Annotated in this window: 33 protein-coding genes and 5 tRNA genes; 20 read left to right on the top strand and 18 right to left on the bottom strand. The window is 70.2% G+C overall.

Going from position 1 to position 41,615, the window contains the following annotated elements; translation table 11 throughout:
* Positions 1 to 180: 180 nt before the first annotated feature.
* Together JLI01S_RS11695 and JLI01S_RS11700 are read right to left on the bottom strand one after the other, a co-directional pair.
* Positions 181 to 2,037, bottom strand: coding sequence for a helix-turn-helix domain-containing protein (locus JLI01S_RS11695; RefSeq protein WP_245634603.1), 1,857 nt, complete (start codon positions 2,035 to 2,037; stop codon positions 181 to 183).
* A 24-nt stretch (positions 2,038 to 2,061) separates the two neighbouring features.
* Positions 2,062 to 2,841: a 3-hydroxybutyrate dehydrogenase gene (locus JLI01S_RS11700; protein WP_068264741.1), complete on the bottom strand. Its 780-nt coding sequence runs from the start codon at positions 2,839 to 2,841 to the stop codon at positions 2,062 to 2,064.
* Positions 2,842 to 3,018: 177 nt separating this feature from the next.
* On the opposite strand from JLI01S_RS11700, the gene JLI01S_RS11705 reads away from it, so the two are divergent.
* Positions 3,019 to 4,494, top strand: a complete 1,476-nt coding sequence (locus tag JLI01S_RS11705) for a GntP family permease (protein WP_068264743.1) — start codon at positions 3,019 to 3,021, stop codon at positions 4,492 to 4,494.
* Between the two features lie 97 nt (positions 4,495 to 4,591).
* On the opposite strand, the gene JLI01S_RS11710 is transcribed toward JLI01S_RS11705, so the two are convergent.
* The 3 genes from JLI01S_RS11710 to JLI01S_RS11720 all read right to left on the bottom strand — a co-directional run bounded on the left by JLI01S_RS11710 (position 4,592) and on the right by JLI01S_RS11720 (position 8,026).
* Complete coding sequence (locus tag JLI01S_RS11710) at positions 4,592 to 6,133, bottom strand: helix-turn-helix domain-containing protein (protein ID WP_068264746.1); 1,542 nt, start codon at positions 6,131 to 6,133, stop codon at positions 4,592 to 4,594.
* Between the two features lie 76 nt (positions 6,134 to 6,209).
* Entirely contained in the window at positions 6,210 to 7,448 is a 1,239-nt protein-coding gene (locus JLI01S_RS11715) for an HRDC domain-containing protein (RefSeq protein WP_068264748.1), read from the bottom strand.
* Entirely contained in the window at positions 7,445 to 8,026 is a 582-nt protein-coding gene (locus tag JLI01S_RS11720) for a DUF3000 domain-containing protein (protein WP_068264750.1), read from the bottom strand. The genes JLI01S_RS11715 and JLI01S_RS11720 overlap by 4 nt, the downstream gene beginning before the upstream one ends.
* A gap of 103 nt (positions 8,027 to 8,129) precedes the next feature.
* Between JLI01S_RS11720 and hemE the strand changes: the two genes are divergently transcribed.
* On the top strand, positions 8,130 to 9,173 hold the full coding sequence (hemE, locus tag JLI01S_RS11725; RefSeq protein ID WP_174521321.1) for a uroporphyrinogen decarboxylase: 1,044 nt from the start codon (positions 8,130 to 8,132) through the stop codon (positions 9,171 to 9,173).
* A 6-nt stretch (positions 9,174 to 9,179) separates the two neighbouring features.
* Here the strand turns inward: hemE and JLI01S_RS11730 are convergent, their stop codons facing one another.
* Positions 9,180 to 10,133: a DUF4349 domain-containing protein gene (locus JLI01S_RS11730; protein ID WP_169797322.1), complete on the bottom strand. Its 954-nt coding sequence runs from the start codon at positions 10,131 to 10,133 to the stop codon at positions 9,180 to 9,182.
* Between the two features lie 105 nt (positions 10,134 to 10,238).
* Here JLI01S_RS11730 and hemG point away from each other — a divergent pair, with 105 nt between their 5' ends.
* The 3 genes from hemG (at position 10,239) to JLI01S_RS11745 (ending at position 13,476) form a co-directional block, all read left to right on the top strand.
* Positions 10,239 to 11,654: a protoporphyrinogen oxidase gene (hemG, locus tag JLI01S_RS11735; RefSeq protein WP_068264756.1), complete on the top strand. Its 1,416-nt coding sequence runs from the start codon at positions 10,239 to 10,241 to the stop codon at positions 11,652 to 11,654.
* Positions 11,651 to 12,370 (top strand): hydrogen peroxide-dependent heme synthase, encoded by a 720-nt coding sequence (hemQ, locus tag JLI01S_RS11740; RefSeq protein WP_068264758.1) that lies wholly within the window; start codon positions 11,651 to 11,653, stop codon positions 12,368 to 12,370. Before hemG ends, hemQ begins: the two co-directional genes overlap by 4 nt.
* A 194-nt stretch (positions 12,371 to 12,564) precedes the next feature.
* Complete coding sequence (locus tag JLI01S_RS11745) at positions 12,565 to 13,476, top strand: hypothetical protein (RefSeq protein ID WP_157074927.1); 912 nt, start codon at positions 12,565 to 12,567, stop codon at positions 13,474 to 13,476.
* A gap of 103 nt (positions 13,477 to 13,579) precedes the next feature.
* Here the strand turns inward: JLI01S_RS11745 and msrB are convergent, their stop codons facing one another.
* From msrB to JLI01S_RS11770, 5 genes are all read right to left on the bottom strand, one after another.
* On the bottom strand, positions 13,580 to 14,008 hold the full coding sequence (gene msrB, locus JLI01S_RS11750) for a peptide-methionine (R)-S-oxide reductase MsrB (RefSeq protein WP_084349393.1): 429 nt from the start codon (positions 14,006 to 14,008) through the stop codon (positions 13,580 to 13,582).
* Between the two features lie 129 nt (positions 14,009 to 14,137).
* Positions 14,138 to 16,570 carry a DUF8508 domain-containing protein gene (locus tag JLI01S_RS11755; RefSeq protein WP_068264764.1) on the bottom strand — a complete coding sequence of 811 codons (2,433 nt, stop codon included), beginning with the start codon at positions 16,568 to 16,570 and terminating at the stop codon, positions 14,138 to 14,140.
* A 94-nt stretch (positions 16,571 to 16,664) separates the two neighbouring features.
* Positions 16,665 to 17,582 (bottom strand): hypothetical protein, encoded by a 918-nt coding sequence (locus tag JLI01S_RS11760; RefSeq protein ID WP_068264766.1) that lies wholly within the window; start codon positions 17,580 to 17,582, stop codon positions 16,665 to 16,667.
* Between the two features lie 13 nt (positions 17,583 to 17,595).
* The gene (locus JLI01S_RS11765) at positions 17,596 to 18,483 is read right to left on the bottom strand and encodes a serine hydrolase (RefSeq protein WP_084349391.1); all 888 of its coding nucleotides are present in this window, start codon (positions 18,481 to 18,483) and stop codon (positions 17,596 to 17,598) included.
* The gene (locus JLI01S_RS11770) at positions 18,470 to 19,327 is read right to left on the bottom strand and encodes a LysR family transcriptional regulator (RefSeq protein ID WP_068264768.1); all 858 of its coding nucleotides are present in this window, start codon (positions 19,325 to 19,327) and stop codon (positions 18,470 to 18,472) included. The genes JLI01S_RS11765 and JLI01S_RS11770 overlap by 14 nt, the downstream gene beginning before the upstream one ends.
* Before the next feature lie 119 nt (positions 19,328 to 19,446).
* On the opposite strand from JLI01S_RS11770, the gene JLI01S_RS11775 reads away from it, so the two are divergent.
* Together JLI01S_RS11775 and JLI01S_RS11780 are read left to right on the top strand one after the other, a co-directional pair.
* Positions 19,447 to 21,375, top strand: a complete 1,929-nt coding sequence (locus tag JLI01S_RS11775) for a penicillin-binding transpeptidase domain-containing protein (protein WP_157074928.1) — start codon at positions 19,447 to 19,449, stop codon at positions 21,373 to 21,375.
* 54 nt (positions 21,376 to 21,429) lie between these two features.
* Positions 21,430 to 22,512: a DNA polymerase domain-containing protein gene (locus tag JLI01S_RS11780; RefSeq protein ID WP_068264772.1), complete on the top strand. Its 1,083-nt coding sequence runs from the start codon at positions 21,430 to 21,432 to the stop codon at positions 22,510 to 22,512.
* Here the strand turns inward: JLI01S_RS11780 and JLI01S_RS11785 are convergent.
* A complete protein-coding gene (locus JLI01S_RS11785; protein WP_084349392.1) occupies positions 22,509 to 23,567 on the bottom strand; it encodes an ATP-dependent DNA ligase in 1,059 nt (352 codons plus the stop codon). The genes JLI01S_RS11780 and JLI01S_RS11785 overlap by 4 nt on opposite strands.
* Before the next feature lie 46 nt (positions 23,568 to 23,613).
* Here JLI01S_RS11785 and JLI01S_RS11790 point away from each other — a divergent pair, with 46 nt between their 5' ends.
* On the top strand, positions 23,614 to 24,780 hold the full coding sequence (locus JLI01S_RS11790; protein WP_245634604.1) for an alpha/beta hydrolase family protein: 1,167 nt from the start codon (positions 23,614 to 23,616) through the stop codon (positions 24,778 to 24,780).
* On the opposite strand, the gene JLI01S_RS11795 is transcribed toward JLI01S_RS11790, so the two are convergent.
* Positions 24,777 to 25,454: a dihydrofolate reductase family protein gene (locus JLI01S_RS11795; RefSeq protein WP_068264774.1), complete on the bottom strand. Its 678-nt coding sequence runs from the start codon at positions 25,452 to 25,454 to the stop codon at positions 24,777 to 24,779. The genes JLI01S_RS11790 and JLI01S_RS11795 overlap by 4 nt on opposite strands.
* Before the next feature lie 17 nt (positions 25,455 to 25,471).
* Here JLI01S_RS11795 and JLI01S_RS11800 point away from each other — a divergent pair, with 17 nt between their 5' ends.
* On the top strand, positions 25,472 to 26,380 hold the full coding sequence (locus JLI01S_RS11800) for a polyphosphate kinase 2 family protein (RefSeq protein ID WP_439645572.1): 909 nt from the start codon (positions 25,472 to 25,474) through the stop codon (positions 26,378 to 26,380).
* Here JLI01S_RS11800 and JLI01S_RS11805 read toward each other — a convergent pair.
* Positions 26,367 to 28,043: an acyl-CoA dehydrogenase family protein gene (locus JLI01S_RS11805; protein ID WP_068264777.1), complete on the bottom strand. Its 1,677-nt coding sequence runs from the start codon at positions 28,041 to 28,043 to the stop codon at positions 26,367 to 26,369. The genes JLI01S_RS11800 and JLI01S_RS11805 overlap by 14 nt on opposite strands.
* Before the next feature lie 124 nt (positions 28,044 to 28,167).
* Here JLI01S_RS11805 and JLI01S_RS11810 point away from each other — a divergent pair.
* The 6 genes from JLI01S_RS11810 to JLI01S_RS11835 all read left to right on the top strand — a co-directional run bounded on the left by JLI01S_RS11810 (position 28,168) and on the right by JLI01S_RS11835 (position 29,946).
* A tRNA-Gly gene (locus JLI01S_RS11810) sits at positions 28,168 to 28,240 on the top strand.
* A 35-nt stretch (positions 28,241 to 28,275) separates the two neighbouring features.
* Positions 28,276 to 28,350: transfer RNA gene (locus JLI01S_RS11815), tRNA-Val, on the top strand.
* A 181-nt stretch (positions 28,351 to 28,531) separates the two neighbouring features.
* A tRNA-Gly gene (locus tag JLI01S_RS11820) sits at positions 28,532 to 28,604 on the top strand.
* 23 nt (positions 28,605 to 28,627) lie between these two features.
* Positions 28,628 to 28,698, top strand: a tRNA-Cys gene (locus JLI01S_RS11825).
* Between the two features lie 28 nt (positions 28,699 to 28,726).
* Positions 28,727 to 28,801: transfer RNA gene (locus tag JLI01S_RS11830), tRNA-Val, on the top strand.
* A 173-nt stretch (positions 28,802 to 28,974) separates the two neighbouring features.
* A complete protein-coding gene (locus JLI01S_RS11835; protein WP_281177465.1) occupies positions 28,975 to 29,946 on the top strand; it encodes an alpha/beta hydrolase in 972 nt (323 codons plus the stop codon).
* A 12-nt stretch (positions 29,947 to 29,958) separates the two neighbouring features.
* Here JLI01S_RS11835 and JLI01S_RS11840 read toward each other — a convergent pair whose 3' ends face one another.
* The gene (locus JLI01S_RS11840) at positions 29,959 to 31,335 is read right to left on the bottom strand and encodes an NAD-dependent succinate-semialdehyde dehydrogenase (protein WP_068264779.1); all 1,377 of its coding nucleotides are present in this window, start codon (positions 31,333 to 31,335) and stop codon (positions 29,959 to 29,961) included.
* A gap of 125 nt (positions 31,336 to 31,460) precedes the next feature.
* On the opposite strand from JLI01S_RS11840, the gene JLI01S_RS11845 reads away from it, so the two are divergent.
* From JLI01S_RS11845 to JLI01S_RS11860, 4 genes are read left to right on the top strand one after another with little or no spacing between them, the layout of a single operon-like run.
* Positions 31,461 to 32,759 (top strand): ATP-grasp domain-containing protein, encoded by a 1,299-nt coding sequence (locus tag JLI01S_RS11845; RefSeq protein ID WP_068264781.1) that lies wholly within the window; start codon positions 31,461 to 31,463, stop codon positions 32,757 to 32,759.
* A gap of 4 nt (positions 32,760 to 32,763) precedes the next feature.
* On the top strand, positions 32,764 to 34,806 hold the full coding sequence (locus JLI01S_RS11850) for a CocE/NonD family hydrolase (protein ID WP_068264783.1): 2,043 nt from the start codon (positions 32,764 to 32,766) through the stop codon (positions 34,804 to 34,806).
* Positions 34,807 to 34,821: 15 nt separating this feature from the next.
* On the top strand, positions 34,822 to 36,309 hold the full coding sequence (locus tag JLI01S_RS11855; protein WP_068264785.1) for an FAD-dependent oxidoreductase: 1,488 nt from the start codon (positions 34,822 to 34,824) through the stop codon (positions 36,307 to 36,309).
* A gap of 34 nt (positions 36,310 to 36,343) precedes the next feature.
* On the top strand, positions 36,344 to 38,569 hold the full coding sequence (locus JLI01S_RS11860; RefSeq protein WP_068264787.1) for a catalase: 2,226 nt from the start codon (positions 36,344 to 36,346) through the stop codon (positions 38,567 to 38,569).
* A 92-nt stretch (positions 38,570 to 38,661) separates the two neighbouring features.
* On the opposite strand, the gene JLI01S_RS11865 is transcribed toward JLI01S_RS11860, so the two are convergent.
* Positions 38,662 to 39,768 (bottom strand): FUSC family protein, encoded by a 1,107-nt coding sequence (locus tag JLI01S_RS11865; protein WP_068264789.1) that lies wholly within the window; start codon positions 39,766 to 39,768, stop codon positions 38,662 to 38,664.
* 55 nt (positions 39,769 to 39,823) lie between these two features.
* On the opposite strand from JLI01S_RS11865, the gene JLI01S_RS11870 reads away from it, so the two are divergent.
* Positions 39,824 to 40,471 carry a flavodoxin family protein gene (locus JLI01S_RS11870; protein ID WP_245634605.1) on the top strand — a complete coding sequence of 216 codons (648 nt, stop codon included), beginning with the start codon at positions 39,824 to 39,826 and terminating at the stop codon, positions 40,469 to 40,471.
* 9 nt (positions 40,472 to 40,480) lie between these two features.
* Here the strand turns inward: JLI01S_RS11870 and JLI01S_RS11875 are convergent, their stop codons facing one another.
* Both JLI01S_RS11875 and JLI01S_RS11880 read right to left on the bottom strand, forming a co-directional pair.
* Positions 40,481 to 41,149, bottom strand: a complete 669-nt coding sequence (locus JLI01S_RS11875; protein WP_068264792.1) for a GAF and ANTAR domain-containing protein — start codon at positions 41,147 to 41,149, stop codon at positions 40,481 to 40,483.
* 74 nt (positions 41,150 to 41,223) lie between these two features.
* A complete protein-coding gene (locus tag JLI01S_RS11880) occupies positions 41,224 to 41,565 on the bottom strand; it encodes a PRC-barrel domain-containing protein (RefSeq protein WP_068264794.1) in 342 nt (113 codons plus the stop codon).
* Positions 41,566 to 41,615 lie beyond the last annotated feature (50 nt).

Here is a 41,615-nt window from a genome sequence, read left to right on the forward strand (position 1 = left end):
CGCGGACCGTGTGGCCACCCCCGATAACGTCGTCAACGCTAGCGATTTCCGGCCAATTCGCATCTCGACAATCCACAGGCAGTCAGCTGCCGGTCGTGACCCGCCACGAGGAGCAGGAAGAGAGGGAGCTGGAGCCCCCCTTCGCCTGAGGTGGAGCGGGCGGTGGTGCATCCCGTCGGGTCAGGGCGACTCGAGGAGGCGTCGCATCCGCAGGGCGAGCTGGATCTCCAGGGCACGATCGGGGTGCTGCCAGTCGTCGCCGAGCAGGGCCGTGATGCGACCGAGCCGCTGCGAGACCGTGTTGACGTGCACGTGGAGCGAGCCGGCCGCATGCCGCGGGCTGGAGCCAGCGGCGAAGTAGGCGACGAGCGTGCCCGCGAGGTCGCTGCCGCGGTCGTCGTCGTAGTCGAGGACCGGTCCGAGCACGGAGAGGACATAGTCGTGCACATCAGGATCCTCGCCGACGATCAGTCCCGCGAAGCCGAGCTCGGTGGCAGCGGCACCGGTGCCGGAGCGACCGAGGGCGATGAGCGCACGCACGGTGCGGGCACCCTCCTCGTGCGCTCTCGGGAGGTCGTCGATGTCGGCGAGCGGGCCACATCCGCCGACAGTGATGCGAGGGCTGCGGGTGACCCGCTCGGCCAACGACCTGGCGAGGGCATCAGGATCCTCGCCGGGGACGATGGCGACGATGGAGTCCTCGTGGGTCCCCACGAGGGTGCCCTCGCCCAGGATCGTGCTGACCGTGAGGGCCAGCGCCCGCTGCTGCGTGGGGTCACCGCCACGCACGACGAGCAGGCACAGCGGGTCCCGGGGCTCGATCGCCGCCGAGCGCAGGTATCCGGTGCGGTCATCGTGGCTGCCCCGCGCGGTCAGGAGGTCGGCGAGCACACGGTTGCGTGCGCTCTGCCGCGCGTCATCGGCCTGGCGTTCGAAGAGCAGCACGAGGGCCGTGACGACGGCAGCCCGCTCGACCGTGCGCTGGTCCGCGTCCTCCAGGGCGCCGGGAGCGCCGACGACGAGGGTGCCGAGCTGTTCGTGGGCGGCGATGACACCGATCGCGTGGATGCCGGCGTCCTCGACGAGGCGCCCGACCTCGTGACGGGCGCGGTCCACGATCGGATGAGCGAGGAGAGGGTCTGGGTCAGCGGCGTCGGGAGCGGCTCCGGCGATGCTGCGGCGCTCACCGGCGCTGTCGAAGAGGACCGCCCAACCACCGAGGAGGTCGACCAGGGCCTGGGTGACGTCACTGACGCCGCCACCTTCGAGGACGACCGAGGCGAAGCGGTCATGGGCCGCAGACGCCCGCTCCACCCCGATGGACTGCTGGCGCACGAGGTTGTGCGCCTCGGAGAGCGCCGCGAGGGCGTGTTCGGCATCAGCGAGCGCCCTCGTCTGCACGATGGCGACCGCAGCGAGGGCTGCGAGGTTGCCCAGCAGCCCGATCTCGCTGTGGGAAAAGGGCCGGGGTGTGCGATTGGCGGCGAAGAGCACGCCGACGAAGTTGGACTCGACGATCAGGGGAGTGCCGCAGATGGCGATGATCCCCTCGTCACCGACACCGTGGTCGATCTCGGAGGTGTGGCTGAAGCGTTGGTCCGCGGAGTAGTCGGCCGTCCAGTACGGCTTGTGCGTCGACGCCACGAGACCGCCGAGGCCATCGCCGAGCGAGAGGCGCAAGGACTGGAAGTCGGCGGACACCGAGCCGTCCGTGACCCGCATGAAGGTGTCCCCGGCCTCGGGGTCGTACAGGGTCAGGTACGCCAGGTCCGTGCCCAGGAGGGTCCGGGCCCGACGGACGATGGCCTCGAGGACGACAGCAGGACTGGACTCGGAGGCGAGCTCACGGGCGGTGTCGAGCAGCGCGGACTGGGCCGACTCCCTGCGCCGGTGGGTCTCACGGAGTGCGCCGATCCGCAGCGCGAGGTCCTTGGCCTGCTCCGGGGCGGGAGCGTCCGCGAGCTGGGCGATCGGGACATCGGACACGAGGAGCTCCAGCAGGTGGGTGACCTGCGTCAGGGGCTCGTCGCTGGGCATGCTCTGCATCCTAGGCATGAGTGATCAGTGGGCGGTCCAGCCGCCGTCCAGGGGTAGAGATGCTCCCGTGATGCTCGTCGCTGCAGTGGAGCAGAGGAAGAGCGCCATCGCCGCGACCTCGTCCACCTCGACGAGACGCTTCACGGCCACCGGGGCGAGCATGATCTGCTCGAGCACCTCCGACTCCGGGATGCCGTGGGTGCGGGCCTGGTCGGCGATCTGCTTCTCCACCAAGGGGGTGCGCACATAGGCCGGGTTGAGGCAGTTGCTCGTCACGCCGTGCTCGGCGCCCTCGAGAGCGACGACCTTGCTCAGACCCTCGAGGCCATGCTTGGCCGACACGTACGCGGACTTGAAGGCGCTGGCTCGTAGCCCGTGCACGCTGGAGATGTTGACGATGCGACCCCAGCCCTGCTCGTACATGTGCGGCAGGTTGGCCCGGATGAGCCTGAAGGGCGACTGGAGCATCAACCGCTGGATGAGGTCGAATCTTTCGACAGGGAACTCGTGGACCGGGCTGACGTGCTGGACCCCGGCATTGTTGACCAGGACATCCACCCCGCCGGGCAGGTCGGCGATGGCGTCGAGGTCGGCAAGATCGGCCGCGCAGGGCTCAACGGCGAGGCCGGACAGCTCGTCGACGAGGTGGGTCAGGCCCCCTTCGTCGAGGTCGACAGCCGTGACGCGGGCGCCGGCGGAGGCGAAGGTCGCCACGCAGGCAGCGCCGATGCCGCTCGCGGCGCCGGTCACCATCACGTGGCGGCCGGTGAGGTCGGGGGCGAGAGCGATGTCGGAGTGCGTCATGACGAGCAAGGTATGAGGCGCGTCGAGCTCGGAGCATGGGCGTAGCGCACATGATTGTGTGTGGATGATGTGTGCTCACGCCCACGGTTCGATGGTTCGGCAGTGCAACCATCGGTGACGCCACACCGGCGTCGGAAGGGTCGACGTCGCCCCTGAAATCGAAAGTAGGAGACACCGATGTCCCTTGGACTCATCGGCATCATCCTGTCGCTCGGCCTGCTCATGTACCTGGCCTACCGCGGCATCAACGTGCTGATCCTCGCCCCACTGCTCGCCCTCCTGGCGACCCTCATGGCCGGTGGGCCGTTGTTGGCCACCTACACCCAGGTCTTCATGCCGGCCCTGGGGAAGTACGCCATGACGTACTTCCCGCTCTTCCTCCTCGGAGCGATCTTCGGCAAGGTGATGGACGTCAGCGGTTCGGCCAAGGCGATCGCTGACTTCATCGTCGACAAGATCGGTGCCCAGCGCGCGATCCTCGCGATCGTGCTCGCCTGCGGCATCCTCACCTACGGCGGTGTCTCGCTCTTCGTCGTGGCCTTCGCCGTCTTCCCGATCGCGGCCGCCCTCTTCAAGGAGTCGGGCATCCCCAAGCGGCTCATCCCGGCGACGATCGCCCTGGGCTCCTTCACCTTCACCATGACGGCGCTGCCCGGCACGCCCGCGATCCAGAACGCGATCCCGTCGCCGTACTTCGGCACCAACGCCTTCGCCGCACCCGGCCTGGGCCTGATCGCCGGTCTGATCATGTTCGGCGGCGGCGTCGCCTACCTCAACCACCGCTCGAGCAAGCTCGTCGCGGCCGGGGAGGTCTACGAACCGCCGGTGATGAAGGGCAGTGGCTTCTTCGGGCGCGGCAAGAAGGACAAGGACCTCGCGGCAAAGGGTGAGGCGCCGGTCGCGGCGACGATCGAGTCCTCCGCGGCCGACGATCACATCATGGAGCGACCGACGGTCCCGTGGGCCCTGGCCTTCCTCCCGATCGTCGTCGTCATCGCGCTCAACTACGCGCTCGTCAACTGGATCTTCCCCAGCATGGACTTCGACTACCTCAAGCAGGACGCCTACGGCTCGGTCGGCATCGACGACGTCGCCGGCATCTGGGGCATCATCGTCGCGCTGGTGGCCTCGATCGCCATCGTCCTGGCGGCCAACTGGACTCGTATCGGCGACGTCAAGGGCGCCGTCAACGAGGGCACCATGGGCTCGCTCCTGCCGATCTTCAACACCGCCTCCGAGGTCGGGTACGGAGCGGTCATCGCCTCGCTGGCAGCCTTCACGACGATCAAGGACGCGGTCCTGGGCGTCTCGGGCAACCCGCTCGTCTCACTGGCCCTGTCGGTCAACGTCCTCGCGGGCATCACCGGCTCGGCGTCCGGCGGCATGAGCATCGCGCTCGAGGCGCTCGGCACCCAGTTCAAGGAGATGGCGATGTCCCAGGGCATCTCCCTCGAGCTGGTCCACCGCGTCACGGCGATCTCCTCCGGTGGCTTCGACGCCCTGCCGCACAACGGCGCCGTCATCACCCTGCTCGCCATCTGCGGCCTGAGCCACCGGCAGTCCTACAAGGACATCGCGGTCGTCGCGATCCTCGTCCCGGTCCTGTCGCTGGTCGCCATCATCGTGCTCGGGTCGATCTTCGGCAGCTTCTGACCGAGCGCGCCACACGGGCACGTCGTCGCCCATGACGAAGGGAGGCCCCCACCGGTGATCCGGTGGGGGCCTCCCGCGCTCGTGCGTGGCGTTAGGGTCAGCCGATGTCACGGAAGGGCTGCACGCTGGCACCCAGCGCGTTGAGACGCTCGGCGAGGTCCTCGTAGCCGCGGTGGATGACGTAGACATTGCGCAGGTAGGACGTGCCCGGCGCGGCGAGCATCGCCAGCAGGACGACCACGCCGGGGCGCAGCGCCGGCGGGCAGGTGACCTCGTTGGCGCGCCAACGGTTTGGGCCCTCGACGAGGACCCGGTGCGGGTCCAAGAGCGTCACCTTGCCGCCGATCTTGTTGAGCTCGGTGAGGTAGATGGCGCGGTTGTCGTAGACCCAGTCGTGGATCGTCGTGGTGCCCTCGGCACACGCGGCGATGAGCGCGAAGAAGGGCAGGTTGTCGATGTTGAGACCCGGGAAGGGCATCGGGTGGATCTTGTCGATCGGTGCCTTGAGCGGGCCGGGGTGCGTCGTGATGTCGACGAGCCGGGTGCGGCCGTTGTCGGCGAGGTACTCCTCGGACAGCGAGTACTGCATGCCCATGCCCGACAGGGTGGCGAGCTCGATCTCGAGGAACTCGATGGGCGAACGGCGGATCGTGATCTCGGACTTGGTGACCACCGCGGCGGCGATGAGGCTCATCGCCTCGATCGGGTCCTCGCTGGGGGAGTACTCGACGTCGACGTCGATGTCCTTCTTGCCCGTGATGACGAGGGTGGTGGTCCCGATGCCCTCGACGCCCACGCCGAGCTTCTCGAGGAAGAAGCACAAGTCCTGGACCATGTAGTTGGGCGAGGCATTGCGGATGGTCGTGCGGCCAGGGTGACGGGCAGCGGCCATCAGTGCATTCTCGGTGACGGTGTCGCCGCGCTCGGTCAGGATGATGGCCTTGTCCGAGTCGACCACGCCGCTGGCGGTGGCCTCGTAGGAGCCCTGGGTGGCCTCGACGTCGAGCCCGAAGTGGGTCAGTGAGGTCATGTGCGGCTCGACCGTCCGCGTGCCGAGGTCGCAACCGCCGGCGTACGGCAGGCTGAACTGGTCGAACTCGTGCAGCAGCGGGCCGAGGAACATGATGACCGTGCGGGTGCGGCGGGCCGCCTCCTCGTCCATCGTGTCCAGGCTCAGGCGCGCCGGCGGCGTGATCTCCAGGTCGGAGCTGCCCGGCAGCCAGCGGGTCTGCACGCCGATGGAGTTGAGCACCTCGAGGATGCGGTTGACCTCCTCGATGCGAGCGAGGCTGCGCAGCGTCGTCGTGCCCTTGTTGAGCAGCGAGGCACAGAGCAAGGCGACGGCGGCGTTCTTGCTCGTCTTGACGTCGATGGCGCCGGACAGCTGTCGGCCGCCCTCGATCTTGAGGTGGACGGCGCCACTGCTGGGGGTGCGGGTGAGGGCCACGAGCTCGGTGTCCAGTGCCTCACTGATCCGGGCGAGGTTGTCGAGGGTCAGGTTCTGACCTCCGGCCTCGATCCGGGCGACAGCGCTCTGGCTGGTCTCGAGCTTGGTGGCGAGATCGGACTGGGACAGGCCGGCGCGGTTGCGCGCTTCCTTGATCGTGGTGCCGATCCGGGCGAGATAGTCATCAGACATGTCACCCAAGGTAACCCATATATGAGATAGATGCAGATCCTCTGGCGTCTGCGTGTCGAGGGGCACGATGCATCCCTCAGTCGTCGGGGTGCGCCGCGAAGGCCTCGGCGATCAGCGGCGCGACGATCTCACGCTGCCAGGGACGCACTCCGAGCGCCGCCAAGGACTCGGCGAAGGCCTCGGGGGAGATCTGCGCCGGCGGTGTCCAGATGACCCGACGAAGGGGGTCGGGCGAGCAGACGTTCTCGATCGGGATCGTGTGCTCCTGGGCAAAGACGCCCAGCCGCTCACGGGTGTCCGACAACCGCTCGGCGGCCACCGGGTCACGGTTGACCCATGAGCGCTGCGGGGGCGGACCGTCGGACTTGACGGACGCCGGGGGCAGGTCGTCGTCGGGCAGGGCGCGAGCGCGCGAGACGGCCTCCAGCCAGGCGCGCTGGCTGCGCTGGATGGCGCGGTGGCCGCGCGGCAGGTCGCCGGGGGAGTCGGGATTGGCGAGCGCGATCTCGACCAGTGCGGTGTCGGGGATGACCCGACCCGGCGAGGTGTCGCGGTCGCGGGCGATGCGGTCGCGCTCGTACCAGAGCTCACGGACCGTCGCGAGGACACGGGGCTGGCGGATCTTGTGCAGGCCCGAGGTGCGCCGCCAAGGGTCCTCCTTGACCGCAGGGCTCCAGGTGAGCAGGGACTCGAACTCCTGGCGAGCCCACTCGCTCTTGCCCTGGGCAGCCAGATCGATGCCCATGAGGTTGCGCACCTCGGTGAGCACCTCGACGTCGAGCGCGGCATACCGCAGCCACGGCTCGGGCAGTGGCCGGGTCGACCAGTCGACGGCCGAGTGCTCCTTGGCCAGGCTGATCCCCAGGTAGTTCTCGATGACGGCCGCCAGGCCGACGCGAGGCAGTCCGAGCAGCCGGGCGGCGAGCTCGGTGTCGAAGATCTGACGGGGCCGCAGCCCCACCTCCGCCAGGCAGGAGAGGTCCTGGGTGGCCGCGTGCAGGATCCACTCGCCGGTTCCGATGGCGCGGTCCAGTGGGGACATGTCCGGCAGGTAGACCGGATCGAGGAGCCAGGTGCCCGCGCCCTCGCGCCGCACCTGCACCAGGTAGGCAGCCTGCCCGTAGCGGTAGCCGGAGGCCCGCTCTGCGTCGATGGCGACCGGGCCGAAGCCTGCGGCGATCGCGGCTGCGCAGTCGTCGAGCTCGGACTCCTGGGTGATGACCGGAGGGACGCCCTCCGCGGGTTCGGTCAGGACCGGGAGCGGTGCGCTCTCGACCTCGACCTCGACCTCGTCGTTGTCGTGCTCGTCGCTCACCGGCGCCGACCCGGGAGGGCGACGACACCTGACGGGAGCGGCGGCAGACCGCCCACCGTGCCCAGCATGTCCACCCATGCCTCGAGGTGGCGACCGATCGACGAGTCGGTGGGGCTCCACGAGGCGCGGATCTCCATCTCGACCTCGGGCTCGCGTGCCTCCAGGTCGGCGAAGGCCTCCGAGACGACATGGGTGACGGTGCCGGCGAGGTTGACCGGCTCGATGCCGTGGGCCTCGAGCGCGTCGGTCAGCCAGGACCAACCCACGGCCCCGAGCATCGGGTCGCCCGCGACCTCTGCCTCGAGCTCGGCTCGGGAAAAGGTGACGACGCGCCACGCGCTGCCCCACGGCTCGGGCTCGTCGGGGTCGTGCAGCAGGACGAAGCGCCCAGTTGCCAGGTCCTCGTCGTCGGCAGGGTCGACGATGTCCGCTGTCATGGCCACGGCGTGCGGAGCCAAGCGGGTCGGGGCGGGGACCTCGGTCAGTCGGACCTCGGGTCGCAGGCGTGCCGCGTGCAGGGTGCGCAGCGCGTGCGCGAAGTCCGGGGACTGCACGTCGGAGATCTGTCGGGTGGCCACCCAGCGAGAGTAGGTCTCAGGATGCTGCAGACGCGGGAGGGCACGCCGTGGCGAGGGCAGGACACCAGAGAGTCTGCGGTGGCCTGCATGGGAGGATGCGGCCGTGACGAACTCAGCCGATCCTTCCGACAGTCCCCTGGTCCGCGCGGCCCGTGGGGAGTCCGTCTCGCACACCCCGGTGTGGTTCATGCGCCAAGCCGGGCGCTCCCTGCCCGAGTACCGCGAGCTGCGCCGCGGGACCGACATGCTCCAGGCCTGCCGCACTCCCGATCTCGTCACCGAGATCACCCTGCAGCCCGTGCGCCGCCACCGGGTCGACGCAGCGATCTTCTTCTCAGACATCGTCGTGCCTCTCGAGGCCACCGGCATCGAGATCGACATCGAGCCCGGCGTCGGACCGGTCCTGGACGACCCCTTCGAGTCACGAGCGGACCTCGATCGCATCCCCGAGATGACGCCCGACATGATCCCCGACATCGCGGAGTCCGTCCGGCGCACCGTCCTGGAACTGGGGTCGACCCCGCTCGTCGGCTTCGCCGGCGCCCCCTTCACCCTCGCGTCGTACTTGATCGAGGGCGGACCGAGCAAGAACCACGAGCTGACCAAGTCCCTCATGCACGGCGATCCGCAGCTGTGGAACGACCTGTGCGAGCGCCTGACGCAGATCTCCGCGGCCTTCCTCAAGGTCCAGGTCGAGGCCGGCGCCAGCGCGGTCCAGCTCTTCGACTCGTGGGCCGGCTTCCTCTCGCGGGCCGACTACCGCAAGTACGTCCTTCCGCACAGCAAGGCGACCCTCGCAGCGCTCGCCGACTCGGGTGTCCCGCGCATCCACTTCGGCGTCGGCACCGGTGAGCTGCTCCCCGACATGGCCTCCGCCGGCACCGAGGTCATCGGTGTCGACTACCGGGTCAACCTCGCCGACGCCATCGAGCGGGTCGGCGGCAACCAGCCGGTCCAGGGCAACCTGGACCCGGCGCTGCTCTTCGCCCCGTGGGAGGTCGTCGAGCGCGAGGTCCGCCGCATCCTCCAGGAAGGGCGCGCCGCACCCGGCCACATCTTCAACCTCGGCCACGGCGTCCTGCCGGACACCGACCCCGTGGTCCTCACCCGAGTCGTCGAGCTGGTCCACGAGGTCAGCGCCCGCTGACGCTACTCAGCCTGCGCTGGTCGGGGTGGCCTCGACCACCGGGCGGGAGCGACGGGTACGACGCCGCAGCCACCATGCGAGCGGGGCCAGCAGGACGAGCCCCGTGACGGCGAAGGGAGTGACCGCACCGAGTGCGGTCAGCCCCACCGACAGCGCTGAGGTGAAGGCGTCCCAGCCGTGCGTGAGGCCGGCGACGAAGCCGGTCTCGTCCTCCTCTGAGTCATCGACCTCGGTCGCCTCGGTCGTGAGGCTGACCGTGATGGGCGCGGTGGCGGTGCGCTTCTCGAGCGACTTCTGCTGACTGGTCATCGACTCCAGGTCCGCCTCGCGGGTGGCCAGCTCGTCCTCGAGGGTGACGATCTGGTCGAGGTCCTCGGTGCTGGCGATGAGGGCGCGCAGACGCTTGACCGCCTGTGTCTTGGTGCGCACGCGAGCCGAGGTGTCGGTGTACTGGGAGGTGAGGTCCTCTGCGCTGCTCGCGCGCTTGGTCACCTCGCCGATCTCCGTGAGGTCCGTCGTCGTGGAGTCGAGCTCGTCGACCGGGACGGTGACGGTGATCTCGGCCCAGGAGCGGCCCCCTTCGTAGGCGGCGCTGCGGGAGTCCTCCTGCGACACGTACCCACCGGCCTTGCGCGCTGCGGAGCGGACCTTGGCCGAGGCCTGCTCGAGGTCGTCGACGGTGATCGACAGGCTGACGTCGCGGGCGATGTGCACATCCGTCGGAGCCTTGAAGCCGCTCGAGTCCTTGCTGCTCGAGCTCTTGCTACCCGAGCCCTTGCCCTGATCACTGGATCCGGAGGTGGCAGCCGACTCGGGCTGGGTGGCATCGCCCTCGCCCGACGACTGCGTCGACTCGTGCCGGACCGCGTCGCTGTCCGAGCTGCTGCCGGTGGCGCACCCGGTGAGTGCCAGCCCACCGGCCGCGACCAGTGCTGCCCAGCGCGTGTGTGTCGTCCTCATCGCCATACCCCCTGCATCGGTGACCGAGCTTGTCCGGCCGTGTCTGGTGCTGTGACGCGACGAGGTGGTGGATCGGTTCCATATCCGTGGTGGGAGAGTGGGGGCATGGGTCAGCGCGTGGTCGTCATCGGTGGAGGACTGGCCGGTCTGGCCACTGCCCACCACCTCCTGCGGTCCCGTCCCGACATCGATCTGACGCTGCTCGACGGTGGCGACCGCGTGGGCGGCAAGGTCCGCCAGCAGGGCGTCGGTGGGGTGCGAGTCGATGTCGGTGCGGAGTCCGTGGTGGCGAGCAGTGTCGCGGCACAAGAGCTCTTCGACGAGCTGGGCCTGGCTGGACGCGTCGTGCACCCCGAGCCGGTCCCGGCGTCCTTCTGGTCGCGGGGCGCTCGCCACGCCATCCCCGGCCGGACCTTCATGGGCGTGCCGGGACCGGATACCGACCTCACGGGCCTGCTGGACACAGGGGAGGTCGCTCGCGCCGCGCAACCGGCACCCTTCGTCCTCGACCGCGATGACGTGACGGTGGCCGACGTGGTGGGCACCGTCCACGGCAGAGCGGTCGTCGACCGGGTCGTCGAGCCCCTCCTCGGTGGCGTCTACGCCGGGCGCGTCGACCGGCTGTCCCTGCGCTCGACCATGCCCGCGCTGTGGACCGCCATGGCCGAGGGCCGCTCGATGACCGCAGCCGTGGAGTCGCTCCTCCCGCCGCCGCGGGTGACCCCACGTCCACGGGTGATGGGGCTGGCGGGTGGCATCGGTGTCCTCGTCGACGCCCTGCACCGAAGCGTGGTCGACGCCGGGGGACGGATCGAGATCGGCGCCCTCGTCCGGCGCCTGGAGCGCACCCCGACCGGGTGGCGGGTGGTGTCCGGCCCGACCACCGCGGAGGTCGCGCACGACGCTGACGTCGTCGTCCTGGCGACTCCTGCAGCGCCCACGTCGCGACTCCTGGCCGACCACGCACCGAGCGCAGCGAGTGCGCTCGCCGACATCGAGTACGCATCGATGGCGGTGGTGACGATCGCCTTGCCGGCGGCGACGGCGCCCACGCTGCCCGGCAGCGGCTTCCTCGTTCCCGCGGTCGACGCCCGCCCGATCAAGGCGAGCACCTTTTCGGCAACCAAGTGGGCCTGGGTGAGAGAGGCCACGGACGAGGTCGTGCTCCTGCGCGCGTCCGCGGGCCGGGCCGGTGAGGTCGCGAGCCTCCAGCGCGACGACGCCGACCTCGTCGACGATGCCCTGCAGGAGATCGGTACCGCGCTGCGCACCGACCTGCCACGGCCGGTCGACGCCCATGTGCAGCGCTGGGGCGGCGGGCTGCCGCAGTACGACCTCGGGCACACTGGGAGGGTCGCCGCGGTGCGCTCCGCGGTGGCCGGCCTGCCCGGTCTCGAGGTGACCGGCGCCGCCTACGACGGAGTGGGCATCGGCGCGGTCCTGACCGGTGCCGCCGCGACCGCCACGACGATCCTCGACACGATTCCCCCTTCGTCCACCACCCGACAGGAGTCCCGATGACCACGAGGCCCAGCCCCGCCAAGCCCACTCGCGAGCAGCTCGAGGCGATCAACAGCAGCGTGCACTACGCGATGTTCTCCGCCTTCGCCCTCGTCAACCCGATCGGTGACGACGACCGCGGGGCGATCACCGACGAGGTCGAGGCGCTCTTCGCCGAGCTCACCGAGGCCGGCGTGCGCATCCGCGGCGTCTACGACGTCGCCGGCCTGCGCGCCGACGCCGATGTCCTCATCTGGTGGCACGCGGACGAGATCGAGATGCTCCAGGACGCCTACAAGCGGCTGCTGCGCACCGAGCTCGGCGGGCACCTCGACCCGGTGTGGTCCAACGCTGCCGTGCACCGCCAGGCGGAGTTCAACCGGAGCCACATCCCCGCCTTCCTCGCGGGTGAGGAGCCGCGCGACTACGTGTGCGTCTACCCCTTCGTGCGGTCCTACGACTGGTACGTCCTGGACGAGAAGGACCGTCGCTTCATGCTGGCCGAGCACGGCGGCATGGCCCGCGACTTCCCGGACGTGCGAGCCAACACCATCCCGGCCTTCGCCCTGGGTGACTACGAGTGGATCCTCGCCTTCGAGGCGGACGAGCTGCACCGCATCGTCGACCTCATGCGTGAGCTGCGCGCCTCCAAGGCCCGGCTGCACGTGCGCGAAGAGGTCCCCTTCTTCACCGGCCCGCGGGTGAGCGTCGAAGCCCTGGTGGTGGGTCTGCGCTGAGCGGTTGACCCTCTGGCCCCAGAATTCTCGGGTCACCCGAGAAACCCCGCCTGCGCAAGAGTTTCAAACTCTTGGTCAGGCGAGGTTTCTCTTGTTGAGCGGCGTCCGTCCACAGCCACCAGTGGCGAAGGGTGCCGGTCCCCAGCTCCGTCGACGTCCGGGCGACCTCCGCTCAAGCGGCCGAGCATGACGGCATGATCACCGTGGACCGCAACATCTTCACCAGTCTGCTCGCCATGCCGGACCGGATTTTCGTCCGCCAGGAGGCGCTGCGCGTGGGCGTGCGTGACGAGGACCTGATCGCCGGAGTGCGACGCGGGGCCATCGCACGACTGTGCCGCGGCGCCTACACGGCTCCGGGACCATGGACCACGGAGGAGCATCGACGACTCCTCGCCCGAGCCGGCCTGCGGTTGTATCCGGATGCAGTGCTAATGGGTGGTACGGCCGTCGCTGCCCATGGGATCCCGCTGTTCGAGGTGCCCTCGGCCCCGGCCGACCTGGCCCGCCCGATCTTGCGGGAGGCCAAGGCCAAGGGGCTGCGATTCCGCCCCCTTCGCCACGCGACCGTCACGACCCCGTGGGGGCCCGCGACGGACCTGGCGACCTCTCTCGTCCAGTTGACGATGGACCACGGCGTGCTCGCGGGTGTGGCCTCGATCGATGCAGCACTGCACAGTCGCGTCGTTGGCCTTGCCGCCGTGAAGTCGGCCTTCGACCGGGTCGAGGGCTGGCCCGGCAGTCACCGTGCGCGGTGTGCCCTCGCCTGGTGCGACCCGAGAGCCGAGTCGCTCGGCGAGAGCGTCACCCGGGCGATCCTGCTCGCGGCCGGCTACCGCGTGGAGTCTCAGGTGCCCATCGCGGATCGTGACGGTGTCGTTTTTGCGCGGGCGGACCTGGGCATCGAGGGCACACCAGTGCTCATCGAGTTCGACGGCAAGGTGAAGTACACCGACGGTGGCCCCGACGCGCTCTTCCGGGAGAAGAAGCGCGAGGACCGCATCCGATCCTGCGGGTACGTCGTGATCCGGGTGACCTGGGCGGACCTCTTCCACCCGGAGAGGATCATCCAGGCGGCTCGAGACGCCCTCGCCCAGGCTGCCTGACGCTCGACAAGAGAAACCTCGCCTTCGCAAGAGTCTCAAACTCATGCGAAGGCGAGGTTTATCGGGTGACCCGAGAATCCTGGGTCCGATGAAGCGGTGGGCGTCAGCCCTGGGCGGGCCGCAGCGTCATCGAGATCGAGTTGATGCAGTACCGCTGGTCGGTCGGGGTCTCGTAGCCCTCACCCTCGAAGACGTGGCCCATGTGGCTCCCGCAGTTGGCGCAGCGCACCTCGACACGAGGCCGGCCCGGGAGCGAGTCGTCCTTGATGTACTCGACGCGGTCCTCGGCGAGCGGGCTGTAGAAGCTCGGCCAGCCGCAGTGGCTCTCGAACTTGGTGCCCGAGGTGAAGAGCTCGGTACCGCAGGCGCGGCAGGCGTAGACGCCCTCGGTGGCGGTGTCGGTGTACTCGCCGACGAAGGGACGCTCGGTGCCCGCAGCCCGGAGCACGGAGTACTCGTCGGGCGAGAGCTCAGCGCGCCACTCCTCGTCGCTCTTGGTGACGGCGTAGTCGCGGCCGGTGGACTCCATCATGATCTGCTCCTCGCGCTTGGTCTGACCATCATGCAACGCCGGGACCCCCGGACTTTCATCCGGGGGCTCCGGCGGTGGTGCATCAGGCGCACCGGCGACGAAGGGGGGAGGAGCCCCCTTCGCCTCCGGTCACTTCTTGAGGTCCAGGTGGACGACCTGCGGGTCGTGGTCGCTGTCCTGGTCGGCGAAGGGAGAGTTGGTGTGGACGATGTCGTAGGTGAAGGCAGGGCGCTTGGCCTTGCCGTGCCCGGTGCGCCACGGTCCGTTGACCTTGCCGTCGAGCGTCGCGAGTGACGGCGAGACGAAGATGTGGTCGAGCACCTGGCTGTTGCCCTCGTAGACATAGGTCCAGCGCTCCGCCTGCGACAGGGTGCGCGGCAGGTCGGTCATCGCCGTGCTGCCCGAGCCCTCGACGACGTCCGCGAGGATGTCGGCCGTCTGGCTGAACTCGAAGTCGTTGACGTCACCCGCGACGACGAACTTCGCCTCCGGGTCGGCTGCGAGCAGGTCGTCGGCGATGGAGCGCACCTCACGGGCCTGCGCGTGCCGCGCGTCCTCGCTCGAGCGGACCGGCTGCTGCCAGCGGCCGAAGAGCGGGTCGTCGCCCCCCTTGGAGCTGAAGTGCACGGCCGCGACGAAGACGCGCTCGCCGCGGTAGCGGTACTCGGCGATGAGGGGCTTGCGCGAGTCGTCGAAGGCCGGTGAGGCCGGCGCGATGCGGCCGGGGGACTCGGTGAGCCGCGCTCCCTTCTTGTCCTTGACGACGGACGTGGCCCGGTCGGCCGCACCTGAGCTGCGCTCGGTGAAGTCGATGTCCCGGTCGGTGCGGTGCAGCAGGACATTGCGGATGTTGCCACCCGGTTGACCACCATCGGCCTTGTCCTGCGGGTTGACCCAGTTGGCTTCGTACGTCGGACCGCCCTGGGCCTCGATGGCGGCGATGAGCTTGTCGGTCGTCGCCGCCGAGTCGACGGTGCCGTCATCGCTCGGGCCACTCGCGTCCTGGACCTCCTCGACCGCGAGGATGTCGGGGCTGCGCAGGTTGGTGACGATCTGGCCGGCGAGCCGGTCGAACGTGCTCTGGTCGTTGCTCGGCGCGAGGTTCTCGACGTTGAAGGAGGCGACGGACAGCTCACGGTCGTGCTGCGGCTGGGTCACCTCACGCTCGAGGCCACCGTCCTGCACGGTCGGCACCTGCGTGGCGAGCAGCTTGAAGTTGCTGAAGGAGTAGTCCAACGGACCGGCGACGAGGCCCGGCAGGGTGTCCTTGACGTCGGCGTCGGGCAGCGAGCCGCTGGGCAGCAGGACGTCGTCGACGAGCACGCGCATTGCGTTGGGGCGGTCATAGCCCGAGTAGACGACTCCACCCGCGGAGGAGCGGGTGGCGTCCACGCCGCTGCCGGGGACCACCGGGATCTCGTAGCCGGTCGGGCCGACCACCTGCGCATCCCGCACGCCGACCTGCATGCCCTCCAGTGACTCGTAGAAGTCGATGGCGTCGCGCTCGGGGAGGAAGTCGGCCTCGGCGTACTCGACGCTCTTGGGGTCATCGGCGTCGACGGTCTGCTGCGGCGCCGCACGGTCCTCGCCGAGCACGACCGGCGCGGGCACCTCGGCGCTCCCGGTCACCCTCACGACGGGGGAGGTGAGCTCGGTCGTCGTCAGGTTGTCCCAGCCCCCGGAGCCGCCCGGGCGGAACTCCTCGACATGACCGTCGACGCTCACCGAGTCACCGACCGCGGCGGTCGGCGCCGTGCGGGTGTAGACGTAGATGCCCTCGGATGTGGCGTCGTCGTCGTCGGGGGTCGTGCTCTGGATCCAGAACCCGGTGCTCGAGACCGCGGTCACGACGCCCTCGACCTCGGCGACCTGCGTCCCGTCGAAGGGGGAGAGGTGCGCTGCTCCCTGGATCTGCGGGATCGTGCGGGTCGGCACGACCGGCGGCTCACCGGTGCCCGGCTCGCAGGTCACCGTCTCGGTCGTCGAGTTCTGCGGGGTGGGTGCCCCGACGACGAAGTCGGCGGCGTTGTTGTCCGTGTCGGTGCAGATGTCGCGGCGGGCCACAGAGGTGGTGTTGTCCGTGCCGTCGGCGGCGACGCCCTCGGCCGGCGAGGCGCCACCCCAGCCGAGTCGGTCGACGACCGCGCCGTCGGGGTTGACGACGTCGACGCGCGCGCCCGACCCGGACATCGGCACCGTGCCCGTCGCGTCAGGAGTGGGCAGTGCCTCGGCGGCGTCGTTGGCGCCATCAGCCTGCTGGACCAGGTAGCGACCGCCGGGAGTGATGCTGCCGCTCAGCGCGGTCGTCTGCGGCGTCGTACCGCTCGTGGAGTAGTAGCGCAGGGTCCAGCCGGTGAGGTCGACCTCGGACTGCGCGCGGTTGGCCAGCTCGACGAAGTCGCTGCGCAGGGTGGCCTTGGAGTTGCCGCCACCCCCGTAGGCCTCGGAGATGACGACATCCGGCGAGGCCGCGGTGGCGCTCGGGGCGAGCACAGCCAGCCCGGTCAGGGTCAGCGGTGCTGCGGTGAGGGCCGCGAGTGCGCGGCGACGACGAGATGGCATGAAGGCTCCTGGAGGGGTTCGGGTGTGGCCTCCAGCAACCTAGGGCGGGTCGAGATCGCCTGCAGGGTGAACCGATGAACGACGGGTGACGATCTCACCGCAGAGCGGTGTTCGCGCTCCGGTGGTCCGGCCGGCGGTCGACGATGACGAGCACCGTGGCACCGATGAGTCCGCCGATGACGGCGGCGGCGAGCGGCCACACGGGCCGGTTCGTCGGGTCGAGAGCGGCACGCAGGACGTCGCGCGCGCCGTCGAGGAGCTCTGCCCTCCCGTCGGACGTGCTCGCCCAACCGCCCGCGGAGCTGCCGAGGTGGGAGAGCGCGGTGAGCCCCGCGGGGATGATCCAGGCGCAGACGAGCGCACCCACCCAACCGACGAGCGTGCTCAGCGGTCGCCACCCGGCGACGGCGAGCACGACGGCCAGTGCCAGTGCGAGCAGGTGCTGCTCGTGCGAGATGGCACCGGTCTGCCACGCGGTGATCGAGATCGGGTCGGTGACGGCGAGGTCGAGCGCCCAGGAGACCAGCACGGTCGCTGCGGCACCCCACGCCGTCACGCGCACCCACCGCGGGCCACGACAGCAGGCGAGCCCGGTGAGCAGCCCCACGACGACGCCAAGGACGCCCAGCCCGACGTGCGTCCGGACGAGTACCTCGGCACCCCGGCTCCCGTCGGAGAGCTGTGCGATCACGTGCCACTGGTCCCCGACCGACGCCAGCCCGGCCAAGACGCCACCCATGATCCCGGGCGCCACCGAGCGGGTCACGGCGTGCGCCACGACCACGGCCACGAGGCCCAGGACCCCGGCGGTCACGAGCAGCGCGCTCAGCCGGTGCTCACCGGCGGGCAGCGGCACCCACGGTCCGGTGTCCGGCAGGACCGACGGCCACGCTGACGAGATCGGGATCTGGCCCCCTTCGAGCAGCCACGGCAGGGCCGCGACGAGCCAGCCGATGGTTCCTGACACGACGATGAGGGCGGTGGTGCGAATCACGGTGGTGCTCGAGGGCATGAGCGACTTCCGGTCAGAGGGGGGTGCGCAGGGGGTGGACGACGGCGGCGGCCGCCGCACCGATGGCAGCGTCGACGACGGGGAGATGTCGCTCGGGTCGCGCGGAGCGGGTGAGCACGGCGACGGCGATCGGTACCTCGTCGGGGAAGGTGATGACACCGATCTCATGGCGCAGGGTGCCGAGCGTGCCGGTCTTGCCGGCCACGTCGACATCGTCGTGGGGCACCCCGGACCGCAGGCGGTGGGACCACACCTGCTGCGACATCGCCCCGCGGACGACGTCGCCGTGCTCACCCGGCACGACCCTGCGGCCCCACAGGTCGGCGAGGAGGCCGGTGAGGGTGCGTGCCGACGCGGACGTGGCCAGGGCCGGGTCGTACTGGCTCGTCACGACATCGTGGTGGATGTCCGCGAGAGCGCGCATGTACGAGGCCTCGTCGGGGGTCCCCGTCTCCTCCTGACCCACCGCGAGGGAGTGTCTGGTCCCGCCGCGCACCACGATGTCGTGGCCGAGCCCCGCGAGGACCTCGCTCACCCGCGCGGCCCCGCCGACGAGGTCGAGGACGTGGTCCGCGGCCGCGTTGTCGGAGAGCGTGAGCGCCAGCCGCACCAGGTCGCGGGAGCTGAGGACGACGTCGTCGGTCAGGATTGACAGACCGGTCGGCCCGGGCGTCCTGCCGGAGGGGCGAAGGGAGAGCGGCTCGCGGGGGTCGAGGGCGCCGGCGTCCGCGTCGAGGGCCCACACGAGCGCGACGGCGACCTTGTAGACGGAGGCGATGGGGACGAGGTCGTCGGGATCGAGCCCGATGTCCCCGGCGGGGTCGTCGACCCGACGAGCGTGCACCCACCCGCGGCAGCCCGCGTCGCGCAGGATCTGCGCAGCATGGTCAGCCGGACGCAAGCCGGACCTCCAGGGCCGTGGCGACAAGGTCGTGCAGAGCGTCGGCCGGGGACAGGCGAGGAGTCGCGACCCGCACCCGCAGGTCCACCTCTGGACCGGGCACGGGACGCAGCCGCGCGGGCAGGTCCGCCAGGGGGTGCACCGTGCAGGTGAGCCCCGCGGCCGTCAGCGCCACGGCCTCGGTCCCTGAGGCGACACTGCGCACCGCACCCGTGTAGCCGGCCCGGCGGAGGGCGTCGACGAGCTGGTCGTGGGCGGGCGGGTTGTCCGACCTCGGGGGCAGGGCCACCGGCACCTGGAGCTCGTGGGCGCCGGTGGGGGCGTGGTCGGTGGACACGGCCAGGGTCCTGGGCAGCGCGTGCACGGCCCCGACGTCGAGACCGTCGACGACGGCAGGGTGCTGGACGACGGCCAGGTCGATCTCGCCACGGGCCAGCTGGTCGACGAGGGCGGTCGTCGGGGCGATGACCGGCAGGAGCGTCGTGCCCGTGCCGTCGATCGCCCGGGCGGCGAGCGCGACGCAGTCCGCGACGGCAGACCCGAGGTCGGGCGGCAGTCCCAGCCGTCGGGGGCGCGCGTCCTGAGACCTCTCTGCGGCCTCCCGGTCGAGGTCGTCGGCGGCGTCGAGCACGTGCTGCGCGGAGGCGAGCAGTGCCGTCCCGACCTCGGTGAGCTGCACGCCCCGGGCGCGTCGGTCGAAGAGCCGCACGCCCCACCGGCGTTCGAGCCGCTGGATGCCCTGGGAGAGCGGGGGCTGGGTCATGCCCAGCTCGTCCGCGGCGTTCCCGATGTGCTGCTCCTCGGCCACCGTGACGAAGTAGCGCACGTGCTTGATGAGATCCACGGGACAAGCGTAGTGACGCAGTCATATGCAGGCGATATGTCAGCGAGTCCGTTGCGCACTTTGCGCTATGACCTCCTTCTGCGCTGCGATGAGGTTCCCCGACGAGGAGACTCATGTCCGTGACCGACCTGCCCCGCCGTCGCCGCCAGCGCGCCCGCTCCCTGACCGGCGCCGCCGTGGTGCTGGCCCTCCTCCTCGCCCTGGGCGGGTGGTGGTGGACCCACCGCGACGACGACATCGACGCCGCACGGGCACTGGGGGAGCAGATCGCCTCTGACCTGGCCGAGGGGACGGTGCCCGCGGGCCTGCAGGTCGAGGACCGGGCTGTCGCGCAGGAGCAGCTCGACGCCGTCCTGGCCGGCATGGGCCGCCTGCGCCCGTCCGTGACGGTCCGCGCGGTCGAGGTCCCCGACGGCGGGGACACGGGCACGGTGCACCTCGACCTGACGTGGACCGTCCACGAGGGCAAGGAGCCTTGGCGCTACCCGTCGTCCGTCCCGGTCCGCAGGAGCGGTGAGTCCTGGACCGGCGACTGGGCTCCCACCGCGCTCGTGCCCGATCTGGCCGAGGGCGAGGTCCTGCGCGCCACTCGCGTCACCCCGGAGCGTGGCGAGGTGCTGGGGGACGATGGCGAGGTGATCGTGACCCGACGGCCGGTCGTGCGCGTCGGCATCGACCGTGGGCAGGTGCCCGCAGCCCAAGCGGGCAGGTCCGCCCGCAAGCTGGCCGAGGCTGCCGACGTGACGGTCGCTCCCTTCGTCACTGCGGTGGAGTCGGCGGGGGACAAGGCCTTCATCGAGGCGATCGTCCTGCGAGCCGACGCGAAGGAGCTGGAGGAGGTGCGCCGGGCCGTCCCCGGCATCGCGGGCGCCCGCCTCGTCGACGGGAGCATGGACCTGCCACCGTCGTCCGGGTTCGCCTCGGCCGTCCTGGGGCGCGTGGGCCCGGCGACGGCCGAGATCATCGCCGACGACCCGCAGGTGCGTGAGGGTGACGTCGTCGGCCTGAGTGGCCTGCAGGCGACGCACGACAAGCAGCTGCGGGGGACCTCCGGATTCGCCGTCGAGGCCGTGGCCGAGGACGGCACCGCACGGGACCTGCACCGTCTCGACGCGGTCGACGGCACGCCGCTGCGCACCACCTTGAGCAGCAACCACCAGTCCACTGCCGAGGACGTCCTGGCCGACGTGCCCAAGGCCGGGGCGGTCGTCGCGATCCGTCCCTCCGACGGGCACATCCTGGCGCTCGCCAGCGCGAAGGGAGGCAAGGGTCAGCCGACAGCGACGCTGGGCCAGTACGCCCCCGGGTCGACCTTCAAACCGGTCACAGCCCTGGCCCAGCTACGGGCCGGCGCGACGCCGCAGACCGAGCTCGAGTGTCCCCGCACGATCGAGGTTGATGGCCGCCAGTTCAAGAACTACGACGACTTCCCAGCCGGCCGCAATGGCGGCATGACGCTCAAGGACGCGATCGCCACGTCGTGCAACACAGCGCTCATCGGCGCTCGCGACCGGCTCCCAGCTGACGGGATCGGCTCTGCTGCAACGGCGCTGGGTATGACGCAGAAGCCGACGCTCGGCGTCCCGTCGGCGATGGGCACGGTCCCGCCCCGTCCGACGGGGACTGACCTCGCAGCGACGAGCATCGGTCAGGGCGAGGTCATCGCGACGCCCCTGTCGATGGCGACCGTCATGGCGAGCATCGTCGCGGGAGACCGGGTCACGCCGGTCCTGCTCCCGGACTCCACCACGGCACCGGCGAAGGGCGGCACGCCGATCACCGCCGGTGAGGCCGGCCAGCTGCGCGAGATGCTGCGGGCGGTCGTCACCGACGGCTCGGCCACCTTCCTGGGCGACAACCCGGGCGGCCCCGTCATCGCCAAGACCGGGACTGCCGAGTACGGCTCCGCCACGCCCCCTCGCACGCACGCCTGGATGATCGTCGCCCAGGACGACCTCGCCGTCGCGGTCTTCGTGGAGGACGGGTCCGGAGGTGCCAAGGTCGCCGGGCCGATCGCCGACCGGTACCTGGGGCTCGTGCGTCGCTAGGACGAAGGGGGCGAGGCTCCCCCCTTCGTCCGGCGGAGCCCATACGCTGGCTGCATGGCCAAGACCCCCGCTGCGATGGTGACCGTCGGTGAGCGGGAGGTGCGTGTCTCCAGCCCCGATCGGGTGATCTACGAGGCGACCGATCGGACTCCGGCGATCAGCAAGCTCGAGGTCTGCCAGTACGTCGCCGACGTCGGCGAGACGATGATGCGCACCATCGGTGACCGGCCGACGGCGATGGAGCGCTGGCCCGACGGGTGGCGCGAGGGCATGCGCCTGGCGGTCGGCCCGCGGGACAAGGACGCGGACGGCTTCTACCAGAAGCGGCTGCCGCGGGGAGCGCCCGACTACATCGAGACCGTCGAGATCACCTTCCCCAGCGGGCGCACCGCGCAGGAGCTGTGCCCGAGCGAGCCTGCTGCGCTGGTCTGGGCGGCGCACATGGGGACGCTGACCTTCCACCCGTGGCCGGTCCGACGGCCTGATGTCAACCACCCCGACGAGCTGCGGATCGACCTCGACCCGCAGCCGGGCACGACCTTCGCCGACGTGCAGCGGGTGGCGGACGTGGCCCGCGAGCTGCTCGAGGAGCTCGGGATGCGCGGGTTCGCCAAGACGAGCGGCAACCGGGGCATCCACATCTACGTGCGCATCGAGCCGCGCTGGTCCTTCGAGGACCTGCGGCACGCGGCGATCGGCTTCGGCCGTGAGCTGGAGCGGCGTGACGGCGGCGTGACGACCGCCTGGTGGAAGGAGGAGCGGGGGGAGAGGATCTTCGTCGACTTCAACCAGAACAACCGCGACCGCACCATCGCCGGCGCGTGGAGCCTGCGCGCTCGCCCCGGTGCCCCGGTGAGCACCCCCATGACGTGGGAGCAGATCGCGGCCGTCACCGACCCCGCGGAGTACAACCTGACGACCGTCCTCGACCACCTGGCCGAGGGCGACCCGTGGGCCGAGATCGACTCTGCTGCAGCGTCGCTCGACCCACTGCTCGACCTGTGGGAGAACCTGCCCGGTGGCGAGCTGAACTTCCCTCCGGACTATCCCAAGATGCCCGGTGAGCCCCCGAGGGTGCAGCCGAGCAAAAAGGTCGCCGAGCACTGGGACGCGGACGGCAACCGCATCGAGAGCTAGTCCAGGACCTCGCCCAGGTCGTAGGCCGTCGCGCGGTCGATCTGGTCGAGGGTGCACGACTCGGGGTCACGGTCGGGTCGCCACCGCAGGAACTGCACCGTGTGCCGGAAGCGATGCCCCTCGAGCTGGTCGAAGGCCACCTCGACGACCCGCTCCGGCCGCAGCGGCACGAAGCTGACGTCCTTGGCGGACGAGAAGCGTGAGCGATCGGTCTCCGCGTGCTCGATCTGCCCCCCGGCGTCGCGCCGCACGAGCGGCTCGAGCTCCTCGACCAGCTCCAGCCGGCGCGCGGCGGTGAAGGCCGCGATCCCGCCGACGTTGAAGAGCTGCCCCTCGTGGAAGAGCCCGAGCAGCAGCGAACCGACGCCCTGACCGGACTTGTGGATGCGGTACCCGGTGACCACGGCCTCTGCGGTGCGCTTGTGCTTGATCTTGAGCATCGTGCGCTTGCCGGGGGAGTACGGCGAGTCGAGCGCCTTGGCGACCACCCCGTCGAGCCCGGCGCCCTCGAAGCGGGTGAACCAGTCCCGCGCCTCATCGGCGTCCCGGGTCACCCTCGTCAGGTGCAGCGGCGCTCCCTTCGTGATGGTCGCGAAGAGCGCCTTGAGCCGCTCACGACGTCGGGCGAAGGGGGAGCCCGTCACGTCCTCGTCGCCGATGGCCAGCACGTCGAAGGCGATGAGCTCGGCCGGTGTCTCCGCAGAGAGCTTCGTGATGCGCGACTCGGCAGGGTGGATGCGCTGACCGAGCGCCTCCCAGTCCAGACGCTGCGCGCCGCGGTCGCCGCTGCGCACGACGATCTCTCCGTCGACGACCGCACTGCCGGGCAGGTGCTCACGGATCGCCTCGACGAGCTCGGGGAAGTACCGGGTGAGCGGCTTCTTGCCGCGGCTGATCAGCTCGACGTCATCGCCGTCCTTGCGCACGATGCAGCGGAAGCCGTCCCACTTGGGCTCGTAGGAGTAGCCGCCGTCGACGGCGTCGCTCGCCGGGACCTCCTTGACGGCCTTGGCGAGCATGGGGTCGAGGACGAGATCAGCGGGTAGCGGTGTCACTCGTCACATTCTGCCCGTCCGGCGCCAGATTTGAGACGATGTGCGCGTGGCAAAGCGGACGGTGGCCGAGAGGGCGCTGACATACGGCTCGGTGGCCGTGGGGTCGGCGCTCGTCGGTGCGGGCTCGGTGTGGATGGGCGGGGCGACGTACTTCGCCCGCAGGGTGCTCACGCCTGACCTCGTGCGACCCGATGACACGCAGATCCACGTGATCCACTCCGACAGCCTCACCCTGTCGGGGACACCCGACCTGCTCGTCCCCGGCCGTTACGGTCTCTGGCTCGACGGAGGCCGCGGCCACGCCCGCATCGGCGGGGTCCTCGAGGTCGACCACCGGCACCAGCGGGTGCGCCGCGAGCTCCTGGGCGTCGACTGCGGTGTCCTGGAGCCCGGTCCGGCCCGATTCAACGGCTACTACTACGGCGGCACACCGGGGTCCAACCTCGGGCTCGCCTACGAGGACGTCGCCGTCCCGACCGAGCTGGGTCCCATGCCCGCCTGGGTCGTGCCGAGCGAGCACGGCGACGGGTCACGCTGGGCGGTGCTCGTCCATGGACGCGGCGCGCGTCGGCACGAGACCCTGCGGGCGGTCCCGGCGATGCACGCGGCCGGGCTGACCAGCCTCGTCCCGAGCTATCGCAATGACGGCGATGCGCCGGTCGGTCCTGACGGCCGCTACAACCTGGGCCTCTCGGAGTGGCGGGACATCGAGGACGCCATCAAGCTCGCGCTGGCGCGCGGGGCCCACGAGATCGTCCTCGTCGGGTGGTCGATGGGCGGCGCGATCGTGCTCCAGTTCCTCGACCGCTCGCCGCTGGCCTCGGTCGTCTCCCGCGCGGTGCTGGACGGCCCCGTCGTCGACTGGGGCGATGTCCTGAAGCATCACGCGAGCCTGCACAAGGTGCCGGCACCCATCGGTCATCTGGGCAGCGCGCTCATGGGGCAGCACTGGGCCAAGCGACTGATCGGGGTCTCCGAGAGCGTCGACGTCGCGCGGACCAACTGGGTCGAGCGCGCCGACGAGCTCTCGCACCAGATGCTGCTGATCCACTCGCGCGACGACGAGTTCGTGCCCGTCGGACCGAGCGAGGCCCTGGCGTCGGCGCGGCCGGACCTCATCAGCTTCGAGCCGTGGTCACTGGCCCGGCACTGCAAGGAGTGGAATGTCGACCCGCGGCGCTGGGAGTCCGTCGTGACCGAGTTCGTGCGCTAGCGGGTCACCCGCCACAGACCGAGCAGGGTGCCGTCCTCCTCGAGCAGGTGTCGGCAGGTCAGGTCGACCTCGACGTCCACCCCGTCGAGGATGCGCGGGTGGGCGCCTCGGCTGCCGCCCACCAGGTGGGGAGTCCACGACAGCCCGAGCTCGTCGACGAGTCCCGCGGCGACCAGCTGGGCAGCGAGGGTGGGACCCCCTTCGCACAGCACGTGGGGACCGAAGGCCTGCCGTGCCCGCTCGACGACCGTGGCCAGGTCGACGGTGTCCTCGCCGCACAGCCACGTGCCCTCGTCCTCCTGCGCACCCGAGGCCCGGGTCGTCGCGAGGACGATGCCCTCGCCGCCCCGCGCCGACGGCGGCAGCTGCGGCCGGTGGGAGACGACGACGATCGGGGTGGCGGCCGCTCCGTACTCCTCGGCGCGCACGGTGCCCGCCCCGACGAGCAGGACGTCCGCGGCCCGACGCATCGCGGCAAAGCCCTGGTGGTCGGCATCGGAGTTGATCGACCCGGACACCCCGTCGGGCCCGTTGGCCGCGCCGTCGAGCGTCGCGACGAAGTTCAGTCGCAGCAGCGGGTCGGTGCTCGCATAGAGGGCGTCGATCTCGGCGTCACCGACGGTGGCGCCGGACTGGACGTCGAAGGGGGCGTTGTCGGCGATGAGGATCCGCATGCCCTCGAGTCTGCAGCATGAGCGACCCGGCTGACATGATGCGTGACATGGCCAAGGACAAGAAGGCAGCCAAGAAGACGTCGACGCCCCCTCCCACCCCCTTCAGCGATGCGTTGCGTGCCGACCCGGGCACGGACCTCGCCTCGATCGACCCGCGGAGCACCCCGGGTTTCGACGGGGACAAGGACGCGGGCAAGGAGGCGCTGGAGGCGCTCACCGAGCCGGTCTCCGAGCTGCAGGAGCGACTCTTCGCGGAGTCCCGCGCAGGAGGCACGCGCAGCATCCTGCTCGTCGTGCAGGGCATGGACACCTCGGGCAAGGGCGGGATCATGCGCCACGCCGTCGGTGCCGTCGACCCGCAGGGTGTGCAGATCACCGGCTTCAAGGCGCCGAGTGCGCAGGAGCAGAAGCACCCCTTCCTGTGGCGCATCCGCAATGCCCTGCCCGAGCCGGGGATGATCGGCGTCTTCGACCGCAGCCACTACGAGGACGTGCTCGTCGTGCGTGTCCACGACCTCGTGCCCAAGGCCCAGTGGTCGCGTCGCTACGGGCAGATCAACACGTTCGAGCAGAGCGTCGTGGACGACGACACGACGATCATCAAGGTGATGCTCCACATCAGCAAGGACGAGCAGAAGGAACGCCTGACCGAGCGGCTGGACCGCCCGGACAAGCACTGGAAGTTCAACCCCGGCGACATCGACGAGCGGGAGGCCTGGGAGGACTACCAGGAGGCCTATCAGGCCGTCATCGACAAGTGCTCGACCGATGTCGCGCCCTGGTACGTCGTGCCCGCCGACCGCAAGTGGTTCGCGCGCCTCGCGGTGATGAACCTGCTCCACGAGCACCTCGCGCAGCTGGACCCGCAGTGGCCCGAGGCCGACTTCGACGTCGAGGAGCAGCAGGAGCGGCTCAAGAAGAGCTGATCCGGGCCCGGTCGATGGCGGTGGCGCCGGCGAGGGTCACCAGGCCCGCGTCGAGGGTGCCAAAGCTCGCGCCTGTGGCCCCGCCCAGGCGCGAGGCGACGAAGGCCTCGGCCATCTCGGTGGGCGAGTGCAGCACCATCAAGCTGGCCTGGAGGGTGAGGGCGAGCCGCTCGACGAGTCGCCGCGCACCCATCGCGATGTCAGCGCCGTCGAGCGCCGCCAGGCCCGCGCAGTCGCGCTCCAGCTCGTCGAGGGCGCTGTCGAGCACCGGGAGGTGCCCACGGGCCGTCGACGCCTCCTTGAGCAGCGCCATGAGCGATGCCGGCTCGCGGGAGATCGCCCGCAGGACGTCGAGCGCGTTGACATTGCCCGAGCCCTCCCAGATCGAGTTCAGCGGCGCCTGGCGGTAGAGCCGGGCCATGCCGTGCTCCTCGACATAGCCGTTGCCGCCGAGGCACTCCATCGCCTCCGCGACGAAGGGGGAGGTCCGCTTGCACACCCAGTACTTGCCGACCGCCACTCCCAGCCTGGTCAGCTCGGTGTCGCCCTCGTCGAGGGCGTGCGCCAGCCGCAGTCCGAGCAGCGTCGCAGCCTCCGACTCCAGCGCCAGGTCGGTGAGGACATTGCGCATGAGCGGCTGGTCGACGAGCGTCGCGCCGAAGGCCCGCCGGTGGCTCGTGTGGTGCACCGCCCGCGTGAGCGCGGCCCGCATCGTGGCCGCGGAGCCGAGGACGCAGTCCAAGCGGGTCGCCGAGACCATCTCGATGATCGTGCGGACCCCCCTTCCCTCCTCGCCGACGAGCGCCCCCCAGGTGCCGTCGAGCTCGATCTCGGAGGAGGCATTGGAGCGGTCGCCGAGCTTGTCCTTCAGGCGCTGCAGGGCGAAGGGGTTGCGGCTCCCGTCCTCGAGGACACGGGGCACGAGGAAGCAGCTCGGCGGCGCCTCGTCGGAGGTCTTGGCGAGCACGAGGAAGACATCGCTCATCGGCGCGGAGCAAAACCACTTGTGACCGGTGAGCCGGTAGGTGTCACCGGTCAGCGGCCCGCCGGGGGTGCGCACGGCGAGGGTCGAGTTGGCCCGCACGTCCGAGCCGCCCTGCTTCTCGGTCATCCCCATGCCGGCGATCGCGCCGGTCTTGGTCTGCACCTCGCGCAACCCGAAGTCGTACTGACGGGAGGCGAGCTTGCCCTCCCAGCGGGCGGCGAGCTCGGGGGAGTGGCGAAGGGCAGGGACCGCCGCGTTGGTCATGGTGATGGGACAGATGTGGCCCGGCTCGACCTGGCTCCACGTGACGAAGCCAGCGGCCCGTCGCACGTGTGCGCCACTGGACTGCGGCTGGGTCCACGGCACCGCGGTCAGACCGGCGCCGGCGGCGACGCCCATCAGCTCGTGCCACGCCGGGTCGAACTCGACCTCGTCGACGCGGTGGCCCCACTTGTCGTGGGTGACCAGCCGCGGGGTGTTGCGCTGCGCGAGATCGGCCCAGCGCTCGGCGCGTTCTGAGCCGGCCAGCTCGCCGAGGGTGGTCAGCTCGGTGACCGCCTCGCTGCGCTGCGGCCGGGGGACCCAGCGGGCCACGCCTTCGCTCAGGACCGGATCGCTCCCGAAGACGTCGTGACCGCCGTACGGCGGGACCTGGTTGCTGACCTCATGCGTGGACATGACCGCACGATACGGGCCGCTCGTCGGCGGCCGAGGGGCGGTGGTCACCTCGGGTTTGGAATCTGCGGATGCTCTGGGCTAATCTCACCCAGCGCAGGCAAGCAGCGATGTGAGCCTGCAGATTGCGGATGTAGCTCAGTTGGTAGAGCGCAACCTTGCCAAGGTTGAGGTCGCCGGTTCGAACCCGGTCATCCGCTCGGACACCACCCTCGTCGGTGGTCGAGCACCACTTGGGCGATTGGCGCAGCGGTAGCGCGCTTCCCTGACACGGAAGAGGTCACTGGTTCGATCCCAGTATCGCCCACCAGCACGATCAAGGCTCCGACGTCGCGACAGCGGCTCGGGGCCTTCGTCGTGCGCGGCCGTGGGTCCTGCAGCCCTGGTGTCAGCAGCGGCGCCACGCCGGGCGGCCCCGGTTGGGAGAGTCGCCGCTCGATGGGTTAATGTTTCTCCTCGTGCCCCACGTTGCAGACGTGACCGGGGCACATGCGGATGTAGCTCAGTTGGTAGAGCGCAACCTTGCCAAGGTTGAGGTCGCCGGTTCGAACCCGGTCATCCGCTCGCAAGGTGAGACCACCTTTGGTGGTGGAGTGGCCGAGAGGCGAGGCAACGGCCTGCAAAGCCGTCTACACGGGTTCAAATCCCGTCTCCACCTCGACCATGCAGATCACGTGCATGAGATGGGGCGATTGGCGCAGCGGTAGCGCGCTTCCCTGACACGGAAGAGGTCACTGGTTCGATCCCAGTATCGCCCACCAGATCGAAGGCCCCCGGACGTTGTCCGGGGGCCTTCGTCATACCCGCTGGTGCCCGATCGCTGACGATCTCCTGACGAGGAGTTCACCCGCCGCAGCTCCTCTCGACGAGCGAGCGGGTGTCCGGCGGCCTAGCGTGGACACGTCCGCGTATCAGCGCTCCAGGGGAGACAGACGTGCCGCACGATGCAGGGGTCAACCGTCGCACGATGCTCCGGGGAGGCGCGGCTCTCGCGCTGGCCGGCGGCGCGACAGCGATCGGCGGGGGCGCCGCTCACGCCCTCCGGGACGGCCACGGCCTGACCGTCGTCGACAGCAACGAGTCCGTCGCTCGCCTGCGGTACTACCGCTTCAGGACTGACGCGATCGCGTGGAACCCGGCGATCAATGTGATCCTTCCTGACGGCTACCACACGAGCAGCAAGCGCTACCCGGTCATGTACTTCCTGCACGGTGGCCAGCAGGATTTCCGCGCCTACGACCAGTGGCTCGTCTCCGCCAGCGCCCACAAGGACGTCATCATCGTCGTGCCCGACGGTGGAGCCGCCGGCTGGTACTCCAACCCGGTGAGCAGCAACAACGGTGCGCACAACTGGGAGACCTTCCACATCGCCCAGGTCATCCCGTGGATAGATGCCAACTTCCGCACGTATGCGGAGTACGACGGGCGAGCGGTCGCCGGCTTCTCGATGGGTGGCTTCGGTGCGCTGAAGTACGCGGCCAAGTACTACGGCCACTTCGCCTCGGTCAGCAGCCACTCCGGACCGGCGAGCATCCGCCGCGACAGCGGCTTGGTGGCGCACTGGGCCAACCTGTCGTCCGCCGTCGTGGAGCTGGCCGGCGGCACGATCTACGGCGCGCCCCTGTGGGACGAGCGGCGGGTCTCCGCCGACAACCCGGTGGAGCGCATCCCGAGCTACCGCAACAAGCGGGTCTTCCTGGCCGCCGGCACGCACCCTGACCCGATCAACCTCTTGGACGTCGCCAACGAGACCCAGGTCCTCGCTGGTCAGCGAGAGTTCCGCGCCGCCCTGCACACGGCTGGCATCTCCTTCGAGTCCCACGAGCGCGACCGCGGTCACCTGGTGGAGTACGACCTCCTGCGGCAGGACATCAACGGCGTGATCCGTCGCCTGCGCAAGGCCTGACGGCCGACCGGACTACTTCGCAGCGACACGCACCAGCTTGCGGTTGACGAACTCGTTCATCCCGTCCGAGGCGAGCTCCCGCCCGTAGCCGGAGCGCTTGACCCCGCCGAAGGGCAGCCCCGGCATGGTCGTGCCGTGCTCGTTGACATACGCCATACCCACGTCCAGCCGGGCAGCCACCTCGGCGGCCTTGTGCGGATCGTCGCTCCACACCGAGCCGGACAGACCGAAGGGGGAGGAGTTGGCCTGCTCGAGCGCGGCGTCGACGTCGGTCATCCGGTAGACCATCACCACGGGCCCGAAGAGCTCCTCGTCCCAGGCGCGCATGTCAGGAGTGATGCCGGTGATGACCGTCGGTGCGTAGAAGGCTCCCGCACGGTCCAGCGGGTGGCCTCCGGTGTGGATCGTCGCTCCCTTGCCGGCGGCGTCCTGCACCTGCTCGTCGAGGTCGTCCCGGGCCTCGACGGAGGACATCGGCCCCATGCGGGTGGCCTCGTCCAGCGGGTCGCCGACCGGCGTCGCCTCCACGTGACGGGTCAACGCTGCGACGAACTCATCATGGATCTCGTCCGCCACGAACATCCGCTTGGGGGAGTTGCAGGCCTGTCCCGCGTTGGACAGGCGGGCTCGCGCGGCCGTCCTGGCCATGGCGTCCACGTCGGCGGCATCGAGCACCAGCATGGCGTCGGAGCCGCCGAGCTCGAGCACGGACTTGGTGAGGTTCTTGCCGGCGACCTCTGCCACGGATGCTCCCGCAGCCTCACTGCCGGTGAGCGAGACACCCTGGACCCGCGGGTCGGCGATCACGTCGGGGATGATGCTGCTCGATGCGAAGAGGTTGATGTACGCGCCGTCCGGCAGCCCGGCCTGGAGGAGGACCTCCTCCATGAGCGACGCCGAGGCGGCACAGATCCCTGCGTGCTTCAGCACGATCGTGTTGCCGAGCATCAGGTTGGGCGCCGCGAACCTCGACACCTGGTAGTACGGGTAGTTCCACGGCATGACGCCGAGCAGGACGCCGACGGGCTCCTTGCGCACGACGCTGCGCAGCGCACCCTGCGCCCCGAGATCCTCCTCAGCGAGCAGCTCGGGGCCGTGGTCGGCGTACCAGCGGTAGATCGACCCCGCGAGCCGCACCTCTCCCTTCGCCTCCTTGATGGGCTTGCCCATCTCGACGGCGATCGCCCGGGCCAGCTCGTCCGCGCGCTCGTCGTACAGGTCTGCAGCACGGCGCAGGACCTGGGCACGCTCGTCGGCCGATTGCTCGCGCCACTGCGCGTGGGCGCGGTGCGCCCGGTCCACTGCCGCGAGGGCACCGGCCCGGTCGACCTCGTCGAAGGTGCGCTCGATCTCACCAGTGGTGGGGTTCTGCGTGCGGTAGTTCGACATGGAGTCCTCTCCTGGGCGGTGTCGACGGTCCCCGAGGCACTACCCGACCTCCTGCGGCCCATGCACGCGTCCATCCGTCTGACGGCGTCGTGTGTGGCGACACGGAGAGTGGGTAGGGGCCCCTCATGACACGACATGTTTTCGTCCTGGGCCTGACCCCCATGCAACGAGAAGAGCTGGGCACCGTCCACCAGAGCGGTGAGCTGCAGTTCCACGACCTGCTCGACCACGAGGCCCTGGTCGGGACCGAGGAGATCGACTTCGACGCACTGCTCGACCGGGCGCGCGCCCAGCTCGATGCCTTCGACGGGAGCGTCGACGCCATCGTCAGCCACTGGGACTTCCCGACCTCTGTGCTCGGGCCCGTGCTGGCCGCTGAGCGTGGACTGCCCGCGCCGTCGCTGACGAGCCTGCTCAAGTTGGAGCACAAGTACTGGAGTCGGCTCGAGCAGCGTCAGGCCGTGCCGGAGGTCGTCCCAGGCTTCGTGGCCTTCGACCCCTTCGCCGAGGACGCCGCCGAGCAGATCGACCTGGACTTCCCCTACTGGGTCAAGCCGATCAAGGGCCACTCATCCAACCTCGGGTTCGAGATCCGCGACGACAGCGACCTGCTGGCGGCGCTGGAGGAGATCCGCGCCGAGATCACCGACGTCGGTGACGCCTTCGACCAGGTGCTGGAGCGGGTGGACCTCCCCGAGGAGCTGCAGGGGCTCGGCGGGTCGGCCTGCCTCGCCGAGGAGATCATCACCGGTACGCAGTTCGCGCCCGAGGGCAGCGTGTCCGCCGGCCGGTTCGCCGTCCACGGGGTCGTCGACATGCTCAAGAGCGAGAGCGGCCTGAGCATCGAGCAGATTGACTACCCGGCAGCGACGGTGCCGGAGCACGTCCAGGACAAGGCGCGCGAGATCACCGGACGCCTTCTGGAGCACATCGGCTTCGACGACGGGTGCTTCAACTCCGAGTTCATGTGGGACGAGGAGCGGGAGGAGCTGCGCATCATCGAGGTCAACACCCGGATCTCCCAGTCGCACAGCGAGATGTTCGCCCTCGTCGACGGTCGGTCCAACCACCAGGTGGCCGTGGACGTCGCGCTGGGGCAAACACCCCGGATGCCGAAGGGGAAGGGTGACCTCACGGTCGCCACCCAGTACGTGGTCGCCCACGAGGGCGACGCGATCGTCCGGGCGATCCCCGACGCCTCGGTGCTCGAGCAGATCGCCGAGCGATACCCCGGCACCAAGGTCACCTTCCCCGTCGCGGTGGGGGACCGGCTCTCCGAGCTCCCGCACCAGGACTCCTACCGCTACCTGCTGGCCATCGTCTATGTCGGAGCACCCGACCGGGAGAGCCTGCGCCAGCGGATCGACGACATCGAGCAGATGCTGCAGTTCGACCTCGAGGACTGCGACGAAGGGAGCGCCTGAGCCCATGACGGCCACCATCGACACCGAGATCATCCACGAGGTCGAGACGGAGGAAAATGTCTTCATCCCCCTCCGTGACGGACAGCGTGTGGCCGCGCGTCTGTGGCGCCCGGCGGGAGAGGTCGGTCCGCTCCCGGCGGTCCTGGAGTACATCCCCTACCGCAAGCGTGACCTGACCCGCGGTCGCGATGCCGTCAACCACCCCTACATCGCCGCCCACGGCTACGTGTGCGTGCGCGTGGACCTGCGGGGGAGCGGGGACTCCGACGGGGTGCTCGTCGACGAGTACCGCGAGCAGGAGCTGCAGGACGCCGAGGACGTCATCGCCTGGCTGGCCGAGCAGGACTGGTGCGACGGCAAGGTCGGGATGATGGGCATCTCCTGGGGCGGCTTCAACAGCCTGCAGGTCGCCGCGCGACAGCCCCCTGCGCTCAAGGCGATCGTGAGCGCGTCGGCGACCGAGGACCTCTACGTCGACAACATGCACTACATGGGCGGCGCGCTGCTCGGGGACAACCTCTCCGAGGCGACGGTCATGCTCGCCTTCAACAGCCTCCCGCCCGACCCCGCGATCGTCGGGGACGCCTGGCGCGAGATGTGGCTGGAGCGGCTGCGCGGCAGCGGCCTGTGGCTCGACACCTGGCTGAGCCACCAGCGGCGCGACGAGTACTGGCGGCCGGCGTCGGTCAGCGAGGACTACTCCGCGATCCAGTGCCCCGTCATGGCCGTCGGAGGATGGGCGGACGGCTACACCAACGCCATCTTCCGTCTGCTCGAGCACCTCGAGGTGCCCTGCCACGGACTCATCGGCCCGTGGGGCCACAAGTACCCGCACCTCGGGGTGCCCGGACCGGCCATCGGTTTCCTGCAGGAGCTCGTCCGGTGGTGGGACCACTGGCTCAAGGACAAGGACACCGGGATCGACGAGGACCCCGTGCTGCGTGCCTGGATGCAGGACAGCGTCCCCCCGAGAGCCTCCTACGAGGAACGCCCCGGGCGCTGGGTCGCCGAGGACCAGTGGCCCTCGCCACGCATCGACGAGAGGGAGTTCCGGCTGACCCGGGCCAACCTGGCCGAGGGCGGCCAGGGTGATGAGGGCATCGCGCCCATCACCCTGAGGTCACCGCTCAGCGTGGGCATGTTCGCCGGCAAGTGGGCGTCCTACGCGGCCGTGCCGGACCTGCCCTACGACCAGCGCGAGGAGGATGGCGGAGCACTCGTCTGGGAGAGCGAGCCACTCACCGAGCACACCGACGTCTTCGGTCTGCCGTGTCTGGACGTCACGCTGTCGGCTGACCAGCCGGTGGCGCAGGTGGCTGTCCGCCTGTCCGATGTCGCCCCGTCCGGGGAGGCGACGCGCATCACCTACGGCGTCCTCAACCTCACCCACCGCACGTCGAGCACCCACCCCGAGCCGCTCGTGCCGGGGCAGCGCTACGACGTCCGGGTGCCGCTCAACGGCGTGGCCCACTCCCTGCCGGAAGGGCACCGGCTGCGGCTGTCGGTGTCGACGTCCTACTGGCCGCTGGTCTGGCCGGCGCCGAGGGCCGCCGAGCTGACGATCCATCCTGCGGAGAGCACTGTGCGGATCCCGGTCCGGCCACGGCAGGACGATGACGAGAGAGCTTCCCCCTTCCACGAGCCGGCCATGGCGCCGGAGCTGGAGGCGACGGTCCTCGAGCCGAGCGTGCACGACTGGCGGGTCACGCGCGACCTGGCGACCGATGTCTCGACGCTGGAGATCGTCAACGACCAGGGCGCCTTCCGCATCGAGGAGACCGGGACGGTCATCCGCCGCTCGACGACGGAGTGGTACTCCTTCCGCTGGGACGACGTCACGTCCGTGCGGGGGGAGACGCGCACCGTGCGGCGGATCGAGCGCGACGACTGGCGTACCGAGGTCGTCACGAGCACGGTCCTCACGTGCACCGAGGAGGACTTCATCATCCGCGCCGACCTCGACGCCTACGAGCTGGACGACGCGCGGGGCCACCGTCGCGTCCACGCCGAGAGCTGGGACCGGGTCATCCCCCGGGATCTCGTCTGAGACCAAGGAGCCATCATGACCTCGCTGTGGCGTGCATCCCGCGCACCCATCACCTCCGACGATCCGGTGGAGCGGTGCAACGACGTGGTCGTCGGTGCCGGCATCACGGGTCTGGTCACCGCACTCCTGCTCGCTCGAGCAGGCCGCGACGTCGTCGTGCTGGAGGCACGCGATGCCGGTGCGGTCACGACAGGGCACAGCACCGCCAAGGTGTCCTTGCTGCAGGGCACGCGGTACTCGCAGCTGCTGAGGCACCAGTCCGAGGACGTGGTGGCCGGCTACGTGGAGGGCAACCGCGAGGGACGTGACTGGCTGCTGCGCTACTGCGACGAGCAGGACGTGGCCTACCAGAACCGCTCCGCAGTGACCTACGCAGCGGACTCCGGCCGCGGGCTCGAGCAGGCCAGGGCTGAGCTCGAGGCAGCCTCCCGCATGGGCCTGCCCGTGCGCTGGGCCGAGGAGCTGCCTGTGCCCTTCGAGCACGCGGGCGGCGTGGTGCTCGACGACCAGGCGCAGCTCGACCCGATGGAGCTCCTCGAGGCCCTCGTCGACGACCTGCGCGCGCACAGCGGGCGCCTCGTGACGGGGGCCAGGGTCACCGGTATGGGACAGTCCCTGCGTCCGGTGGTCCAGCACACGCGGGGCCGTACCCGCTGCGACCAGGTCGTGCTCGCCACCGGGACACCAGTGCTCGACCGGGGCGGCTACTTCGCCAAGCTGAGCGTCTCGCGCTCCTACGCGCTTGCCTTCGACCACCCGAGCCCGCCGGAGATGATGCTGATCTCGGCGGGCGGATCGACCCGCTCGGTGCGCGACGCACCAGGGCCCCGACTGCTCGTCGGCGGTGACGGACATGCGACCGGCCGCGTCCGCTCCGAGCGGGAGCACCTCGATCATCTGCGTGACTGGACGGCCACCCACTTCCCGGACGCCGTGGAGACCCATGCCTGGTCGGCGCAGGACTACCGCTCGCACGACGGCTTCCCCTTCGTCGGGACGATGCCGCGCGGGCTCGGCCAGGTGCACGTCGCCACCGGCTTCGACAAGTGGGGTATGACCAACGGCGTGGCAGCCGCCCTCGACCTCAGCGCGAGCATCCTCGGCAGTCAGATGCCCTGGTCGCGGCCGATCCACCGGCGCATCAGCCGGCCGGCGGCGGTGGCCCGCCTCATCGGCATCAACGCCCGTGTCGGGATGAGCATCGTCACCAGGACGGCGGGGGTCGCGCTCCACCCGTTGCAGCCGGGGTCCCCGGCGGAGGGCGAAGGGGAGGTCGGCCGCCGCGGCGTCGTCCCCGTCGCACGCTCGACGGTCGACGGACGCACCTGCGCGGTCTCGGCGTTGTGCACCCATCTCGGTGGCGTGGTCGAGTGGAACGACGCCGAGCAGAGCTGGGACTGCCCCTTGCACGGTTCCCGCTTCGCCCCCACGGGAGAGGTGATCGAGGGACCGGCGGCGCAACCGCTGCCCGCCCGGCGCATGCCGGACGCCGAGCAGGGGTAGTCCGGCATCCCCCTTCGATCCACCAGGAGAGACCATGAGCGCCGCCAAGAAGCCCCACGACGACATCCCTGTCCCCGGCTCACCGGGCTCGGGCACACCGACGGTCGAGGAACCGACCACGCCGCACGAGCCACTGCCGCCCTCGCCGGACCAACGTCCGGTCGCTCACATCTCGCCGACGGGACGTCCGAGCGGCGCAGAGGGGGACCGCGCGCAGGCGGGAGCCTTCCTCACGACCGCCCAGGGTGCCCGGCTGCGCGACACCGACCACTCGCTCACGGCCGGTGAGCGTGGGCCGACCCTCCTCCAGGACCACCACCTGCGGGAGAAGATCACGCACTTCGACCACGAGCGCATCCCCGAGCGGGTCGTGCACGCGCGCGGTGCGGCCGCCCACGGCACCTTCATTGGGTATGGCACCGGAGTCGGGGTCTGCCGTGCCGCGTTCCTCGGTGACGGGGTGGAGACGCCGGTCTTCACGCGCTTCTCGACCGTCGTCGGCTCTCGTGGATCGGCGGACGCGGTCCGCGACACCCGCGGCTTCGCGACGAAGTTCTACACCTCCGAGGGCACCTTCGACCTCGTCGGCAACAACATCCCGGTCTTCTTCATCCAGGACGCGATCAAGTTCCCCGACATCGTCCACGCAGCCAAGCCCCACCCGGACCGGGAGATCCCGCAGGCCCAGAGCGCGCACGACACGTTCTGGGACTTCGTCTCCCTGCACACCGAGGCCCAGCACCACGCGATCTGGCAGATGTCCGACCGCGCCATCCCGCGGTCCTACCGGATGATGGAGGGTTTCGGCATCCACACCTTCCGCCTCGTCAACGAGGCGGGGGAGACGAGCTTGGTGAAGTTCCACTGGAAGCCCAAGCTCGGGGTGCACTCCCTCGTGTGGGACGAGGCACAGCTGGTCAACGGCGCCGATCCGGACTTCCACCGCCGGGACCTCGCCGACGCGATCGAGGCCGGGGCCTTTCCCGAGTGGGAGCTCGGCATCCAGGTCATGCCCGACAGCGAGGACCAGACCCATGAGGGCATCGACCTGCTCGACCCGACCAAGATCGTGCCCGAGGAGCTCGTGCCGGTCCAGCCGATCGGCAGGCTGCAGCTGAACGCCAACCCCACCAACTACTTCGCCGAGACCGAGCAGGTCGCCTTCCACCCCGGCCACCTCGTGCCAGGTATCGACGTCACCGACGACCCGCTGCTTCAGGGTCGCCTCTTCTCGTACCTGGACACGCAGATCAGCCGGCTCGGCGGACCCAACTTCGGCCAGATCCCGATCAACCGACCGCATGCGCCCGTCAACGACATGCTGCGCGACGGCATGCACCAGACCGCCGACCACGGTGGCGTCGCGCCCTACCGTCCCAACTCGCTGGACGGAGGATGCCCCTTCCACGCCGGGACCGAGGACGGTGCGCTGATCGAGGTGCCGCAGATCGTGTCGGGACCGAAGTCGCGGGAGGCCGCTGCCTCCTTCGCCGACCACTTCAGCCAAGCCCGTCTCTTCTGGCTCAGCCTGACCCCGACGGAGCAGGACCACGTGGTCTCGGCCTACACCTTCGAGCTGGGGCGCTGCTACGAGCAGGCCGTTCGTGAGCGCCAGGTCGCGTGCCTCGCCCAGATCGATGCTGAGCTGGCCGAGCGGGTGGCCCAGGGGCTCGGGCTCCCGTCGCCCGAGGCGCAGGAGGTCGCAGACGCCCAGCCGAGCCCGGCACTGTCGCAGCTCGGCAGGGAGTGGCCGATCGACGGGCGCACGGTCGGCATCGTGGTCGACGAGTCCACTGACCTCGCAGAGCTCTCCCAGGTGCGCGCGGCGATCCACGAGGCCGGCCTCGTCCCCTTGGTCATCGCCCCGGTCGGCGGGACGCTGGGCAGCGGCAAGCAGGCCGTCCCGGTGCAGCGCACGCTCCTCACCGCGCGGTCGGTCGAGTACGACGCCCTCCTGCTGGTCGGCGCACCCGATGCGACGGCGGATCCCCAGTCGGGCACGGACGCTCGGGCCTTCGACCCGTCCGGAGGATCGGCAGGCACCGCGATCGACCCGCGGCTGCAGCTGCTCGTCGCAGAGACCTATCGGCACGGCAAGGCCATCGGCGCCTGGTCACGAGGAGCTGATGCACTTGCGGCCCTGGCCGCGGGCGGGGCTCCCGGCGTCGTCCTCGGGGAGGACGCCACCGACGTCATCGGTCAGCTGTTGACGTTGCTCGCAGGCCACCGGGTCTGGGAGCGGCTCGCCCCGACAGAGTGAGCCGGGACCCTCGCTGGAGGGTTCGTCCCGTCGCCCCCGGAGGAGCCACCTCCCCGGAGGAGCCACCTCCCCGGGGGCGACGTCGTGCATCCTCACTCACCGGGGGACGGAGCGGTGAGGACCTCGTCGAGCAAGTCGACGATGCTCCGGGTGCTGTTGATGAGCGCACCGTAGACGGGCCAGGCAACCTCCGGCAGGTCCTCGCGCGACATCTCCTCGGTCAGGACCTGGAGGCGCGGTTGCAGACTCGGCAGACCGCGCTCCGGCGCGGCCACGCGGTCGCCGAGATCGTGCAGGAGCGGGATCCACGTGGCGCGGAAGTGCTCGTCCCAACGATCCGGTGCGACCTGTGCGTGCTGCACCGTGCGCGCGATCGCGCGAGCCTGCGTGAAGCCCTCGTCGATGCGCAGGAGGAAGGTCTCGTACCCGCGGGGGTCGAGCTGTCGCGACCGTCGACGGGGGTTGCCGCGGCGTGCCTCGCGAGTGTGCCGCAGGAGCTCCCAGGCGCGGCCGATGCGCTCGTCCGCCTGGCGGGAGTGGTCGATCCACCCGCCAGGATCGACGTCCCCAGCCTGGCGGAGGCCGACAGCGATGTTGCGCAGGAGGTCTCCGAGCTGGCTGCACAGGGCGTCCACCTCGCGCCGGGCCAGACGGTCGTCGAGGGGGGCGAGCACGATCAGGTTGACGAGGACGCCCAAGGCAAGACCCACACCGGTGCAGATCACACGGTCGAGCAGCACCGGCCCCTGCTCGGCCTGCCCCGCGGTGATGACGAAGAGTGCGGTGGTCGCCACTGTGCTGCCCTCCTCGCGGATCGGACGCAACCGGCCGAGCAGCATGCCGCCCAGGAGGGCCAGCCCCAAGGCCGTCGGTGACTGCCCGACCACCTCGACGGCAAGGTACGACAGGAAGATCCCGGCCAGCGAGGCGATGACGACCTGGACCCCGCGGGTGAAGGAGCGGTAGACCGTGGCGTGCACCGTCAGCAAGGCGGTCCACGGAGCCATGAAGGATTCCTGCAGACCGAGCAGGTGTGCGGCGACGATCCACGCCAGGACCGCCGCCAGGACGGCCTTGACGATCTGCGTCAGGTCCGAACGGGTGCGCGGCGACCGGAGCGGGGGGACGAGCGATGTCGCCCGGGCACGGGTCCGGTCACGCCACTCGGCGCCTTGCCGGGTGATCCGGCCTGTCTGCATGATCGCGTCTCCTTGGGTCGGCGCACCGAACGATCTACCCGTCGGCGGTGCTTGCATGCAGCGGTTTGCGGTCCCGGGTGACGGGTACGCCCCCGGCATGAAGGCACTGGTACTGAACTGCACCCTGAAGTCCTCGCCCGAGCCGTCGAACACCCAGGCCCTCGCCGATGTCGTGATCTCTGCGCTGAAGGAGCGGAAGGTCTCGGTGAGCGTCCAACGCGTCGTCGACCACTCGGTGCCTGTCGGGGTGGAGACCGACATGGGACCCGGGGACGAGTGGCCGGCCATCCACGCGCAGGTCCTCGACAGCGACATCTTGGTCATCGCCACACCGACCTGGCTCGGTCAGCCGTCCAGCGTCTCGAAGGTCGTGCTGGAGAGGCTCGACGCGATGATCTCCGAGACCCGCGACGACGGCACTCCCGTCGCGTACAGCAAGGTTGCCGGAGTGGTCGTCACGGGCAACGAGGATGGTGCGCACCACGTCATCGCAGAGGTGGCCGGCGCCCTCGGCGACATCGGGTTCACGGTGCCCGGTCAGGCGTGGACGTACTGGAACAAGGGTCCGGGGCCCGGACCGTCGTACATGGAGACCGACCACGGGCACGAGTGGTCGGCGCGCACCGGTCGCACGATGGCGGCGAATCTCGTGGCCGTCGCCACCGCCCTGCGCGAGCACCCTGTCCCAGCGCCGCCGAGCTGATCGACTGGGTCAGCCCCCAAGCTGCAGACCGTCGACGACGCCCTGCGCCACGTCGCGCAGCTTGGTGTTGGTCTCGTTGGACCGCCGTCGCAGCACCTCGAAGGCTCGGTTGAGGCTCAGTCCGTACCGCTCCATGAGGATGCCCTGCGCCGCGCCGATGATCAGCCGGTTCTGCAGCGCGCTGCGCAGGCCGGTGATCTCCCTCGCCTGCAGGAGGGCGACCGAGGCCAGACGGGCGTAGACGATCGACCGGTCGATCGCGTCGGTGTCGAAGCCGTCCAGCTCTCGGGAGTACATGTTGAGGCAGGCGAAGTAGGGGCTGTCCACGGCCAAGCGCACGCTCAGCGAGGACCGCACGCCCTCCGCGCGGGCGGCATCGGTCCAGCGGGGCCACCGCACCTCCGTGGCCGTGTCGGGGACCGAGGCGATCTCGTGGTCGTCGAGCACGGTCAGGCACGGTCCCTCGCCGAGGTCGAACTGCAGGTCGTCGACACGCGAGGCGAGGGCATCGGTGGTCGCAGCCACCTCGACCACGTCGCCCCGACGGACGAAGACGCTGCACATGTCGCACCCGGGCACGTGCAGGACGGCTTGGTCCACGACCTGCTGGAGGGTGTAGATCTCCTCGGTCTCCGTCGACAGCTGCTCGACGATGCGCGCAAGCTCCACGTCCTTCATCACAAGCACTCCTCGTCGTGGGGACCCATCCGGCCCAAGTGTCGTCCACCGACGTGGTGATGTGCCAACCGCCCCTAGTGGGTGGTCCAGTGAGCGCGCAGTCGCAGCTCGTCGGGCGACGTCAGTGCGACGCCGAGCTCCACGGGCGGTCCGGCCAGCAGCATGTGCCGGGAGGTGGGGACGACGAGCCGTCCTCTGACCTCGATCGACACGTTGACGGGCACCGTGCGGTACCGGGGTCGCATGCCGGCAACCCGCACGACCAACCACTGCACGGCGCCGCTGCGGGCGTCGGCGAGCACGTCCGCGACCACGCCGAGCGTCCGTCCGTCGGTGGAGTGCACGCGGCGGCCCAGGTAGCGGCACAGCGCGCGACTCGTCCCTTCGTCCGGCACAACCATCTGCTTGCCCTTCATCCGAGGTTGTTGTCATGTCGCTTGCCAGCGGCTCGCCCGGACGCTACCCG

The organism is Janibacter limosus NBRC 16128 (assembly GCF_001570985.1).
GTDB lineage: Bacteria > Actinomycetota > Actinomycetes > Actinomycetales > Dermatophilaceae > Janibacter > Janibacter limosus.

Excerpts from the sequence above, each read along its gene's own strand:
- JLI01S_RS11695 (WP_245634603.1), bottom strand. The coding sequence starts at position 2,037 with ATGCCCAGCGACGAGCCCCTGACGCAGGTCACCCACCTGCTGGAGCTC.
- JLI01S_RS11700 (WP_068264741.1), bottom strand. The coding sequence starts at position 2,841 with ATGACGCACTCCGACATCGCTCTCGCCCCCGACCTCACCGGCCGCCAC.
- JLI01S_RS11705 (WP_068264743.1), top strand. The coding sequence starts at position 3,019 with ATGTCCCTTGGACTCATCGGCATCATCCTGTCGCTCGGCCTGCTCATG.
- JLI01S_RS11710 (WP_068264746.1), bottom strand. The coding sequence starts at position 6,133 with ATGTCTGATGACTATCTCGCCCGGATCGGCACCACGATCAAGGAAGCG.
- JLI01S_RS11730 (WP_169797322.1), bottom strand. The coding sequence starts at position 10,133 with ATGAGGACGACACACACGCGCTGGGCAGCACTGGTCGCGGCCGGTGGG.
- hemG (WP_068264756.1), top strand. The coding sequence starts at position 10,239 with ATGGGTCAGCGCGTGGTCGTCATCGGTGGAGGACTGGCCGGTCTGGCC.
- hemQ (WP_068264758.1), top strand. The coding sequence starts at position 11,651 with ATGACCACGAGGCCCAGCCCCGCCAAGCCCACTCGCGAGCAGCTCGAG.
- JLI01S_RS11745 (WP_157074927.1), top strand. The coding sequence starts at position 12,565 with ATGATCACCGTGGACCGCAACATCTTCACCAGTCTGCTCGCCATGCCG.
- msrB (WP_084349393.1), bottom strand. The coding sequence starts at position 14,008 with ATGATGGAGTCCACCGGCCGCGACTACGCCGTCACCAAGAGCGACGAG.
- JLI01S_RS11755 (WP_068264764.1), bottom strand. The coding sequence starts at position 16,570 with ATGCCATCTCGTCGTCGCCGCGCACTCGCGGCCCTCACCGCAGCACCG.
- JLI01S_RS11760 (WP_068264766.1), bottom strand. The coding sequence starts at position 17,582 with ATGCCCTCGAGCACCACCGTGATTCGCACCACCGCCCTCATCGTCGTG.
- JLI01S_RS11780 (WP_068264772.1), top strand. The coding sequence starts at position 21,430 with ATGGCCAAGACCCCCGCTGCGATGGTGACCGTCGGTGAGCGGGAGGTG.
- JLI01S_RS11795 (WP_068264774.1), bottom strand. The coding sequence starts at position 25,454 with ATGCGGATCCTCATCGCCGACAACGCCCCCTTCGACGTCCAGTCCGGC.
- JLI01S_RS11800 (WP_439645572.1), top strand. The coding sequence starts at position 25,472 with ATGAGCGACCCGGCTGACATGATGCGTGACATGGCCAAGGACAAGAAG.
- JLI01S_RS11805 (WP_068264777.1), bottom strand. The coding sequence starts at position 28,043 with ATGTCCACGCATGAGGTCAGCAACCAGGTCCCGCCGTACGGCGGTCAC.
- JLI01S_RS11840 (WP_068264779.1), bottom strand. The coding sequence starts at position 31,335 with ATGTCGAACTACCGCACGCAGAACCCCACCACTGGTGAGATCGAGCGC.
- JLI01S_RS11845 (WP_068264781.1), top strand. The coding sequence starts at position 31,461 with ATGACACGACATGTTTTCGTCCTGGGCCTGACCCCCATGCAACGAGAA.
- JLI01S_RS11850 (WP_068264783.1), top strand. The coding sequence starts at position 32,764 with ATGACGGCCACCATCGACACCGAGATCATCCACGAGGTCGAGACGGAG.
- JLI01S_RS11855 (WP_068264785.1), top strand. The coding sequence starts at position 34,822 with ATGACCTCGCTGTGGCGTGCATCCCGCGCACCCATCACCTCCGACGAT.
- JLI01S_RS11860 (WP_068264787.1), top strand. The coding sequence starts at position 36,344 with ATGAGCGCCGCCAAGAAGCCCCACGACGACATCCCTGTCCCCGGCTCA.
- JLI01S_RS11865 (WP_068264789.1), bottom strand. The coding sequence starts at position 39,768 with ATGCAGACAGGCCGGATCACCCGGCAAGGCGCCGAGTGGCGTGACCGG.
- JLI01S_RS11870 (WP_245634605.1), top strand. The coding sequence starts at position 39,824 with ATGCAGCGGTTTGCGGTCCCGGGTGACGGGTACGCCCCCGGCATGAAG.
- JLI01S_RS11875 (WP_068264792.1), bottom strand. The coding sequence starts at position 41,149 with ATGAAGGACGTGGAGCTTGCGCGCATCGTCGAGCAGCTGTCGACGGAG.
- JLI01S_RS11880 (WP_068264794.1), bottom strand. The coding sequence starts at position 41,565 with ATGAAGGGCAAGCAGATGGTTGTGCCGGACGAAGGGACGAGTCGCGCG.